55 protein-coding genes and 1 tRNA gene (1 of these 56 only partly in view) are annotated in these 56,490 nt (G+C 64.5%); 32 read left to right on the forward strand and 24 right to left on the reverse strand.

The window, feature by feature from the left end:
- Both WBG56_RS04610 and WBG56_RS04615 read left to right on the forward strand, forming a co-directional pair.
- On the forward strand, window positions 1-700 hold a 700-nt coding region (locus WBG56_RS04610), incomplete at its 5' end, for a Smr/MutS family protein (RefSeq protein ID WP_424265720.1).
- A gap of 55 nt (window positions 701-755) precedes the next feature.
- Window positions 756-1,091, forward strand: coding sequence for a DMT family transporter (locus tag WBG56_RS04615; protein ID WP_424265722.1), 336 nt, complete (start codon window positions 756-758; stop codon window positions 1,089-1,091).
- Between the two features lie 247 nt (window positions 1,092-1,338).
- On the opposite strand, the gene WBG56_RS04620 is transcribed toward WBG56_RS04615, so the two are convergent.
- Together WBG56_RS04620 and WBG56_RS04625 are read right to left on the reverse strand one after the other, a co-directional pair.
- On the reverse strand, window positions 1,339-3,930 hold the full coding sequence (locus WBG56_RS04620; protein ID WP_424265724.1) for an EAL domain-containing protein: 2,592 nt from the start codon (window positions 3,928-3,930) through the stop codon (window positions 1,339-1,341).
- A 190-nt stretch (window positions 3,931-4,120) separates the two neighbouring features.
- Window positions 4,121-4,606 carry an Lrp/AsnC family transcriptional regulator gene (locus tag WBG56_RS04625; protein ID WP_424265726.1) on the reverse strand — a complete coding sequence of 162 codons (486 nt, stop codon included), beginning with the start codon at window positions 4,604-4,606 and terminating at the stop codon, window positions 4,121-4,123.
- A 119-nt stretch (window positions 4,607-4,725) separates the two neighbouring features.
- Between WBG56_RS04625 and metC the strand changes: the two genes are divergently transcribed.
- The 9 genes from metC to WBG56_RS04670 all read left to right on the forward strand — a co-directional run bounded on the left by metC (window position 4,726) and on the right by WBG56_RS04670 (window position 12,963).
- Window positions 4,726-5,955: a cystathionine beta-lyase gene (gene metC, locus WBG56_RS04630; RefSeq protein ID WP_424265728.1), complete on the forward strand. Its 1,230-nt coding sequence runs from the start codon at window positions 4,726-4,728 to the stop codon at window positions 5,953-5,955.
- A 72-nt stretch (window positions 5,956-6,027) separates the two neighbouring features.
- Complete coding sequence (locus tag WBG56_RS04635) at window positions 6,028-6,399, forward strand: carboxymuconolactone decarboxylase family protein (protein WP_424265730.1); 372 nt, start codon at window positions 6,028-6,030, stop codon at window positions 6,397-6,399.
- Between the two features lie 49 nt (window positions 6,400-6,448).
- Entirely contained in the window at window positions 6,449-7,249 is an 801-nt protein-coding gene (locus WBG56_RS04640) for a transporter substrate-binding domain-containing protein (protein WP_424265732.1), read from the forward strand.
- A gap of 89 nt (window positions 7,250-7,338) precedes the next feature.
- Window positions 7,339-7,998, forward strand: coding sequence for an amino acid ABC transporter permease (locus tag WBG56_RS04645; RefSeq protein WP_424265734.1), 660 nt, complete (start codon window positions 7,339-7,341; stop codon window positions 7,996-7,998).
- A 47-nt stretch (window positions 7,999-8,045) separates the two neighbouring features.
- Window positions 8,046-8,771: an amino acid ABC transporter ATP-binding protein gene (locus WBG56_RS04650; RefSeq protein ID WP_424265736.1), complete on the forward strand. Its 726-nt coding sequence runs from the start codon at window positions 8,046-8,048 to the stop codon at window positions 8,769-8,771.
- A 55-nt stretch (window positions 8,772-8,826) separates the two neighbouring features.
- Window positions 8,827-9,480 carry a glutathione transferase gene (yfcF, locus tag WBG56_RS04655; RefSeq protein ID WP_424265738.1) on the forward strand — a complete coding sequence of 218 codons (654 nt, stop codon included), beginning with the start codon at window positions 8,827-8,829 and terminating at the stop codon, window positions 9,478-9,480.
- A gap of 429 nt (window positions 9,481-9,909) precedes the next feature.
- The gene (locus WBG56_RS04660; RefSeq protein WP_424265740.1) at window positions 9,910-10,890 is read left to right on the forward strand and encodes a quinone oxidoreductase family protein; all 981 of its coding nucleotides are present in this window, start codon (window positions 9,910-9,912) and stop codon (window positions 10,888-10,890) included.
- Between the two features lie 90 nt (window positions 10,891-10,980).
- Window positions 10,981-11,559, forward strand: a complete 579-nt coding sequence (locus tag WBG56_RS04665; protein WP_424265742.1) for an RBBP9/YdeN family alpha/beta hydrolase — start codon at window positions 10,981-10,983, stop codon at window positions 11,557-11,559.
- A gap of 96 nt (window positions 11,560-11,655) precedes the next feature.
- Window positions 11,656-12,963, forward strand: a complete 1,308-nt coding sequence (locus WBG56_RS04670; protein ID WP_424266345.1) for an MFS transporter — start codon at window positions 11,656-11,658, stop codon at window positions 12,961-12,963.
- On the opposite strand, the gene WBG56_RS04675 is transcribed toward WBG56_RS04670, so the two are convergent.
- Window positions 12,927-13,973 (reverse strand): AraC family transcriptional regulator, encoded by a 1,047-nt coding sequence (locus WBG56_RS04675; protein WP_424265744.1) that lies wholly within the window; start codon window positions 13,971-13,973, stop codon window positions 12,927-12,929. The genes WBG56_RS04670 and WBG56_RS04675 overlap by 37 nt on opposite strands.
- A 303-nt stretch (window positions 13,974-14,276) precedes the next feature.
- Between WBG56_RS04675 and WBG56_RS04680 the strand changes: the two genes are divergently transcribed.
- From WBG56_RS04680 to WBG56_RS04695, 4 genes are all read left to right on the forward strand, one after another.
- Complete coding sequence (locus tag WBG56_RS04680) at window positions 14,277-15,119, forward strand: TauD/TfdA dioxygenase family protein (protein WP_424266347.1); 843 nt, start codon at window positions 14,277-14,279, stop codon at window positions 15,117-15,119.
- Between the two features lie 91 nt (window positions 15,120-15,210).
- Window positions 15,211-16,005, forward strand: coding sequence for a GntR family transcriptional regulator (locus WBG56_RS04685; RefSeq protein WP_424265746.1), 795 nt, complete (start codon window positions 15,211-15,213; stop codon window positions 16,003-16,005).
- Between the two features lie 256 nt (window positions 16,006-16,261).
- Window positions 16,262-17,320 (forward strand): 3-keto-5-aminohexanoate cleavage protein, encoded by a 1,059-nt coding sequence (locus WBG56_RS04690; RefSeq protein WP_424265748.1) that lies wholly within the window; start codon window positions 16,262-16,264, stop codon window positions 17,318-17,320.
- 42 nt (window positions 17,321-17,362) lie between these two features.
- Window positions 17,363-18,439 (forward strand): porin, encoded by a 1,077-nt coding sequence (locus tag WBG56_RS04695; protein WP_424265750.1) that lies wholly within the window; start codon window positions 17,363-17,365, stop codon window positions 18,437-18,439.
- A 117-nt stretch (window positions 18,440-18,556) separates the two neighbouring features.
- Here the strand turns inward: WBG56_RS04695 and icd are convergent, their stop codons facing one another.
- A complete protein-coding gene (gene icd, locus WBG56_RS04700) occupies window positions 18,557-19,813 on the reverse strand; it encodes an NADP-dependent isocitrate dehydrogenase (protein WP_424265752.1) in 1,257 nt (418 codons plus the stop codon).
- Window positions 19,814-19,996: 183 nt separating this feature from the next.
- Between icd and WBG56_RS04705 the strand changes: the two genes are divergently transcribed.
- Entirely contained in the window at window positions 19,997-20,428 is a 432-nt protein-coding gene (locus WBG56_RS04705; RefSeq protein WP_424265754.1) for a DUF1841 family protein, read from the forward strand.
- Between the two features lie 135 nt (window positions 20,429-20,563).
- Here WBG56_RS04705 and WBG56_RS04710 read toward each other — a convergent pair whose 3' ends face one another.
- Both WBG56_RS04710 and WBG56_RS04715 read right to left on the reverse strand, forming a co-directional pair.
- Window positions 20,564-20,917: a c-type cytochrome gene (locus WBG56_RS04710; RefSeq protein WP_424265756.1), complete on the reverse strand. Its 354-nt coding sequence runs from the start codon at window positions 20,915-20,917 to the stop codon at window positions 20,564-20,566.
- A 9-nt stretch (window positions 20,918-20,926) separates the two neighbouring features.
- Window positions 20,927-21,292, reverse strand: coding sequence for a c-type cytochrome (locus tag WBG56_RS04715; RefSeq protein WP_424265758.1), 366 nt, complete (start codon window positions 21,290-21,292; stop codon window positions 20,927-20,929).
- Window positions 21,293-21,457: 165 nt separating this feature from the next.
- On the opposite strand from WBG56_RS04715, the gene WBG56_RS04720 reads away from it, so the two are divergent.
- The 4 genes from WBG56_RS04720 (at window position 21,458) to WBG56_RS04735 (ending at window position 27,093) form a co-directional block, all read left to right on the forward strand.
- Window positions 21,458-22,318, forward strand: a complete 861-nt coding sequence (locus WBG56_RS04720; protein ID WP_424265760.1) for an AAA family ATPase — start codon at window positions 21,458-21,460, stop codon at window positions 22,316-22,318.
- A 98-nt stretch (window positions 22,319-22,416) separates the two neighbouring features.
- Window positions 22,417-23,031, forward strand: coding sequence for a GNAT family N-acetyltransferase (locus WBG56_RS04725; RefSeq protein ID WP_424265762.1), 615 nt, complete (start codon window positions 22,417-22,419; stop codon window positions 23,029-23,031).
- A 31-nt stretch (window positions 23,032-23,062) separates the two neighbouring features.
- Complete coding sequence (locus tag WBG56_RS04730) at window positions 23,063-24,232, forward strand: vWA domain-containing protein (protein WP_424265764.1); 1,170 nt, start codon at window positions 23,063-23,065, stop codon at window positions 24,230-24,232.
- A gap of 47 nt (window positions 24,233-24,279) precedes the next feature.
- Window positions 24,280-27,093, forward strand: a complete 2,814-nt coding sequence (locus WBG56_RS04735) for a M16 family metallopeptidase (protein ID WP_424265766.1) — start codon at window positions 24,280-24,282, stop codon at window positions 27,091-27,093.
- 106 nt (window positions 27,094-27,199) lie between these two features.
- On the opposite strand, the gene WBG56_RS04740 is transcribed toward WBG56_RS04735, so the two are convergent.
- Window positions 27,200-27,991 carry an aspartate/glutamate racemase family protein gene (locus tag WBG56_RS04740; protein WP_424265768.1) on the reverse strand — a complete coding sequence of 264 codons (792 nt, stop codon included), beginning with the start codon at window positions 27,989-27,991 and terminating at the stop codon, window positions 27,200-27,202.
- 258 nt (window positions 27,992-28,249) lie between these two features.
- Here WBG56_RS04740 and WBG56_RS04745 point away from each other — a divergent pair, with 258 nt between their 5' ends.
- The 3 genes from WBG56_RS04745 to WBG56_RS04755 are packed head-to-tail and all read left to right on the forward strand — an operon-like array spanning window position 28,250 to window position 31,382.
- Entirely contained in the window at window positions 28,250-29,647 is a 1,398-nt protein-coding gene (locus WBG56_RS04745) for an amidohydrolase family protein (protein ID WP_424265770.1), read from the forward strand.
- Window positions 29,644-30,354 (forward strand): sulfite exporter TauE/SafE family protein, encoded by a 711-nt coding sequence (locus WBG56_RS04750; protein ID WP_424265772.1) that lies wholly within the window; start codon window positions 29,644-29,646, stop codon window positions 30,352-30,354. Before WBG56_RS04745 ends, WBG56_RS04750 begins: the two co-directional genes overlap by 4 nt.
- A gap of 17 nt (window positions 30,355-30,371) precedes the next feature.
- Complete coding sequence (locus WBG56_RS04755) at window positions 30,372-31,382, forward strand: substrate-binding domain-containing protein (RefSeq protein ID WP_424265774.1); 1,011 nt, start codon at window positions 30,372-30,374, stop codon at window positions 31,380-31,382.
- A gap of 79 nt (window positions 31,383-31,461) precedes the next feature.
- Here WBG56_RS04755 and WBG56_RS04760 read toward each other — a convergent pair whose 3' ends face one another.
- The 6 genes from WBG56_RS04760 to hrcA all read right to left on the reverse strand — a co-directional run bounded on the left by WBG56_RS04760 (window position 31,462) and on the right by hrcA (window position 39,227).
- Window positions 31,462-32,853: a uracil-xanthine permease family protein gene (locus tag WBG56_RS04760; protein WP_424265776.1), complete on the reverse strand. Its 1,392-nt coding sequence runs from the start codon at window positions 32,851-32,853 to the stop codon at window positions 31,462-31,464.
- 253 nt (window positions 32,854-33,106) lie between these two features.
- Window positions 33,107-34,234, reverse strand: coding sequence for a molecular chaperone DnaJ (gene dnaJ / locus WBG56_RS04765; protein ID WP_424265778.1), 1,128 nt, complete (start codon window positions 34,232-34,234; stop codon window positions 33,107-33,109).
- Between the two features lie 185 nt (window positions 34,235-34,419).
- On the reverse strand, window positions 34,420-36,342 hold the full coding sequence (dnaK, locus tag WBG56_RS04770; RefSeq protein WP_424265780.1) for a molecular chaperone DnaK: 1,923 nt from the start codon (window positions 36,340-36,342) through the stop codon (window positions 34,420-34,422).
- 78 nt (window positions 36,343-36,420) lie between these two features.
- Complete coding sequence (grpE, locus tag WBG56_RS04775) at window positions 36,421-37,002, reverse strand: nucleotide exchange factor GrpE (RefSeq protein WP_424265782.1); 582 nt, start codon at window positions 37,000-37,002, stop codon at window positions 36,421-36,423.
- A 121-nt stretch (window positions 37,003-37,123) separates the two neighbouring features.
- Window positions 37,124-38,170, reverse strand: coding sequence for a ferrochelatase (gene hemH / locus WBG56_RS04780; RefSeq protein WP_424265784.1), 1,047 nt, complete (start codon window positions 38,168-38,170; stop codon window positions 37,124-37,126).
- A 43-nt stretch (window positions 38,171-38,213) separates the two neighbouring features.
- Entirely contained in the window at window positions 38,214-39,227 is a 1,014-nt protein-coding gene (hrcA, locus tag WBG56_RS04785) for a heat-inducible transcriptional repressor HrcA (RefSeq protein WP_424265786.1), read from the reverse strand.
- Between the two features lie 118 nt (window positions 39,228-39,345).
- On the opposite strand from hrcA, the gene WBG56_RS04790 reads away from it, so the two are divergent.
- Entirely contained in the window at window positions 39,346-40,257 is a 912-nt protein-coding gene (locus tag WBG56_RS04790) for an NAD kinase (protein ID WP_424265788.1), read from the forward strand.
- A 6-nt stretch (window positions 40,258-40,263) separates the two neighbouring features.
- Window positions 40,264-41,913 carry a DNA repair protein RecN gene (gene recN, locus WBG56_RS04795; protein WP_424265790.1) on the forward strand — a complete coding sequence of 550 codons (1,650 nt, stop codon included), beginning with the start codon at window positions 40,264-40,266 and terminating at the stop codon, window positions 41,911-41,913.
- 71 nt (window positions 41,914-41,984) lie between these two features.
- Here the strand turns inward: recN and fur are convergent, their stop codons facing one another.
- The gene (gene fur, locus WBG56_RS04800) at window positions 41,985-42,410 is read right to left on the reverse strand and encodes a ferric iron uptake transcriptional regulator (protein ID WP_424265792.1); all 426 of its coding nucleotides are present in this window, start codon (window positions 42,408-42,410) and stop codon (window positions 41,985-41,987) included.
- A gap of 206 nt (window positions 42,411-42,616) precedes the next feature.
- Between fur and WBG56_RS04805 the strand changes: the two genes are divergently transcribed.
- Window positions 42,617-43,117, forward strand: a complete 501-nt coding sequence (locus WBG56_RS04805; protein WP_424266349.1) for an outer membrane protein assembly factor BamE — start codon at window positions 42,617-42,619, stop codon at window positions 43,115-43,117.
- A 2-nt stretch (window positions 43,118-43,119) separates the two neighbouring features.
- Complete coding sequence (gene dapB, locus WBG56_RS04810; RefSeq protein ID WP_424265794.1) at window positions 43,120-43,911, forward strand: 4-hydroxy-tetrahydrodipicolinate reductase; 792 nt, start codon at window positions 43,120-43,122, stop codon at window positions 43,909-43,911.
- A 67-nt stretch (window positions 43,912-43,978) separates the two neighbouring features.
- On the opposite strand, the gene murB is transcribed toward dapB, so the two are convergent.
- Entirely contained in the window at window positions 43,979-44,989 is a 1,011-nt protein-coding gene (murB, locus tag WBG56_RS04815; protein WP_424265796.1) for a UDP-N-acetylmuramate dehydrogenase, read from the reverse strand.
- 274 nt (window positions 44,990-45,263) lie between these two features.
- Between murB and WBG56_RS04820 the strand changes: the two genes are divergently transcribed.
- Window positions 45,264-45,339 (forward strand) — tRNA-Gly (locus WBG56_RS04820).
- Between the two features lie 107 nt (window positions 45,340-45,446).
- Here WBG56_RS04820 and WBG56_RS04825 read toward each other — a convergent pair.
- The 5 genes from WBG56_RS04825 to WBG56_RS04845 all read right to left on the reverse strand — a co-directional run bounded on the left by WBG56_RS04825 (window position 45,447) and on the right by WBG56_RS04845 (window position 49,922).
- Window positions 45,447-46,673: a winged helix-turn-helix domain-containing protein gene (locus WBG56_RS04825; protein ID WP_424265798.1), complete on the reverse strand. Its 1,227-nt coding sequence runs from the start codon at window positions 46,671-46,673 to the stop codon at window positions 45,447-45,449.
- Between the two features lie 546 nt (window positions 46,674-47,219).
- Window positions 47,220-48,152: an MBL fold metallo-hydrolase gene (locus WBG56_RS04830; RefSeq protein WP_424265800.1), complete on the reverse strand. Its 933-nt coding sequence runs from the start codon at window positions 48,150-48,152 to the stop codon at window positions 47,220-47,222.
- Between the two features lie 66 nt (window positions 48,153-48,218).
- Complete coding sequence (locus WBG56_RS04835) at window positions 48,219-48,620, reverse strand: cupin domain-containing protein (protein ID WP_424265802.1); 402 nt, start codon at window positions 48,618-48,620, stop codon at window positions 48,219-48,221.
- Window positions 48,621-48,643: 23 nt separating this feature from the next.
- Window positions 48,644-49,123 (reverse strand): carboxymuconolactone decarboxylase family protein, encoded by a 480-nt coding sequence (locus WBG56_RS04840; RefSeq protein ID WP_424265804.1) that lies wholly within the window; start codon window positions 49,121-49,123, stop codon window positions 48,644-48,646.
- A gap of 43 nt (window positions 49,124-49,166) precedes the next feature.
- Window positions 49,167-49,922, reverse strand: a complete 756-nt coding sequence (locus WBG56_RS04845) for an SDR family oxidoreductase (protein WP_424265806.1) — start codon at window positions 49,920-49,922, stop codon at window positions 49,167-49,169.
- Window positions 49,923-50,089: 167 nt separating this feature from the next.
- On the opposite strand from WBG56_RS04845, the gene WBG56_RS04850 reads away from it, so the two are divergent.
- Window positions 50,090-51,655, forward strand: coding sequence for a winged helix-turn-helix domain-containing tetratricopeptide repeat protein (locus tag WBG56_RS04850; protein WP_424265808.1), 1,566 nt, complete (start codon window positions 50,090-50,092; stop codon window positions 51,653-51,655).
- Here the strand turns inward: WBG56_RS04850 and WBG56_RS04855 are convergent.
- Together WBG56_RS04855 and WBG56_RS04860 are read right to left on the reverse strand one after the other, a co-directional pair.
- The gene (locus WBG56_RS04855; protein WP_424265810.1) at window positions 51,650-52,408 is read right to left on the reverse strand and encodes a class I SAM-dependent methyltransferase; all 759 of its coding nucleotides are present in this window, start codon (window positions 52,406-52,408) and stop codon (window positions 51,650-51,652) included. The two genes, WBG56_RS04850 and WBG56_RS04855, sit on opposite strands and share 6 nt — an antisense overlap.
- Window positions 52,398-52,892 (reverse strand): MarR family winged helix-turn-helix transcriptional regulator, encoded by a 495-nt coding sequence (locus WBG56_RS04860; protein ID WP_424265812.1) that lies wholly within the window; start codon window positions 52,890-52,892, stop codon window positions 52,398-52,400. Before WBG56_RS04860 ends, WBG56_RS04855 begins: the two co-directional genes overlap by 11 nt.
- Before the next feature lie 153 nt (window positions 52,893-53,045).
- On the opposite strand from WBG56_RS04860, the gene WBG56_RS04865 reads away from it, so the two are divergent.
- Window positions 53,046-53,834 (forward strand): 5'-methylthioadenosine/adenosylhomocysteine nucleosidase, encoded by a 789-nt coding sequence (locus WBG56_RS04865; RefSeq protein WP_424265814.1) that lies wholly within the window; start codon window positions 53,046-53,048, stop codon window positions 53,832-53,834.
- Window positions 53,835-53,886: 52 nt separating this feature from the next.
- Here the strand turns inward: WBG56_RS04865 and WBG56_RS04870 are convergent, their stop codons facing one another.
- A complete protein-coding gene (locus WBG56_RS04870; RefSeq protein ID WP_424265816.1) occupies window positions 53,887-54,561 on the reverse strand; it encodes an alpha/beta hydrolase in 675 nt (224 codons plus the stop codon).
- Window positions 54,558-55,361, reverse strand: a complete 804-nt coding sequence (locus WBG56_RS04875; protein WP_424265818.1) for a dioxygenase — start codon at window positions 55,359-55,361, stop codon at window positions 54,558-54,560. The genes WBG56_RS04870 and WBG56_RS04875 overlap by 4 nt, the downstream gene beginning before the upstream one ends.
- A 162-nt stretch (window positions 55,362-55,523) precedes the next feature.
- Between WBG56_RS04875 and WBG56_RS04880 the strand changes: the two genes are divergently transcribed.
- Together WBG56_RS04880 and WBG56_RS04885 are read left to right on the forward strand one after the other, a co-directional pair.
- The gene (locus tag WBG56_RS04880; RefSeq protein WP_424265820.1) at window positions 55,524-56,453 is read left to right on the forward strand and encodes a LysR family transcriptional regulator; all 930 of its coding nucleotides are present in this window, start codon (window positions 55,524-55,526) and stop codon (window positions 56,451-56,453) included.
- An 18-nt stretch (window positions 56,454-56,471) separates the two neighbouring features.
- Window positions 56,472-56,490, forward strand: partial view of a hypothetical protein gene (locus WBG56_RS04885; protein ID WP_424265822.1) — the 5' portion only. It continues 599 nt past the right edge of the window; 19 of the gene's 618 nt are visible here — the first part of the coding sequence; it begins with the start codon at window positions 56,472-56,474; the stop codon falls past the right edge of the window.

Raw genomic sequence — 56,490 nt, forward strand, 5'->3', positions numbered from 1 at the left:
GGCGGAACGCCCGGTGGCCACGCCGCCGCGCCCTCGCGCGCGCGGGGCGCGCCAATCCGGCCGTCCCGGTCTGCCGGCATCTCCCGACGCCCGCAAGCCCGACACGCCGGCGCGGGCCGCGGATGACACGCAGCCCGCGCTCGACCCGGCCGACCAGGCGCTGTTTCGCCAGGCCATGCGGTTCGTGCGGCCGCTGCCCGATCGCGGCCCGCGAGCGCGGGCTGCCCTGCGCCGCGTCCCGGACACTCTGCTGCGCGTCCGCCGCGAACATGCCCAGGGCGAATCCGACACGCCCAAACGGCCGCAGCCTGCCCGCCAGCGGCATCCGGCGGCGACCGGCATCCTGGATCCCGATGCCCAGGAATTCCTGCAGCCCGGCTGCGGGCCGGACCTGCTGCGCGGCCTGCGGCGCGGCAAATGGATCGCCCAGGCCACACTGGACCTGCACGGCAGCACACAAGACGAGGCCCGGGAACGGCTCGACCGCTTCCTGGCTTCCTGCCTGGAACACGGCATCCGCTGTGTGCGCGTCATCCACGGCAAGGGCATCGGGTCGCGCCAGGGCGAACCCGTGCTCAAATCCACCATCCGCCAGCACCTCAGCCGCCTGGAAGCCATCCAGGCCTGGGTCCAGGGCAACGAACGCGACGGCGGCGCGGGGGCCGTGACCGCTCTGCTGCGCCTGCCTCAGGAACCCTAGCGGCCCATCGGCGCCCGATTTGCCGGCGCATGGCCCCCACCTCCAGGAATCCCTCATGAATATCAGCTGGGCCTATCTGATCATTGCCATCGTGGCCGAAGTGATCGCCACATCCGCCCTGAAGGCATCCGCCGGTTTCACCCGGGCGGCGCCATCCATCATCACCGTGATCGGCTACGGGCTGGCATTCTATCTGCTGGCGCTGGCGCTCAAGACCATCCCGGTGGGGATCGCTTATGCAGTCTGGTCCGGGGTCGGGATCGTCGCCATCGCCATCATCGGCTACTTCATCTTCGGCCAGGCGCTGGATATCGCCGGCCTCATCGGTATCGGCCTGATCCTGGCGGGCGTGCTGGTGTTGAACGTGTTTTCGACATCCGGCGGGCACTGAGGCGGCAGGCCTGCCGCCCAAGCGGAAAATGAACAGGGCCGGTGATCAGATCACCGGCCCCGCCAGATTTTCTTTTTTATGGGTACCGCCTACAAATGAAAGCGCCATCTGCGCAGCGCCAGTGCCCAAGCAGGGCTGTCTCCTCACCTGCATGTGCAGCATTATGAAGGCTGGACCGTCGGATGACACCTAGGGAAGTCCCTAGGAATCGGGGAGCGGACGCCTGGCGGCCGCGACGCGGACCGGGTCAGCCCGACAACGAAGCGGTCGGCGGCCAATGGTCGGCAGGGGCGGGTTTGCCGAACAGGAAGCCCTGGGCATATGCGCACCCCATGGCCTGCAAGGCATCCCGCTGAGTCGGGGTTTCCACCCCTTCGGCCACGACCGTCAGATCGAGCGACCTGGCGAGGCTCAGGACCGCCGACACGATGGCGGAACTACGCTGCTGCCCTCCCAAACCCAGGGGTTCGATGAAAGCGCGGTCGATCTTCAAGGTGCTGAGCGGGAACCGGTGCACGTGGCTGAGCGATGAATATCCCGTGCCGAAATCATCCAGAGCGATCCGGACCCCCGCCTCGTGCAGGCTGTCCAGAATCTTGCCGGCGGCATCCGGATTCGACAGCAGGGTGCTTTCGGTGACTTCGACACAGAGTTGATGCGCGGCGATGCGCGTCTGCGCCAGCATGTCCAGCAGGCGCCGGGGAAAATTCCGGCTATGGAAATGGCGCGGCGAAATATTGATGTTCAGCACGCCCTGATCGCCGAGGAATCGCTGCGCCGCCTGGCAAGCCAGGCGGTACAGGTGCCAGTCGATGGCTTCAATCAGGCCGGTTTCCTCGGCCGCCGGCAAAAATGCGCCCGGCCCCAGCAAGCCCCGTTCCGGGTGCTGCCAACGGATCAGCGTCTCGTAGCCCGCGATGCCGGCATCCGGCAAACGCACGATCGGTTGAAAATACGGCATGAACTGGCCGGTTTCCAAGGCCGCGCGCATCTGCTGTTCCAGGTCCAGGACATTCATGGCGGATGCGTGCAGTTTGCCGTCGAACAGGATAAAACGCTGACGACCCGCCGCCTTGGCGCGATAAAGCGCCGTATCGGCATCATGCAACACCTGATCGACTGTCTGATAACCCGGATGGCTCATGGCAATGCCGATACTGACGGACACATGCAGCGTGCGTTCACCCACCCGGGCGGTTTCCGCCATCCTGGACAGGACCCGCTGCGCCACCTGGCAGGCGGAGGACGGCTGAGGACAATTTTCCAGCAGGATGGCAAACTCATCGCCCGACAGCCGCCCCACGACATCCGGGGCGCGCACGCAATCGGCCATCCGCGCCGCGACCTCTCGCAACACGGCATCGCCCACCAAATGCCCCAGACCGTCGTTGAATAGCTTGAAACGATCCACATCCAGGTACAGCAGGGCAAAACGATGCTCGGGATGGCGCTGCTGCGTACGCAGCGCGCGTTCGAGGCGATCGCGCAAATACAGGCGATTGGGCAACTCTGTCAGAGGGTCGTGCATCAACTGGTGCCGGAGCTGCTGCTGCACCTGTTCGCGCACCACAATCTGCGTGCGCAACTCCTGTGTCCGCACCAGCACCCGCTGCTCCAATTGGGCATTCAAGGCCTGCAAGGCGACATCCTGCTGGCGTCGCTGCAAGGTGTTGGCGATCTGATAGGACACAAAAGTCAGCAGATCGGCGTCCTGAGGGGTGTAATGCAGGTCCTGGCGGTAGCTCTGCACCACGACAAGGCCCATTGCTCCCTGCGCGCCCACCAAAGGCGCGCCAAGCCAGGAGACCGCGGGGTTCCCATACGTCGTCGCATCCACTTCGCCCTGGGCGATCAGCGCATTGATCTCCTCGGCCTCGAGTCGGACCGTCCGCGCGCAGCGGATCGCATATTCGCTCATGCCCCGGCCCAGAGGGCGGCGCACCAGCTCCGCGCCTGAACTGTCCACGTAATAAGGAAAGTCCAGCCACTGTCCATCGTCGGACAGCAGCGCAATACAGAAACTCTCGGCGACGAGCAGTTCGCTGATCACCTCGTGAATGCTGCGGTAGAAAGCCTCGCTGCTGTCCCGGCCCTGGCCGAGCGCGGCGATCCGGTACAGCGTCGCCTGCAGATGGGCGGCCTGTTCGCGTTCGCGCACCTGCTCCCGCAGCCTGGCATTCGCGCTGGCCAGCTCGCTGGTGCGTTCGGCCACCCGGCGTTCCAGAGCCTCCTGCCCCAGTTTGCGCTCGACGGCATTGAGCACGTGCTCGGCCACGAAGACCAGCACGTTCTGATCGGATTGCGTGTATCCCTTGCCTTCCTCGTAGCTCTGGACCACCAGGACGCCGAACACCTGTCCATCCCGGCGCATGGGCACCCCCATGAAATCCACCGAGGGCGTCCCGACGGCGCGCCCCCGATCCAGGCCCAGGCTCAGCGCGACTCCGTCGGACGTCCCTCGCATGGCCTGTCCATGATGAATCAGGCGCAGGGTGATGGTGTCGCACAGTTGTTCCGCCGTGAATTCCTCGTCCGGCCCATAAAGCTGCCCATCCATGAGATCGGCGAAGTAGATGAAGCGCACTGTCCGGCGCTGCGGGTCATACAGAGCGATATAAAAATTCTCGGCATACATCAACTGGGCGATGCTGCCATGCAGGCCCTGCAGCAGGCTTTGCATATCCAGTTCCGACGCAGCCATGTCGGCAATGGCGAACAACGCCCGCTGAAGACGTTCGGATTGCTCCAGGCGCTGGACCGAGGCTTCCAGGCGCTGGATGGCCTGGCTTGCGGTCAGCGCCGTCTGATCGCCATCTCCTGTTTCGCTCGGGCGGCTCATGTATTTTCCGGTGACGCCGCAGCCACTCGACATGACATATAGGCCCCCCTTCAGATCCCCTTTTCCGGAATTCTACAAGGCCGGCCCGCAAATGCGAAGCGCCGCCGCCCCCCGACGGCCCGGGCCATCCGGCAGCCCTTTCGCACGCGCCGACTGCGGCCTGGCTGCCTTTCGCAGCGGCTGGCAAGCCCTACGTCTTGGCGGGCCTGACCGGCTGATAGACCTGCGCCAGCGGCAGCACTGTCGTATGCCGCACCACTTCCATGACGAAGCCGGAACTGACGTCCGTCAGCTCGGCGACCTTGATGAGCCGCTTGTACACCCTGTCATACCCGGCGATGTCCGACACCACCACCTTCAACAAGTAGTCGATTTCCCCGGCCATTCTGTAGACCTCGAGAATCTCGGGAATGCCCATCACGCCATCCAGAAACCGGGTCGTCCAGACATCATCGTGACGCGCGGCCTTCACCGTGACGAACGCAGTCAGCCCAAGACCCAGGCGAACCGGGTCGCACAGCACCACCTGCGCCTGGATGACCCCATCTTCTTTCAAGCGTTGAATGCGGCGCCAGCAGGGTGTCGTGGACAAGCCCACCTGCGCGGCCAGTTCCGCCAGACCCACCGACGCGTCCTTTTGCAGGATTTCGAGGATCCGATAATCCATTTTATCCATATAAACCCTTTGTTTTAGAAATTATTTCTAATCCGAAGGGGATTATATAGAAAGAATAGAAACTTTTTCCTGGTGGAAAACCTAGACTGTCTCTCATCATCCACCAAGGAAATTCACACATGAACGCCCCCCTGACATCCGACATGGCCCATTCGCTCGCGGGAACTCCGACGCACGCGAAACAGGCGGTAGAAACCTTTCTGTCGCATGGCACACGGTCCCCGAAAGAATATGGCGGCACGGTCAACCCCCCCGTCTGCCGGGCTTCGACCATCGTGTTCGAGAGCATGCAGGACATGGATGAACGCCAGCAGGCCATCGATCACGACGAGGCCGGCGTGATGTGGTACGGCCGCAAAGGCACGCCCACCACCTTCGCGCTGCAGGAATCGATCGCCTATCTGGAAGGGGGGTACCGCACCCTGCTGGCGTCTTCGGGCCTGGCCGCCTGCATCGCCGCCCTGTCGGCCTTCGTGAAAGCCGGCGATCACATTCTGATGGGCGACAGCGTCTACGGTCCCACCCGCCACTATGCCACGAGCATCCTGGCCCGCTACGGGATCGCCACGACCTTCTACGACCCGGCGATCGGGGCGGGGATCGAAGCGCTGATCCGCCCGAACACGCGCGTCGTCTACGTCGAGTCACCGGGCTCGCAGACCTTCGAAGTGCAGGACATTCCGGCCATCGCCGCATGCGCCCACCGGCACGGCGCCCGCGTGGTCATGGACAATACCTGGGCCTCGCCGCTGTACTTCAAACCCTTCGAACACGGCGTGGACGTCTCCGTACAAGCGTGCACGAAATACATCACGGGTCACTCGGATGCGCTCCTGGGTTCGATCACCAGCACCCGGGAAGCCTGGCAGGAAGTGCGCAGCTACGTCTACGCGCACGGACTGAACGCCGGTCCCGACGACGTCTATCTGGCGCAACGCGGTCTGCGCACGCTCTCCGTGCGCCTGGAACGCCATCAGCGCAATGCGCTGGAGGTCGCCCACTGGCTGGCCGCCCAGACAGCCGTCGAACAAGTGCTCTACCCCGCCCTGCCGGGCAGCCCCGGGCATGAACTCTGGAAGCGCGACTTCACCGGCGCGTCCGGCCTGATGGGGCTGGTGCTCAAGCCCTGCGCCGCGCAATCGCTGCGCGACTTCGTCGACAGCCTGGAACTCTTTCACCTGGGTTTTTCATGGGGCGGCTTCGAAAGCATGATCATGCCCCAGGACCCCATGCCGACCCGCGAAGCTTCCCGGTGGCCGTATGCGGGCCCCTTGATCCGCCTGCATATCGGCCTGGAATCCCCCGACGACCTGATCGCCGACCTGAAAGAGGGGTTCGCCCGCCTGTAAACGGCGCGCCAGCCCCATGCCCGGCCGTATCGCGGCCGGGGAACCCGGCGACTTTCTCCAGAGGAAATCCAGATGAAGCAGCAAGACTACGGCAGCCTGATCCAGTACGTGCGCAGCAACCTGGGGCCCATGCGCCAGAGCCACCCCGACGTGATGAAGCATTTCGGCGCCCTGGGCAAGACCGCCCTTGCGCCGGGCGCGCTGGATGCCCGGTTCAAGGAACTGATCGCCCTGGCGATCGCCGTGGCGACCCGCTGCGACGACTGCATCGGCTTTCACACCCTGGCTCTTGCCAAACTGGGCGTCGACGAACAGGAAATCCTGGAAACGCTCGGTGTCAACGTCTACATGGGAGGCGGGCCGTCGCTGATGTACGCATCCCACGCCATCTCGGCATTTCGAGAATTCCTGCCCGCGCAGGCGATTACCCCCACCCCGGCCTGATGCACACATCACTGGCCAAAACTCAATAACAATTCCCCGGAGACAAACCATGAAACTGCACACACTGCTCTTGAAAAGCGCGCTGCTGGCGGCGGCGCTCAATTTCACCGCCCCGGCCGTCCAGGCCCAGGATCTGCTCGACAAGGTCAAAAGCAGCGGCACCCTGGTGGTGGGCCTGGAAGGCACCTACCCCCCCTTCGGCTACCGCGACAGCTCCGGCAAGCTCACCGGCTTCGATGTGGACGTGATCACGGCGGTGGCCCATCACCTGGGCGCCAAACCCCGGTTCGTGACCACCGAATGGAGCGGCATCATCGCCGGCCTGCAGGCCGGAAAGTTCGACGTGATCGCCAACCAGGTCTCCATCACGCCCGAGCGCCAGAAGGTGCTGGACTTCAGCGCCCCCTACATCTATTCCGCCGCGCAGATCATCCAGCGCAAGGACGACAAGACCGACTACAGCACGCCGGCCACCTTCAAGGACAAGAAAGTGGCCGTCGTGCTGGGCAGCAACTACGTGCCCATGGTGAAGGCCATCCCGGGCGCCATCGTCAAGACCTATCCCGGCGCGGTGGAATTCCTGAGCGACCTGGCGGGCGGGCGCATCGACGCCGGGGTCAACGACCAGCTGCTGCTGCCCTATCTCATCCGCCAGTCCAATCTGCCACTGCGCCAGGGCGCCCTCCTGCCCGGAGAATCGACCCGGATGGGGATTCCGTTCCGCCAAGGCAATCCGGAGTTCGCCAAAGCGATCGACGCCGCCTTCAAGGACATGCGCTCCAACGGCACGCTTGAGAAACTCTCCAAGAAATGGTTCGGCGCCGACGTGACCGAGCCTCCCAAGCTGTAAGGCGCCCGCCGCGCCACTGCTCGATCGGGCGGGGTTCCGCAACCGGAACGCCGCCTGTCTCTTAGCTTGATCCACTTAGGGAGCCGACCATGGAAGCCGTCGACCTCATCATGCACGCATCACCTCTGTTGCTTCAGGGTGTCGTCCTGACCATTCAATTCGCCCTTGCTTCGATGGTGCTGGGCCTGATGCTCGGCATCATCGTCGCCATCATGGGCATCAGCGACAACCCGATCCTCAGCCGCGCCGCCCGCGGGTACGTCAGTCTCATGCGCGGCACACCCTTGCTGGTACAGATCTTCCTGGTCTATTACGGGCTGCCCGGCATCGGCATTTCCCTGGACCCGACCGCCGCGGGCATCCTGGCGCTCACCGCCAATGCGGGGGCGTATCTGGCCGAAAGCATGCGCGGCGCCATCCTGGGCATCGGACGCGGCCAATGGGCCGCCGCGCACAGCCTGGGCCTGAACTACCTGGAAACCCTGCGCTTCATCATCTGTCCGCAAGCATTGCGCCTGGCCGTCCCCAGCCTTGGCAACACCCTCATCAGCCTGATCAAGGACACCTCGCTGGTATCGGTCATCACCGTCACCGAATTGCTGCGCTCCGCGCAGGAGGTCATCGCCACCACCTTCCAGCCCCTGCCGCTGTACGTCGCCGTCGCACTGATCTATTGGGTCCTGAGCACGGCGCTGTCATGGGGGCAACACCATGTGGAAAGCCGCCTGGCGCAACCGCTGACGCGCTGAACCCGTTCCTCCGACACATTGCACCGATCGATTGATAGGAGCGCATCATGATTGCTCTCGAAAACGTTTCCAAATGGTATGGCCAGTTCAAAGTCCTGGACGGCTGCACCACCCAGGTCGAAAAAGGCCAGGTCGTGGTGGTCTGCGGGCCTTCAGGCTCGGGGAAATCGACACTCATCAAAACCGTCAACGGACTGGAACCCTTTCAGCAGGGCCAGATCAGGGTGGATGGCATGCAGGTTGGTGGCCCCTCCGTGCGCCACTCACAGTTATGCGCCCGGGTGGGCATGGTATTTCAGCACTTCGAGCTCTTCCCCCATCTGTCGATCCTGGAGAATCTCACGCTCGCGCAGATCCGCGTGCTCAAGCGCAAGAAGGCCGAAGCGGAAGACAGGGGCATCCAGCTGCTCGAGCGCGTGGGCCTGAAAGCCCAGGCGCGGAAATACCCGGCGCAGCTCTCGGGCGGCCAGCAGCAACGCGTGGCGATCGCCCGATCGTTGTCCATGGACCCCGTCGTCATGTTGTTCGACGAACCGACCTCGGCGCTGGACCCCGAAATGGTCAATGAAGTGCTGGATGTCATGACGGAACTTGCGCAGGAAGGCATGACCATGGTGTGCGTGACCCACGAGATGGGTTTCGCCAGGCAGGTAGCCAGCCGGGTGATCTTCATGGACACCGGCATGATCGTCGAAGACACCAGCAAAGAAGAATTCTTTGAGGCGCCAAGATCCACCCGGGCGCAGGAATTCCTGAAGAAGATCCTGCACTAGCCGCCCACGGTCGGACGCACTCCCTTTTTCCCCACCTCTCCATCGGAGACCTAGCATGTCGAACGCAGTAGTTCTATACACGGATCACGGTTTTGGCAGCCCATACGCCATGTCGGCCTATGTGGCGCTGGCTGAAAAAAACGTCGAGGTCGAGCTGATCAAGGTCGATCTCGCGCACCATGCGCAGCATCACCCGGACTACCTGAAGCTCTCGATCACCGGCAAGGTGCCCACCCTGGTGCATGACCGGTTCGCCCTCTCCGAGTCGTCGGCCATCGCCGAATACATCGACGAGATTTTCCCGGGCACGGCGCTTTACCCCCGGGATGAACGGGAGCGCGCCCGCGCCCGGCAGGTTCAGGCCTGGCTGCGCACTGACCTGGGCGCCCTGCGCGAGGAACGCTCGTCCGACACGCTGTTCAAGAAGCCGGCGCACCCGCTGCCGTCCTTGAGCGCCCCGGCCCGCCAGGCTGCGGACAAGCTGATTGCGGCTGCCGAACAGCTGTTGCCGCAAGGCAGCGACGAGCTCTTCGGTCACTGGAGCATCGCCGATTTCGACCTCTCGCTGATGCTCAACCGCATGGTTGCCGTCGGCGACCCTGTCCCGACACGCCTGGTCAATTACGTCCGCCACCAATGGAATCGTCCCTCAGTGCGACGCTGGGTGGCGCTGGATCGGGAAAACGCGCCGTCGCGCAGCGCGGCCTGAGCCACCGGGGTCCACCGGACCTCCAGGAACATCCGGGCCCCAGTCTCACGCGGGGCCTCCGATGCAGGCCCATGAAGCCATCCGTGCAGAATCTGCCCATGTGAAAGGCCCCGCTCGTAGAACAGCGGGGCCTTGGCATTTCGGGCTTCCTGCAATTAAAAGCCTTGCGCTCCACCGGCACAGTGCAGTTCTATCACGAATGATGCCTTGCGCTCCCGGCCTCGGCCGGGAGCGCAAGGCATGCGGGCAAAGTCATTATTTGCAAATCCACTGGCGCGTAAAGCAAAGCGGAACATCGAGCCAAGTCAAATGATAGAACAACCATCAGACCTGCGGCATCGCTGACCTGCGAACATGATCCCGGTCGTCGGCGATCCGAGCCGGAAACCAGCAAGCCATCCACATCACTTTCATAGCGCGAGAGACAACATGACGACAGTCGTTAAATTCCACGAAACCGGCGGCCCCGAAGTACTCCGCTTCGAACAGGCCGAGGTCGGGACGCCCGGTCCGGGCGAGGTCCGCCTTCGTCATGTCGCCGTCGGCCTGAATTTCGCCGACACGTACTTCCGCAAAGGCACTTACCCCGTTCCGCTTCCGAGCGGCATCGGCAACGAGGCGTCCGGCGTCATCGAAGCCATCGGCGCCGGCGTGACCGATCTGGCGATCGGCGACCGGGTGACCTACACAGGCTTCATCAACACATTGGGCGCCTACAGCACCGAACGCCTGATTGCCGCGGACACACTGATCAAACTGCCCGACGCCATCAGTTGCGAAACTGCCGCGGCGATGACCATGCGCGGACTGTCCGCGTCCTATCTATGCCGGAAGATCTACCCGTTCCAAGGCGGCGAAACCATATTGCTGCACGCCGCAGCCGGCGGCGTGGGGCTCATCGTGTGCCAATGGGCCAAGCTTCTGGGCCTGACCGTGATCGGCACCGTATCCACCGAAGCCAAGGCGGAACTGGCGCGCGCGCACGGTTGCGACCACATCATCTACTACACCCGCGAAGACATCGCCAAACGCGTGCGCGAAATCACCAACGGGGTGGGCGTATCCGTGGTGTTCGACAGCGTCGGCAAAGACACGTTCATGGCGTCGCTGGATTCGCTCAAGCGCCGCGGCTTGCTGGTGTGCGTGGGGACCGCCTCCGGGAAGATTCCGCCGTTCGACCCCGCGATCCTCGCCCGGAAAGGCTCCGCCTACATCACCCGCCCCGGCCTGGCCGACTACATCGCCGACCCCGAAGAAAAAGCGCAACTGGTGGACGAGCTGTTCGGCCATGTGGCGGCGGGCCGCATCCGGATCGAAATCAATCAAAAGTACGCCCTGCGGGACGCCGCCCAGGCGCACCGGGATCTGGAAGGCCGGAAGACCACAGGTTCGTCGATCTTTGTGATCTGAATACGGCCCCTCCGGCGCATGCGGACTCGCCGCCGGATCCCGAGCCCGCATGAATGAAGTCCCCGTCAATCATTTTACGGATCAGACTCAGTGAATACTTCTTCGCCCCCAACGATACTATTCGTGCCCGGCCTGCGGGACCACGTCGAGGACCATTGGCAGACCATTCTTGCCGCCCGCCTGCCCAACACGCGCACAGTCCCCCCGCTGGAACACGACAAGCTCAGTTGCGCCGCCAGGGTCAAGGCCCTCGATGACGCGCTGGCCGACATCACCGGCCCCGTCATTCTGGTCGCGCACAGCGCGGGGGTGATGATCACGGCCCACTGGGCGCAAACCCATCGGCGCGACATCAAGGGGGCGCTGTTGGCGGCCCCCCCGGATTTCGCCGCGCCCCTGCCCGCCGGCTACCCCACGATGGATGCCCTGCGCGAGAACGGATGGATGCCTATCCCGACATCACGCCTGCCGTTCCCATCCATCGTGGCGGCGAGCACCAACGACCCGCTTGCCCGCCTCGCCCGTGTCCGGGAAATGGCGGCATCCTGGGGCAGCCGCCTGGTCGACGTCGGCGCGGTAGGCCATCTCAACCCTGCCTCGGGCTTCGGCGAATGGCCACGCGCCGCGGAATTCGTCGAAGAGATCGGGGCAGGCTGCGAACATACATAAAACAGGACGTCATAAACGTCCGGTCATGCTGAAAATCTACTAAAAATTTCACATATCCCATAGGAGACAACCTTGGATATCCTGACTTCCAATGCCATGCCGGCCAAGCCGGCAGCCGCCTCCAGACGGCCCGCCGCATCCAGAACCGCCAGCCATTCACGGACCTATGCCTGGGTGGTCTTCGCACTGATGTTCTGTCTGCTGCTGTCCGACTATATGTCGCGCCAGGCCATCAACGCGCTCTTCCCGATCCTGAAGGCGGAGTGGCACATTTCCGATGCCCAGCTGGGCTCTCTCGGCGGCGTGGTGCCGCTGGCGGTGGGGCTGCTGACGCTGCCTTTCTCGATCCTGGCGGATCGCTGGGGCCGCGTCAAAAGCATCGCCCTGATGGTGGCGCTGTGGAGCCTCGCCACGGTGGGCTGCGCCATCGCCACCACCTATCACGAAATGTTCATCGCGCGCATCTTCGTGGGGGTTGGAGAAGCCGCCTACGGCAGCGCCGGCCTTGCCATGCTCATGAGCCTCTTTCCCAAGCACTTGCGATCGACGATCGCCGGCGGATTCACCTCGGCCGCCGCATTCGGGTCCGTCATCGGTGTGGCGCTGTCGGGCATCATCGCGACACACTTCAGCTGGCGCTGGTCGATGGGCGTCATGGCGATTTTCGGCTTCGCGCTGGTCATCATCTACTACCTCATCGTCACGGAAGACCGCATGCGCCGGGCGAGCCTGGACAATACGGGCGAAACGCCCACGCTCGGCCATGCCAAAGTGCCGATTCGGCAGTTGTTCGCGGGCCTGTTTCCTTCCCGTTCCATCTTTTTCGCCTACCTCGGCAGCGCGCTGCAGCTCTTCATCCAGGGCACCCTTTTCGTGTGGTTGCCCAGCTATCTGAACCGCTACTGGGGGATGCCCCTGCGCGACGCCGCCGTGCTGGCGGCCGGGCTGGTCCTGGTCAGCGGCCTGGGCCAATTCCTGTGCGGCGCCGTCACCGACCGGATCAGCAAGGACTCGTCGATGAAACGCTGGAACATGGCCATCGCCTACTGCCTCTTGCTCGGCACTCTGCTCATCACGGCGTTCCACTTGCCGCCGGGCAAGCTGCAGCTCGCATTCATGGGGGCAGGCGTATTTTTCCTTGCCAGCTCATTTGGCACCTGCGGCGCGATCGTCGCCAGCGCCACATCGTCGTCCATTCACAGCTCGGCCTTCGCCACCATGACGCTGTTCAACAATATCCTGGGCCTTGCGGCGGGCCCGTTCTTCACCGGCGTGCTGGCGGACGCGGTCGGCCTCGAGGTGGCCATGCGCTGGCTTCCGTACACAGCCATCCTGCCGTTCATGGTGTACCTGATCGGCAAATGCTTCTACGCCGGCGAACTGCGCCGCGCATCGGCGGGCTGACGACGAGCGGCGCCCAGCGCGGCACGGCGATCTTTCGCGCTGCAGCCGAACTGGGCGTGATACCAGCGCGAAAACACGCTGGGCGCGGAAAACCCGAGCAGGGCCGCCACCTCGGTCAAGGGGCGGTCGCTCTCGCCGACATGGCGCGTTGCCTGTTCCTTGCGGATGTCGTTCACCATGGATGAGAAGCTCTGCCCCTGCTCGGCCAGCCGCCGCTGGACGGTGCGAGGCACCACCCCCAGGTGCCCCGCTACCTGCACGATGCCGCACCGCCCGCTGGGCAACAGCAGCAGGATCGCGCGCCGCACGTCCTCGAGGATCGCGCCCTGCGGCGACATCACGGATTTTTCCAACAACTGTTGCGCATAACGCACCATGGCCGGGTCGGCCGAACTGTTGGGCGTATCCAGGTCGGCCTTCGTGCAGACGATGCCATTGAAATCGCAGCCGAACTCGATGTTGCGACCGAAAAACCGAAGATGCGCGCCAGTTTCGTTCGGGGCCGAATGTTCGAAGCACACACGCCGCGGCTGCCAATCGGGCGTCAGAAGCTGGCGAATCACACGCACCACGACCCCCAGCACCAGTTCGACCCGCTGACGCGTGTACTGATGGGCGCTGCTGGTGATCCCCGCTTCGCGAATGATGACAAGATCGCCGCATTCCTCGATTGCAAGAGACAAAGCGCCATTCAACTGCGCCTGATAGCGCATCAGCACGGCGAGAGAGTCCCGCAATGTCGCCTGATCGCGGATCAACAGGCCCACGGCGCCAAGGTTGGACAGAAAACGGGTTTCAGCCATGCGCAACCCGAAGCTCTCGTTGCCCGACGTGACCGCGGACATATGAAGCAGCTTTCCGACCAGTTCGACCGGAATCATGAGATCGGGCTCGCGCAGCACGCTGGGACTCAGGCCGGCTTCGTACAGCATGCGCACCGGGTCGAGTCCTATCGCGCGAGCGACCTCGCTGTAGTTGGTCAGGCTTGCAGCGCGGACAAGTGACGACATGGTGGCAACCGGTGAAACGATATGAAGAACATCACCGTCGATAGTAGTGCGCTGTCACGGATTGTCAAGTCGAATCCTGGATCCTCATGCCCCCCGACCGCTCCATTGGATCAGCGGCATTCCCATTCATTTAATTAATGTCGACATAAATCAAATAATTCGATATCATGGCCGGACAGATAGAGAGAACAACGTGCGGCGGTCTCGCAAAACCGGACACGTGACGTAGAACGCGGTGGCTTGGCGCATTGCCCGCCCAAGAATCACCCGTCGAATCCCAGGAACCAGGAGATATCAATCATGATGAAAGTGGATCGGCTGACCGCCTGCATTGGGGCCGAAGTGTCGGGCGTAAGCCTGGGAGACGCATCCCGCGACGCGTCCCTCTTCGAGGAACTCAAGGCGCTGCTGCTCAAACACCGCGTGCTTTTCTTTCGGGACCAGGACCTGACGCGGGCGGAACATGTCGCCTTCGCGCGGCGCTTTGGAGACTTGGAAGACCATCCGGTGGCGGGAAGCGACCCGGAACATCCCGGCCTGGTGCGGATCTACCGGTCGGACGAAAAAAATCCCTACGAAAACAATTACCACGCTGACGGCCTCTGGCGGCCGAACCCCTCCATGGGCGCGGTGCTGCGCTGCGTCGAATGCCCCGAGGTCGGCGGCGACACCATCTGGGTCAATATGGTCGAGGCCTACCAGCGACTGCCCGACGACATCAAGAAACATATCGACGGATTGAGAGCAAAGAACAGCATCGAACACTCGTTCGGCGCGGCGATGGATCCCGATGAGCGCAAAAAGCTCGCGGCGCAACACCCCGAGGTGGAGCACCCCGTCGTGCGCACACACCCGGAGACTGGCGAGAAAGTGCTTTTTGTCGGCAGCTTCACCACGCACTTCGCCAACTACCACACCACCGACAATGTCCGCTGCGGTCTGGACAAGACGCCCGGAGCCAGCCTCCTGCTAAACTACTTGCAGAGTCAGGCGTCGATTCCCGAATATCAGGTCCGTTTCCGCTGGAAGCCCAACAGCGTCGCGGTGTGGGACAATCGCTCGACTCAGCACTACGCGGTCATGGACTACTGGCCGGCTCCTCGCAGGATGGAACGCGCGGGAATCGCGGGGGATATTCCTTACTGAGGGCGCGCTATCGGCTTTCGCCGGCGCCGCACGCTCGGACCCCGCCGCTCCGAGCCGTCCAGGACGGCAAAAATCGCTTCAACGTCACGCCATGGCCCGGAATAAAACGCAGAACATCCCCGACCTATCCACGCTGCTCACGCCAAGAAACTCGCTGATGCTGGCGGTGGAGCGGGCGGTGCTGCGCGGCCAGGAATGGGCATACGCTTCAGCGCCCATGGCCGAACAGATCGCGGTCCGGCTGGCGGGCGTCATCACGCTCGACTTGGTGAAAGCGGGACAACGCCTGCTGGAGAAAGACATCAGCGAAGTGCTGCGCGTCAGTCGGGCTCCCGTGCGCGAGGCGATGCGCATACTCGAGCGCGACCACCTCGTCGAATTCCAGCCTCGGCGCGGGGCAATCGTCACGGCCCCCGACGAAGACGAGCTCCGCGACATTTTCCGCGTGCGGAGTGTTCTTTACGTCACTATGCTCGAAGAAGTAGCGCTGGAAAACCCGGCCAAACTCGAGGCCCTGCTGACCGAACACATGCCCAAGCTGGCCAAGGCGGCCCGCGAGTCGGCGGACGCCTACACCGTGGAAAGCTTCCTCCTGAATTTCGCGACGATCAGCTTGTGCGGCAATCGGCTCCTGACCGACATTCTGCATTCCATTTCCCTACGCACGATGCGTTATGTCCGGTTGGGTTTCGTGGCTTCGCCGCAATCCATTCAGGTGTCGTTCCAGGCCTGGCATGAACTGCACATGGCCGCCACCCGGCGCGACGTCAAAAAGCTCATCCTCCTGGCGTCCTCGCGCCTGGATCAGGCACGGGAAACCGCCATCCTGGCGCTGAACCCGGAACCGGCTCCGCGCCGGCGCGCACGCGCGCACCGGGCCGCATAGCCCGACCGCCCCCAACCCCTTCCTCTCCCCCCTCTCGACAGGCCGCTGGCATTTTCAGCCCGCTGCCGCATCCGCGCGCGGACGACGGCACATGCCCCAGCGCGCGCCCACGCTGTGGAACGAATTGCAAAATCGGTGTCGCGTAATGGCAAGCGCATGCCTTCCGCCGCGCCCACACTCAAAGCACATGAATTGTGCGATCGACGGTCACTCTCGCAAGTTCATCCGCCATATTTCAACTTGGAGCCCCCTCACCATGAACTTTCTTGACGGCCACTTGTACCCCGAAAACCAGCAGCCTCTGATCATCACGGCCGCTCCGTACGCGCCAGGCTGGATCCCCGCCGACTTCCCGGAAGACATCCCGATCACCATGGAAGAGCAGATCCAGAAGGCTGTGGATTGCTACGAAGCCGGCGCCACCGTGCTGCACCTGCACGTGCGCGAACCGGATGGCAAGGGCAGCAAACGCCTGTCCATGTTCAATGAACTGATCGCCGGGGTGCGCAAAGCGGTTCCTGAAATGATCATCCAGGTGGGCGGCTCCATCAGTTTCGCCCCCGAGGGTCCGGATGGCGCAGCCAAGTGGCTCTCCGACGACACGCGCCACATGCTGGCCGATCTGGATCCCAAGCCCGACCAAGTGACCGTGACGGTCAACACCACGCAGATGAACGTGACGGAGCATGCCGGCATCGACGACTTCAATGGCGTGTCGCGCGGCTTCCCCCATTTGTACAAGACCTACAAGGACATGATCGTCCCCTCGAATCCCAGTTTCGTGGAAGAACACATCCGGCGCCTCACGGCGGCCGGCATCCAGAGCGAGTTCCAGGTCTACAACATCAACAGCTTCGAGACGATCGAGCGCATGATCCGCCGCGGCGTCTACAAGGGCCCGCTGGTGATGAACTGGGTGGCCATCAGCGGCGGCATGGATCAGGCGAACATTTACAACCTGGCCAACATGCTGCGCGCCGTTCCCGACGGCGCGGTGGTCACGGTGGAAAGCTCGGTGCTGAACGTACTGCCCATCAACATGATCGGCATGGCCCTGGGCCTGCACGTGCGCTGCGGCATCGAAGATGTTCTCTGGAAGCAGGACCGCTCGGGCAAGATGACTTCCGTCGAGCAGATCCGGCAACTGGTGCGCATCGCCGGCGAATTCGGCCGCCCCATCGCGACCGCGCAGCAAGCCCGCGAGATCTGCAAGATCGGTGTGTTCTACGACAGCGTGGAAGAGACCCTGCAGGCCAACGGCTTCGCACCCAACCGCAATGGCGGCAACCAGGGCTTCCTGCGCAAGCCGGACTAAGCCACCTACAAAAAAAACCGGTGGTTTCGGGAGACAAACATCATGAAGGCAGCACATCTCAGTGTGGCTGCGGTACTGGCCGTGTGCGCCGGCCAGGCCGCCGCACAACCCGGCGTCACGCTTTATGGCAGTCTGGACGCCGGTATCGAATACACAAAAACCAGCGCGGGCTCGACAGGCTCGGCAAGCGACCATCTGGGTTTCGCGGATGGATCCAGCAAAGCCAACCGCTTCGGGCTGCGCGGGACCGAGGACCTGGGCGGTGGATCAAGCATCCTCTTCGTGCTCGAAGGCGGCCTTGATCTGGGCACCGGCCGTTCGAAGCCCAGCGGAGTGCCATTCAATCGCCGCTCCATCCTCGGCGTCAAAGGACCTTGGGGCGAACTGACCCTGGGGCGCGACTACACACCGGCATTCTGGGCCATGGCATACACCGACTACACACAGTCCGGCATGTACGGCGGCGCCGGACCCACTTCGCAAATTGTCGAACTCGGACTCATCCGCCAATCGAACGGCGTGTTCTACACATCGCCCACGGTCAACGGATTCAGCGTCCGAACGTTCTGGAGCAACGGCGCCGCCGGCAGCACGCCGGCCAAGAGCACCGGCCGGATGGTCGGCCTTTCCGGCCACTACGTATCAGGCCCGGCCGCCGCCGGAATTTTCTACGAGCAGCAGCACGTCGATGGCATCGGTTCCGCTCCCTCGGGCACGACCCGCTATCAGGGGGTGACGGGGCAATACGATTTCGGCTGGCTCACGATCAATGGCGGCCTCACGAGATACGAGCCGGTCGGTCCGAAAACGATCACGTCCGGCCCCATGAACAGCGTCTGGCTCGGCTTCATGGTCCCGGTGGGCGCCGACCAGATCAGCCTGACGCTCGGGCATATCCGCACGGATCTGGATGGGTCCAAAGACGGCAAAACCTGGCTGTACGGCTTGAACTACATCCACCCCTTGTCCAAGCGCACCAACCTCTACGCCGGAATCGGCAGGTCCAGCAACAACGACCGCGCCAAGATTTCCCTGGATACCGGCCAGCGCGCCATCCCCGTCAATGGCCTTGGCAGCGATGTCACCGCCGTGATGCTCGGCATGCGTCACCTGTTCTGAACCGGCGCGTCCAAAGGCGATCCGTCCCGCTCTCGATCAGCCGGAAATCAAAAAAGGCCCTGTTTTCAAGCGAAAACAGGGCCTCGACCAGCCTTACGCCATCAGGCGGAAAGGCGATCACATATTGTCGATCATCACCTGGCCGAAACCGGAGCACGACACCTGCGTCGCGCCTTCCAGCAGGCGGGCGAAGTCATACGTGACCTTTTTCGACAGGATGGATTTTTCCATGCTGCTGATGATCAGGTCGGCGGCTTCGGTCCAGCCCATGTGGCGCAGCATCATTTCGGCCGACAGGATCTCGGAACCCGGGTTCACGTAGTCCTTGCCGGCGTACTTCGGCGCCGTGCCGTGCGTGGCTTCGAACATGGCGACGGAGTCGGACAGGTTCGCGCCCGGGGCGATGCCGATCCCGCCGACCTGGGCGGCCAGGGCGTCGGACACATAGTCGCCGTTCAGGTTCAGCGTGGCGATGACGTCATATTCGGCGGGACGCAGCAGGATCTGCTGCAGGAAGGCGTCGGCAATCACATCCTTGACCGTGATGTCGCGACCGGTCTTGGGATTCTTGAATTTGCACCACGGGCCGCCGTCGATCAACTGAGCGCCGAATTCCTTCTGGGCCAGGGCGTAGCCCCAGTCACGGAAGCCGCCTTCGGTGAACTTCATGATGTTGCCCTTGTGCACCAGGGTGACGGTGGGGCGGTCATTGTCGATGGCGTACTGGATGGCCTTGCGCACCAGGCGTTCCGTGCCTTCGCGCGAGACGGGTTTCACGCCGATGCCGGACGTGCCGGGGAAGCGGATCTTGTTGACGCCCAGGGTGTTCTGCAGGAAGTCGATCAACTGGCGGGCCTTGTCGGATTCGGCTTCGAACTCGATCCCGGCGTAGATGTCTTCGGAATTTTCACGGAAGATGACCATGTCGGTCTTTTCCGGTTCGCGCACCGGCGAAGGCACGCCCTTGAAGTAGCGCACCGGGCGCAGGCAGACATACAGGTCCAGCTGCTGGCGCAGGGCCACGTTCAGGGAACGGATGCCGCCGCCGACGGGCGTGGTCAGCGGGCCCTTGATGGACACCACGTAGTCGCGGACCACGTCCAGGGTTTCTTCGGGCAGCCACACGTCGGGGCCGTAGATCTTGGTGGACTTTTCACCGGCGTAGACTTCCATCCAGTGGATCTTGCGCTTGCCGGCATAGGCCTTGGCCACGGCGGCATCCACGACTTTCAGCATCACCGGGGTGATGTCCTGACCCGTGCCGTCACCCTCGATGTAGGGGATGATGGGTTCGTCGGGGATATTGAGGGAAAAGTCGGCGTTGACCGTGATTTTCTGACCACCGGCCGGGACCTTGATGTGCTGATAAGACATGAGTGCTCCAGTGTTGCTGGGGTTGTTGTTCAAAAGGGGATGCTGTGCGTGGCGCCGCAGTCTTATATAAGAGTTTAACGTAAACTGCCCTGCAGGGCGTCAGGAATCTGCGGCCGTTTGAAACCGCCCGGGCGCAGGCCATTAAAATGAAGATTACGCTTCATCACGTCCTTTGCACATCCTATGTTCAACCCATCCAAAGAGCAGGTCCGCGAGTTCTTCACCGAGGCCTGGCGCAAACGCCGCGCCGGCGGCGTCCTGACGCCGCTGGAAACCATGGCGGCCGACCTGGTCGAACGCCACCCCGAATACCACGACGACCTGCAGGACCCGGACGCATCCCAGCGGGATTATCCCGTCGAAGCGGGCCGCACGAACCCATTCCTGCACCTGTCCATGCACCTGGCCATCCAGGAACAGTTGTCCATCGATCACCCGCCCGGCATCCGGGCGGCATGGAACGGCCTGCTGCAAACCCATGACGAACACGAGGTCGCCCACGTCATCATGGAAGCCTTAGGCGAAGTTGTCTGGGAAGCCCAGCGCCTGGGCAAGCCGCTGGACAATGACCACTACCTGGATCTGATCCGCCGCCACGCCAGCCGCACAAGCTGACATCCCTGCAGCGCGCCGCGCCCGTCACGCGGGCGCTTTCCTGCTCTGCAGGCCTACATCATCGCTTGCAAGCGGTTCGGACTCGTCAGGCACAGCGCAGTCCGCAGGGGCTGCAGCTGTGCCCGCGCTTATCCATCAGCGCACATGCAAAGGAGTGGGCAGCGAGGACAGCCAGGAAGAGATATTGACGATGTCGGTGGCCGACAGCTGCGACGCCATGGCCCCCATCACGGCGTTCTTGCGCACATTGGCCGACGCCGGTTCGCCTTTCTGGCCGCGCTGATAGGCGACCAGGGCATGCGCCAGGAAATCCTGATGCTGGCCGGCCAGGATCGGATAATCCGGCTGGATGGGTGTTTTCGCATCCGCGCCATGGCAGGAGGCGCAGGTGAATTTTTCAAAGGCGGCCTTGCCGGCCGTCAGATCGGCGGCCTGGGCGCCTGCGGTCATCAGACCGCATCCCACCAGGGCAATCCAGAATGCTCGCATGGTGTTCCCCTATTTGAGATTGTGGTAGTAGGCTGCGACGTCGGCCATGTCCTGTTCGGACAGGGACTTGGCGATCGCATCCATGGTCGGAAAGGAACGGGCGCCACTGGCGTATTCCTTAAGCGCCGCGACGATGTACGCCGCGTTCTGACCAGCAATCATGGGGACATGGTACAACTCGGGGTAAGCCGCCTTGTATTCCGGGATTCCGTGGCAACCGATGCACATGGACACCTTTTGGGAACCCGCTTGCGCATCACCCTGAATCGCCGGAGCGTCCGCCGCCATGGCGGACCCGGCAAACAAACAGGACACCAAGGACACCAGCAAGCTGGCAGCCCTAAAACCATGCCTTGTCATTCCTTGTGACTTCATATGGCCTCTTGTCTCGCGTTTCGAATTTTATGTCGGCATCGGCCGCCCTCTTGCCGGGCCGATGAGGCATACTGATTGTACGATAGTTGCCCCGATACAGACAGCCATCGACTGTTGAACCCTATAACAAGCAAGCCATCACGCCGCTGACCACGCGCAAAATCCATGACTGATGCCGTCGTTTCTTCCGACCCCCAACGCTTCCAGGGCACCGACCACTACGTCGCCACCGACGCTCTGAAAATGGCCGTGAATGCGGCGCTGGTCCTGCAGCGCCCCCTGTTGATCAAGGGCGAACCCGGCACCGGCAAGACACTACTGGCCGAAGAAGTCGCCCGGGCCCTGGGCCGCCCCCTGCTGCAGTGGCACATCAAATCCACGACCAAGGCGCAGCAGGGCCTGTACGAATACGACGCGGTCTCGCGCCTGCGCGATTCCCAATTGGGGGACGACCGCGTCCACGACATCGGCAACTACATCGTGCAGGGGGTGCTGTGGCAGGCCTTCGCATCGGACACGCCCGGCGTGGTGCTGATCGATGAAATCGACAAGGCGGACATCGAATTCCCCAACGACCTGCTGCGCGAGCTGGACCGCATGGAATTCCACGTGTACGAAACCCGGCAGACTGTCCAGGCGCGACACAAGCCGCTGATCATCATCACATCGAACAACGAAAAGGACCTGCCCGACGCGTTCCTGCGGCGTTGCTTTTTCCACTACATCGAATTCCCGGATCGCGACACGCTCGGCGACATCGTCGCCGTGCATTTCCCGCACCTGCGCGAAGACATCCTGGGCGCGGCGCTGGACGTCTTCTTCCGCCTGCGCGATGTGCCGGGCCTTAAAAAGCGCCCCTCCACATCGGAATTCCTGGACTGGCTGCGCCTGCTGCTGGCCGAATCCATCGCGCCGCAGGCGCTGGCCCAGGGCGATATCCCGCCGCTGGCCGGCGCCCTGCTGAAAAACGAACAGGACCTGAACCTGCTGCAAAGGCTCTCCGCCCTGGCCCAGCGCGGACGCTAGGCCGGGAACGGCCGACAGGCCCTGCCCAACCAGAGAGCCCCGTCCCCGGTTTCAATCCGCGACCGTTGCACTCCAGATACCGCCACCGGAACCCACTCATGAGCACACACGCTTTCACCATCCTGCCGGCCCCCACCACCCTGGAAGGCCACGGCGTCCGCCTGATCCCGCTGGCCCCGGCGCACGTCCCCGGCCTGCAGGCGGCAGCCGCCGACGGCAACCTGTGGACCCTGCGGATCACCTCGGTGCCGGAACCGGAGCACACGGAGGCCTATGTGGCGGCTGCGCTGCAGGGCCAGGCCGACGGCCACATGCTGCCCTTCGTCGTGACGGACGCCGCCAGCGGAGCGATCCTGGGCACGACGCGCTACCACGACATCGTGCCGGCGCTGGCCCGGCTGGAAATCGGCTACACCTGGTACGGCCGGTCCCGGCAGCGCACGCACGTCAACACCGCCTGCAAGCTGCTGTTGCTGGAACACGCCTTCCAGACCCTGGGCGCCGCCGTCGTGGGATGGCGCACGGACAACTACAACACGGCCTCGCAACGCGCTATCGAACGGCTGGGCGCTCATCGCGACGGCGTGATCCGCCACCACGCCCTGCGCCGCGACGGCACGGTGCGCGATACGGTCATGTACAGCTTGCTGGCGGGCGAATGGCCGGAGGTCCGCGCCCACCTGCAGTACCAACTGCAGCGGCCGCGCAACTGACCGCCCGCGCGGCCCGGATGATCACCCATTCATGCTGATCGATTTTTTCACCCGCCTGCGCAGCGCCGGCATCCCGGTATCCATCCAGGAATATCTCAGTCTGCTGGAACTCCTGCGCAGTCCGGCCGCCCCCGCCAGCACGGAAGACTTCTATCATCTGGCCCGCATGGCGCTGGTCAAGGATGAAACCCGCTACGACCGCTTCGACCAGGTCTTCGCCGCCTTCATCGGCCGGCTGCAGACCCAGGCCGGCGGCGCAGACATCCCCGCCGATTGGCTGCTGCAAACCATCCGCAAGCACCTGAGCGACCAGGAAAAGGCCGCGCTGGAAAAACACGGCTGGGACCGTCTGATGGAGATGTTCCGCGAACGGCTGGCTGAACAGAAGGAACGCCATGCCGGCGGCAGCAAATGGATCGGCACCGGCGGTTCATCGCCATTCGGACATGGGGGCTATCATCCCGAAGGCATCCGCGTGGGCGGCCCTTCGGCCGGCAATCGCACCGCCGTCAAGGTCTGGGAACAACGCCAGTATCGGGACTATGACGACCAGCAGACCCTGGGCACGCGCAACTTCAAGGTGGCATTGCGCCGCCTGCGCCGCTTCGCCCGCCAGGGCGCGGACCTGGAACTGGACATGCCCGGCACCATCCGGGGCACGGCGCAACAGGCCGGCCTGCTGGACCTGCGCTGGGTCCCCGAACGCCACAACGCCGTGAAAGTCCTGATGCTGCTGGACGTGGGCGGCAGCATGGACGATCATGTGGCCCGCATCGAATCGCTGTTTTCAGCCGCCCGCAGCGAGTTCAAGCACCTGGAAGTCTTCTACTTCCACAATTGCCCCTACGAATCGGTCTGGCGCCACAATGAACGACGCCAGGGCGCGCGTATCGACACCTGGGACCTGCTGCGCAGCTACGGCGAGGACTGGCGCCTGATCCTGGTGGGCGACGCGTCCATGAGCCCCTACGAACTGCTCTACCCCGGCGGCTCGATCGAGCACAACAACGCCGAAACGGGCGCCGCCTGGCTGCAGCGCATCCTGAGCCACTGGCCGCACGCCGTCTGGCTGAATCCGGAGCCCTCGGGTTCCTGGCCATACCGCCAGTCCATCGCCATCGTGCGCGAACTGATGCACGACCGCATGCACGGCATGACGATGGACGGGCTCGAACACGCCATGCGATTCTTGGCAAAATAGCCGGTCGACCGCCTCACCCCACATCCGCGCCCTCATTGGACATTCTCGTGAACTTCCTGCCGATGCACCGCCCCGCCGTCCTCCCCGCCTTGCTGGCGCTGTGCAGCCTGCTGCTGATGGGCTCCCAGAACCCCGCGCGGGCCCAGGCCGCCGCACCCGCCGCCCAGGCCGCGCCGCAGCAATCCCCCGCCCCCCTGCCGCCCGGCGTCCAGCACGTCGTCATGATCGAAGGCGTCACCGAATACCGGCTGAAAAACGGCCTGACCGTGCTGCTCGCTCCCGACGATTCCCGCGCCCAGACCACCGTCAACATGAGCTACCGGGTCGGCTCGCGCAACGAAGGACCGGGCGAAACCGGAATGGCGCACCTGCTGGAGCACCTGCTGTTTCGCGGCAGTCCCGAACATCCGGATGCGCTGGCGGAATTCTCGCGGCGCGGGCTGGCGGCCAACGGCTCCACCACGACGGACCTGACCAATTACTACGCAACCTTCGCCAGCAGCCCGGACACTTTGCAGTGGTACCTTTCCTGGCAGGCCGATGCCATGCTGAACGCCCGCATCAGCCGCGCCGACCTGGACGCCGAAATGCCCGTGGTGCGCAATGAAATGGAACAGGGGGAAAACAGCCCCTTCAGCATGCTGCTGCAGCAGACCAATGCGGCCGCCTACGTCTGGCACCCCTACGGACGCAGCGTGATCGGCGCACGATCCGACGTGGAGCACGTCGATATCGCACAGTTGCGGGCTTTTTATCACCGGTACTACCAGCCCGACAATGCCGTGCTGATCGTCACGGGGCGCTTCGATGCCGCGCAGACCCTGCAATGGATCGCACGGGACTTCGACGCCATCGCGCGGCCTGCACGCGCGCTGCCGCCGGAATACACGGTCGAGCCCGTCCAGCAAGGCGCCCGGGCCGTGACCCTGCGGCGGGTCGGCGGCAGCCCCATCGCCATTGTCCAATATCATTTCCCGCAAGGCGCCAGCGACGCGTACGCCGCCCTGTCCCTGGGCACGGACATGCTGGCCGACAGCCCGTCCGGCCCCCTGTACCGGTCCCTGGTCCAGACCGGCCAGGCCAGCAGCGTCTTCGGCTTCGCGCGCGCCATGAAGCAACCCGGATACGCCGTGTTCGGGGCGCAGTTGCAACCCGCGGCCGACCCTCAGGCCGTTCTGGCCGCGCTGGAAAAAACCCTGGAATCCGGCGGCATCGACCAGCTGGATCAGGCCGCCCTGGACCGCAGCCGCACTGCCTGGCTGAATCAATGGAAACTGGTCTACAACCAGCCGGCCAGCCTGGCGGACGCTTTGTCCGACGCAGTATCGCGCGGGGACTGGCGGCTGTTTTTCATCGAACCACTGAGGGTCGACGCCCTGACGCTGGATGAGGTCCGCCGCCAGCTGCATGCCTGGCTGCTGTCCAGCAACCGCACCAGCGGCCTGTACCTGCCGACGCCCGACCCGGCCTACGCGCCGGCGGCCCCCGCCACCGACCTGCAGCCCTGGGTCGCGCAGTTGAAGACCGGCACGGGCCGACCCGCCGTGGCCAGCTTCGACACCGACCCGCAGGCCCTGGACGCGGATACCCAGCGCAGCACGCTGACCTTGCCCAACGGCCCGGTCGCGCTGGCGCTGCTGCCCAAGGCCACGCCGGGAGACCGGGTTCACGCCTATATGCGTCTGCAGTTCGGCTCGGCCGAACAGATGCGCGGCCTGGGCCTGGTGCCGTCGGTCACGGCCGCCATGCTGCTGCGCGGGGCCGACGGATTATCCCGCCAGCAGATCGACGATCGACTCAACGCCCTGGATTCCGATCTGTCATTCAGCAGCAGCGGCAACACCCTGACCGTGGGCTTGCGCAGTTCCCGCACCCATCTGCCGGATCTGCTGGACCTGACCTTCCGCCTGTTGCGCCAACCCGCGTTCCCAGCCTCGGAACTGACCGAGATCCAGCATACCCTGCTGACCAATATCGAGGACGAGGCCGTCAGCCCCGCCTGGCTGGTGCGCAACACGCTGCAGCGCCAGGACCAGCCCTGGAAAAGCGACGATATCCGCTATACCCCGACCGCCCAGGAACTATTGAAGGACACGAAATCGCTGACCCCTGCCGCCCTGAAACAGTTCCACGACCGTTTCTACGGCGCCGGCAGCATCCAATTGTCCGTCGTCGGCGACTTCGACCCGCAAGCGGTCGAACACAGCCTGCGCGCGGGCCTGGCCGGCTGGCGGCAGGCGCCTGCCTACGAGCGGACCCTGGAACCCTGGTACCCCATCGCCCCCGAAGTCTTCCACATTCCGGCTCCGGGCAAGGCCAATGCCAATTACCTGGGCGCGCTGCAGCTGAAACTGCAGGATACCGACCCCCGCTGGCCCGCGCTGATCCTGGCCAACTACCTGCTGGGCGGATCGGAGGATTCCCGCCTGTGGCAGGCCATCCGGGTCACGGGCGGCCTGTCCTACACGGTGGGCAGCTCGCTGCAGGCCTCGTCCTGGGAACCATCCGGCAGCTGGACGTTCTTTGCCACGATGGCGTCCCAGAACGCCCAGGCCCTGCAGGACGCCATGAGCAAGACGCTGGACAGCACGCTGAAGAACGGATTCACCCAGGATGAAGTGGACCAGGGCGTGAAATCCCTGCTCAATTACCTGAAGCTGGGCCGATCCAACGACGGCTGGCTGGCGGATCACTGGCTGGACTATCTGGATACGGGCCGCAGCTTCGCCTGGCAGCAGCGCATCATCGACCAATTGCAGGGCCTGAAGGCCGCACAGGTGAATGCCGCGATGCGGGACCTGCTCAAGCCCGATGAACTCAGCATCGCCGTGGCCGCCGATCCCCGGCCGAAGAAGCCCTGAGGACGGATTCAGTCCCAGCGCGTGGCGCTCGCATGTGATGCGGCCGCCGTTCCGATCCGGAGCGGCGGCCGCATCACATGCGCGGCTGGAAATGCCTGGCCGGGGCTCACTGGCCGCCGATCGCCGCGGCGGCCGCCCGGGCAGCCGCGCTCACCGCCACGATGAGCGGCACGTCGAACTGGGGCTGCAGCCGCACGGCCGAGGCTGAGAGTGGACCGCCGCCCATGATGACGGCCTGCGCCCCGTCCTTGTCGATCACCGTACGCACGACCTTCGCGAGCGCCGCATCGAGCAGTGCGGGATCTTCCACGAGCTTCTTGGGGTCGCCTTCGGTTGCCAGCGTCCCGCGATACTGCGCGGCATACCCCAGTGATGCGGCCTTCTGCCGGAAGGATTCAATCAGGCCGGGATCCGGGGTGACGGTGGCGATGGCGAACGGCCGTCCGCCGCGCGCGGCTTCCCGGAACGCCTGTTCGCCGATACCGAACACCGGGATGCTGACGGACTGGCGCAATTGATCCAGGCCGGGGTCGCTGAACGCCGATACGATGATGGCGCCGATCCGCGGATCCTTGGCCGCCTGCCTGCCGATGCGCACCACCCCCGTTGCCGCGGACACCATGTCCTGCGGCGTCGTCAGCAGCGACGGAGCCCCGGCGTTGCGTTCGCCGATCACCCTCAGGCCGCTTCCCCCGATGGCTTGCGCAACCGCCTGCTCGGCCAATTGCGCCATGGACCGGGTCGCGCCCTCGTTCGAATTGGGATTGATGAGCAGGATCGACCTTCCGGGCGCGCCGCCCCGGGCGAGGGCCGGGCCCGCAGCGGAGAGAGCTCCCAAAGCAGCCGCCGACAGCATGAGATCGCGTCTGCGCACCGAGAAACGAGAGGAATCAGCCATAGGTATCTCCTGGTTTTTCGAAGTGTCCTGCGCGCTTACGATACATCGTCCCGGTTTCCCGGTCACCCGCCCGGAAAAAGAAATTCCGCCGCAACGGCGGAGTCGACTGCCACAGCCTGAACCCGGGAAACGGGCGGCGGGAACGGCTGCCCGTTTTTCCGATCATTGCCCTTTCTGCTTGGGATCGCTACAATTCACTCATCACACAAATCGATTTGGGGAACACCTGAAAGAACACAGGATTTCCCGGAGGACGCCATGCGGCACGCCCTGAAGACCATGCATGAACACCCGGTGTTGCTGATACCGGACCTGATGTTGCTGCCGGAAGGCATCCAGCGCGGACAGGCGGCGCTGATCGACGCAGGCCACATCCGGGGCATCGGCCCTGTGGATGGGTTCCAGGCGCTGGACGTCCCTCGGATCATGCTGCCGGGCCGGCTGCTGATGCCCGGCTTCATCGACGCGCACCACCATCTGACGCAGTCTTTCGGCAAATCCCTGGTGTTTGGGGAACCGTCCGAAATCTTCAAACGGGTCTGGGTGCCGATGGAGCAATTCATGGACGAGGACGCCATCGAGACCGCCACCCGGCTGGCCGCCTGGGAATCGCTGCGCGGCGGGTTCACCACGGTGGCGGACGCGGGCACGCGGGCATCGGTCGACGTCGGCCTGCTGGCGGACGTGACGTCCAGCGTCGGTCTGCGCTGCGTGCTGGGCGTCATCTGCAACGACCTCCAGGGAGGCGAGCAGGTCGCCAGCCGTTCGGACATCGAACGCCTGGCCCAAAGGCACCTGACGCGCTGGCACGACCACGCACTGGTGCATCCGTCGCTGGCAATCTCCATCCCTGAAGCGGCCACGGACGAAGTGCTGGTCGCGGTGACGAAGCTGGCCCGGGATGCCTCCGTCTGCTTTCAGACGCATCTGAACGAACACCTGGCCGCAGTGGAACGCTCCCTAGTGGCCACCGGCCACCGCCCCCTGCAAAGACTGGCCCAATTGGGCGCCATCGGCCCGGAACTGCTGGCAGCCCACGCCACGCTGCTGACCACCGACGAAATCCTGCTGCTGCGCGACAGCGGCGGGGCCATCAGCTACAACCCCGTGGCCAGTTCCTGGAAAGGCAACGCCGTCGCCCCCGCGCTGCTGCTCAGCGAGCTGGGCGCGCGCGTCGGCCTGGGCACCGACGGCACGCGCAGCGACGCGTTTCGCCTGCTGGACGCGGCGGAAACGGCCCAGCGCTTCGCCTACACGATGGCGGCGGGGGATTCTTCCTCCGGCGGCGGCTGGATCTGGCTGGATCAGGGGCTGCGCGGCGGCGCCGATGCCGTCGGCCTGGGCGGCAGGATCGGGGAAATCCGCCCGGGAGCCTATGCCGACCTGCTGGTGATCGATCTGGACATCCCGGAATTCGTGCCCAGTTGGGATCTGGAATGGGAGCTGGTCCGTCTGGGCAACCGCGACCAGATCGAATCGGTCATCGTCCACGGCCGCCTGCGCCTGGATCACGGCAAGCCGGTGGACTGGGACGGCGACAAACTGCTGGAAAAGGCCCGGGACACCGCCCGGCGCATCGTCGCGGCGGCCCCGATACGACAGGTCGATCCCGCAGCCTCCGCGCATCGCGCCCTCTGGAAAGCGCGCCACCCATGAGCGATACCGCCTTCTACCTGATCGGCCTGACCGTCTTTGTTTCAGCATTCGCCCAGGGCGCCAGCGGCATGGGATTCGCCATGCTGGCCGCGCCGGTGGTCAGCCTGTTCGCACCCGCCCTGATTCCGGTCATGCTGCTGGTGCTGATGATCCCGCTCAATGCCTACATCGGCTGGCGCGAAAGGGCCGCAATCGACTGGAACGGAGTCAAGCTGATCAGCGTCGGCCGCTTCGCCGGCACCTTCCTGGGCCTGTGGATCCTGCTGATCGTCAACCTGCACCAGCTGGCCCTGCTGATCGGCTGGTCCACCCTGATCGCCGCCGTGGTCGCGATGCTGTCGCCCTCGTTCAACATGAACCGCACGGGCCTGGGCATCGTCGGCCTCATCACCGGGATCACCGAAACCTCCACCGGCGTGGGCGGCCCGCCGCTGGCTCTGGCGTATCAGCACAAGCGCGGCCCCGTCCTGCGCGCCACCGTCGCCCTGTGCTTTCTGGTGGGCGAGGTCATTTCCCTGATCGTGCTGGCCATCAGCGGCCAGATTCATGCCGACACCCTGCTGATGTCCGCCAAAATGCTGCCCTTCCTGGCGCTGGGATCCTATGCCAGCAAATTCGTCCACCATCGGCTGGACGGCCCCTTATTGCGTTACATTGTGCTTGGATTCTCCAGCATCTCAGGCATCGTCGTGATCCTGCAGGCGTAATTCAATTCACGGACCGGATGACAACCAGCAGACAGAAGTTCAAGCGTGTGACCATCGCCGACGTGGCGCGCGAAGCGGGCCTGTCTCCCACGACAGTGTCCCACTCCCTGAACGGCATCGGCCAGGTCGACCCCAAGACACGGCAGCACGTCAAGGATGTCGCCGCCCGCCTGAAATACAGGCCCAGCGTACGGGCGCAGCGCCTGCGCACCGGGCGCTCGAACGCGATCGCGCTGCTGTCATCCATGCCATCCGCCGTGTCCGCCGGCGCCTCGCAACTGGGTTTCTTCACCGAACTGGCCATGGGTTCGGCACGGACGGCGCTGCTGCGCGGTTATGTGCTGCTGCTGGCGCCCCCCGTGGACCAATGCAATCCGCTGGCCCTGCTGGACATGGACGGCGCGATTTTGCTGGAACCCACACAGGCGGATCCCATTGCCCGGGAACTGGACGAACGCGGCATCCGGTACGTCACGATCGGGGCCAACCCCGGCCCCCTGGACATCGACCTGCACCACGACCGGGCGGCGGACCTGCTGCTGCGGCATCTGCTGGACGTCGGGGCGCAATCCATCGGCCTGATCCTGGGCAGCAACGGGCGAGCATCCCAGGAGGCCTTCCGGGCACGGTACCTGGCTTTGGCGCAGGAACGGGCTTTCACGCCCATCGTCCAGGAAGCCCCCGAAGAAGAAGGGGAAAAGGCCGGCTACGATGCAGCCCGCCAGTTGCTGAGGCAGCACCCCGGGCTGGATGCCTTGTGCGTGCCCATCGACACGTTCGCCTCGGGCGTGGCACAGGCCGCGCTGGATGCCGGCCGCCCCATCGGCCCGAACCTGCGGCTGGTGACCCGCTACGATGGCCTGCGCGCCCGTACCTGCCAGCCGCCGCTGACCGCCGTGGACCTGCACCTGGACGCCATTTCGGCGGCGGCCGTGGACCTGCTGCTGCAAACCCTGGACGGCCGTTCTCTTCAGCCCGCGATCGTGCCACCGCCTACGCTCATTATCCGGGCCTCCAGCCTGGGCTGACCCGCCATCGCAAAAACGGGCAGGCCTCTCATCGAGGACTGCCCGTTTCATATTGCCCGCCGGAACACCGGCGCCGGCATCAGATCCGGTAGTTGGCCGGACGACTGACCACGGTCTTGTCCGCAGGATTCCCAGGGCCCTGCCCCGCCTTCCCGGTATGGCGGAACAGCAGGTTGAGCAGAACGGCCACCAGCGCACTCATGGCCACGCCGCTGCCCACGATGGCTCCGACGTTGGCAGGCAGGGCATGGTACATGCCCGGAATCAAGACCGGCAGCAGCCCCAGGGCCAGGGCCAGTGTGCAAGTCACCAGATTGCCCGTGTCGCTGAAATCCACCCGGGCCAACATCTGAATGCCCAGCACGCTGATGATGGCGAACACCACCACCGCCGTTCCGCCCACGACGGCCGGCGGAATGCCATTGAGAATCCGGGCCAACGGCGTGAAGCCGATCAGGATCAACAAGACCCCGGCCACCGCCGTCACGTAGCGGCTACGCACGCCGCTGGCGCGCACGATGCCGATATTTTCGCCGCTGGTCACCATGGCGGGCGTGCCGAACAGCCCTCCGATGATGGACACGATGCCGTCGGAGCGGATGACGCGAGGCACGTCCCGGGTCGCCACGACTTCACGGCCCACGATTTCTCCGTTGATGATGGTCTGCCCGGTGGCCTCGGCCATCGAAGCGATGCTCCAGATCAACATGGGAATGGCGGCGATCAGATCCAGATGGGGTGCGCCGAAGGGCAGAAACTGCGGCAAGGCAAAGGCAGGGCCTGCGACATGCGCGCCAAAAGAAGTCTGCCCCAGGACCAGGGCGATGATCGTGCCGCCGATCAAGCCCAGGGCCACGGACAGCTGCCGCCAGAACCCGCGCAGGAACCGGAAGCAGAGCACCGTCAGCAGGATGGTGAAGAAGGCCAGCAGCAATTGCAGCGGATCCCCGAAATGCTCCGTGCCCGGCCTGCCGGTGAACAACTGACCGGTGACCTTGACCAGATTGATGCCGATCACGACCACCATGGTGCCGATGACCAGCGGCGGGAAGTATTTCAGCGCCCGGACGAAGACGGTCACCACCAGGATATAGAAAATACCGGTCAGCACGACCGCGCCCACGGCGGTCTGCAAGTCCGTCCCCTGAGCGATGGTGATGAACAGAATGGTTGCCGCTCCCCCCGGCAACATGATGAAAGGCAGGCGCACGCCGATCCCCGCCACGCCGATGGACTGCAGGATCGACCCCAGGCCGCTGAAGACGAAGACGCTGGACAACAGCGCCGAGGCCAGGTCGGTCGGCAGGTCCAGGGCGCTGGCGATCAGGAATACCGAAGAGATGGGCGTTGCCACCATCACCAGGATATGCTGGATCGCGAACAGAATCAGATTGTGGACGGGACGGATCTGGTCGACTGGATGGATTCCGTCCTCCAGTGGCGCGCCGTCCGGGCGATGCGTAGTCTCCATGAGTCTTCCTCTTATCAGGATCGGTCGAAATAAATCGATTTGGGAATTGAATGCAACTCACCTAAATCGATTTGTGTAGATGGTGAATCGTGGCAGGAAAACTGTCAACACAGGGTTTTTACGGAGGCGGCACGGCGCCATTTCTCGACCGTGGCCCCCAAGGGGCATCATGTGTATTGGAATTGCCCAGCGCAAACAAAAGCCCCGCGTCTCCGGGAAAGGAGCGCGGGGCGCGAGGCGGCCTCGGAACGGATCAGGAAAAGAAGTTCTTGACCTTGTCCGTCCAGGATTCGCTCTTGGGGGAATGGCGATCGCCGCCAGTCGTCAGCGAGGCCTCGAACTGGCGCAACAGCGCCTTTTGATCATCGTTCAGGCGCACCGGGGTCTCCACCGCCACGTGGCAATACAGATCGCCCGGATAGCTGGAACGGATCCCCTTGATGCCCTTGCCGCGCAGGCGGAAGGTCTTGCCCGTCTGGGTGCCTTCCGGGATCGTGATTTCCCCGCGGCCCGCCAGGGTCGGAACTTCCAGGGTGCCGCCCAGCGCCGCCTTGGTGAAGGGAATCGTCAGCTCGCAATGCAGGTCTTCGCCGTCGCGCTGGAAAATTCCGTGCGGCTTGATGCGGATTTCCACGAACAGATCGCCCGATGGCCCGCCATTGACGCCCGGCTCGCCGTTGCCCGATGAGCGGATGCGCATGCCGTCATCGATCCCGGCCGGGATCTTGACCTGCAGGGTCTTGTTTTTGCGGATGCGCCCCACCCCGTCGCAGTCGGCGCAGGGGTTGGTGATTTCCTTGCCGCTGCCGTGGCAGGTCGGGCAAGTCTGCTGCACGCTGAAAAACCCCTGCTGCATGCGCACCGCGCCACTGCCGCCGCACGTGTGGCAGGTATGAGGGGTCGTGCCCGGCTTGGCGCCGGACCCGTGGCAGGTGTCGCAGGTTTCCCAGCTGGGGATGCGGATTTCGGTGTCGAAGCCGTTAGCCGCCTGTTCCAGGCTGATTTCCAGGTTGTATTTCAGGTCGGCGCCCCGGTAGACCTGAGGGCCGCCGCCGCGCCGGCCAGCCGCGCCACCGAAGATCTCGCCAAAAATATCCCCGAACGCATCGGCAAAACCGCCTGCGCCGCCCATGCCCGCCCCGCCAGCGGCATTGGGGTCCACCCCGGCATGGCCGAACCGGTCGTATGCCGATCGCTTTTCCGCGTCCGACAACATCTCGTAGGCCTCCTTGGCCTCCTTGAATTTGTCTTCGGCTTCCTTGCTGTCCGGATTGCGGTCCGGGTGATATTTCATCGCCAGCTTGCGGTAGGCCTTGCGGATGTCGTCATCCGAGGCGTTCTTGGCGACCCCAAGCACTTCGTAGAAATCTCGTTTTGCCATTGGTATCGGTTATTTGCTCTATGCGCTACGGTTTGACGGACACAAGCCCGGGCCGGCGAAACGCCAGGTCCGGGCCAGTGCTTTCTGATCAAAGGCCGCATCCGGCGCGGGCGGTTCAGGCCACGCCGGATGCGGCGACTCGATGCCCCATCCTGCCCGTGGGTCATACGGACGGGGCATCGGGATCAATCGCGCTTCACTTCCTTGAAGTCGGCGTCGACGACATCATCATCAGCCGGCTTGGCGCCGTCCGCCGCCGTCGCGCCTTCCGCCGCGGCCTTGGCCTGCATATCGGCGTACATCTTCTCGCCCAGCTTCTGGGAAGCCGTCGCCAGGGCCTCGGTCTTGGCGTCGATGGCGGCCTTGTCGTCGCCCTTGGCGGCTTCTTCCAGATCCTTGATCGCGGCTTCGATGGCGTCCTTTTCAGCGGCGTCGAGCTTGTCGCCGTATTCCGTCAGGGACTTGCGCGTGGCGTGCGCCAGACCATCGGCCTGATTGCGGGCCTGGGCCAGCTCGGCCACACGGTGATCTTCCTCGGCATTGGCCTCGGCATCCTTCACCATGCGCTCGATCTCGTCCTCGGTCAGCCCGGAGCTGGCCTTGATCGTGATCTTGTTTTCCTTGCCGGTGCCCTTGTCCTTGGCCGACACGTGCAGAATGCCGTTGGCGTCGATGTCGAAAGTGACTTCGATCTGCGGCAGGCCGCGCGGCGCGGGCGGAATGCCTTCCAGATTGAATTCGCCCAGCGCCTTGTTGCCGGCCGCCACTTCGCGTTCGCCCTGGAAGACCTTGATGGTCACGGCCGGCTGATTGTCGTCCGCCGTCGAGAACACCTGCGAGAACCGGGTCGGGATCGTGGTGTTCTTCTTGATCATCTTGGTCATGACGCCGCCCAGGGTTTCAATCCCCAGGGACAGGGGCGTCACGTCCAGCAGCAGCACGTCCTTGCGGTCGCCCGACAGCACGGAACCCTGAATCGCGGCGCCAGCGGCCACGGCTTCGTCCGGGTTCACGTCCTTGCGCGGATCGCGGCCGAAGAATTCCTTGACCTTCTCCTGGACCTTGGGCATGCGGGTCATGCCGCCGACCAGGATCACGTCGTCGATTTCCGAGATCTTGATGCCGGCGTCCTTGATGGCGGTCCGGCAGGGAGCGATGGTCCGTTCGATCAGGTCTTCGACCAGCGATTCGAGCTTGGAGCGCGTGATCTTCAGGTTCAGGTGCTTGGGGCCGGATGCATCGGCCGTGATGTACGGCAGATTGATTTCGGTCTGCTGCGTGGAGGACAGCTCGATCTTGGCCTTCTCGGCGGCTTCCTTCAGGCGCTGCATGGCCAGCACGTCCTTGGACAGGTCGGTGCCGGATTCCTTTTTGAATTCGTCGATGATGTAGTTGATGATGCACAGATCGAAGTCTTCGCCGCCCAGGAACGTGTCGCCGTTCGTGGACAGGACCTCGAATTGCTTCTCGCCATCCACATCGGCGATTTCGATGATGGACACGTCGAACGTGCCGCCGCCCAGGTCATAGACCACGATCTTGCGGTCGCCGCGCTCGGCCTTGTCCAGGCCGAAGGCCAGGGCCGCGGCCGTGGGTTCATTGATGATGCGCTTGACTTCCAGGCCGGCGATCTTGCCGGCGTCCTTCGTCGCCTGGCGCTGGCTGTCGTTGAAATACGCCGGCACCGTGATCACGGCCTCGGTGACTTCCTCGCCCAGGTAGTCTTCGGCGGTCTTTTTCATCTTGCGCAGAATGTCGGCCGACACCTGCGGCGGAGCCAGCTTCTTGTCCTGCGCCTCGACCCAGGCGTCGCCATTGTCGGCCTTGAGGATCTTGTAGGGCATCAGGTTGATGTCCTTCTGCACGGCCTTTTCGTCGAACTTGCGGCCGATCAGGCGCTTGACGGCGAAGATGGTGTTGGTCGGGTTGGTGACCGCCTGGCGTTTGGCCGGCGCGCCGACCAGGACTTCGCCGTCCTGCATGTAGGCGACGATGGACGGCGTCGTGCGGGCGCCTTCCGAGTTTTCAATGATTTGGACCTTGGAGCCGTCCAGCACAGCCACACAGCTGTTGGTCGTCCCCAGGTCGATCCCGATGATCTTGCTCATGTTTGATCCTGTCGATGTTTGAATGAGGGGCGGGCATCACCCGCCGATGTTTCTGATGTGGGGTTGTCCCCGCCGATTTCAAGACTGGCCGGCCGACACCATGACCAGGGCCGGGCGCAAGACGCGATCAGCGATCAGGTAACCCTTTTGCAGCGTCTGGGCCACCGTGCCCTGGGGATGTTCCGACGGCACATTGGAAATCGCCTGATGCCGGTGCGGGTCGAAGGCCTCGCCCGGCTGCGGCGCGATTTCGCGCATCTGATTGCGCTCGAAAGCGTTGTTCAACTGGCGCAGCGTGGATTCGGCGCCCTGCTGCCAGTCTTCCGTCGTCTGGTTTTCCTGGGCCAGGGCGGCTTCCAGGCTGTCGCGCACCGGAATCAGGCTTTCGGCAAAGGATTCCGTGCCGAATTTGCGGGCCTTGGCCACGTCATCCTGGGCGCGGCGGCGCACGTTTTCGACTTCGGCATGCGCCCGCAGCAACTGATCATGATATTCGGCGACTTTAGCCTGCGCCTCGGCCAGCAAAGCGGCCAGATCTTCGCCCGGTTGTCCGGCGATGGCGCCCGGCGCCGTTTCGGGGGCATCAGGGGTTTCGGCCGGGCCTTGCGGCGCGGCGCCCGCCGCGGCCTTCGGGTCCAAGTCTTCCTGGGGTGCCGACATGGTGAACTCTCCAAAAACAGAAAATACGAATGATTCGGTAGATGAGGGGAAAGCCGGAAATTTCAAGAGCCCAGGCCTCGCCTTTTCAAGCGGGGCCCAAGGGCCTTCGCGGCAGACCGCGCTACGTCCACCCGTCCAGATTGCGGGCCAGCAGGCCCGCGAACCCCCGCACCCAATCGGGCTGCGCGTTCAGGCAGGGAATGTAGCGGAAATCCCGACCGCCGGCCGCCAAAAAGGCCTGCCGGCACTCCAGATTGATTTCTTCCAGGGTCTCCAGGCAGTCCGCCGTGAACCCCGGACACAACACGTCCACCGAACCGACGCCCTCGCGTCCCCAGGCTTCCAGCGTGGGCTGGGTATAAGGCTGCAGCCAGGGGGCCGCGCCAAAGCGGCTCTGGAAGCTGACATGCAGGCGGGCGCCATCCGTCCCCAGGCGCTCCCGCAAGGCGGCGGCCGTCTGCATGCAGTCGCGGAAATACGGATCCCCCCGCCGCACGGAAGCCTGCGGCAGGCCATGGAAGCTGAGCAGCAGGCGATCGGCCTGCCCGGCTTGCGCCCAATGCGCCCGGATCGATCCGGCCAAGGCGTCGATATACGCCGGGTCCCGGTGGAAGCGTTCCAGGAAACGCACGGTGGGTTGATGACGCAGGCGGGCCAGATGGGCGCCGACGGCATCCACCGCGGTCGCCGTGGTGCTGGCGGCATACTGCGGATACAGGGGCGCCACCAGGATGCGGCCGCAACCGGCGGATTGCAGACGGTCGATCGCATCGCTCAAGGCCGGTTGCCCGTAGCGCATGGCCAGCTCCACCCGGACGCCCAGGCCGCGTTCATCCAGGGCCTGCTGCACGCCCAGGGCCAGATCCTGGCTGTGCACCAGCAGGGGCGAGCCGCGATCCAGCCAGACCTTCGCGTATTTGGGGGCGATGGCCGCGGGCCGCCGGGTCAGCACGAACAGGCGCAGGATGATCTGCCAGAGCCAGCCGGGCAGTTCCACCACGCGCGGGTCCGACAGGAATTCCTTCAGGTAGCGGCGCACGGCGGCCGGCGTGGCGGCATCCGGGGTGCCCAGGTTGACCAGCAGGATACCCAGGCGCCCGCGATCCGGGCCCGCCGCGTCTGGATCCAGGGCGTGGGGGTCGGAGGCGGCGGAGAGAAAACGAGTCATGAACGACGGAAGATTGGAATCAGTGAAAACGGGGCTGATGCCCCTAGGAAGAAGCCTGCCCCAGCGCATTGGACAACATGCGGGCCGTGATGTCCACGATGGGAATGACCCGCTCGTAGGCCATGCGCGTGGGGCCGATCACCCCCAGCGTGCCGATCACCTCGCCATCCACGCCATAGGGCGCGGTGATGACGGAGACATCTTCCAGAGGCACCAGGCGGGAATCCCCGCCGATGTAGATCTGCACGCCCTGGGCGTGGCTGGACACGTCCAGCAGATGCAGCAGGTCGGTTTTCTGTTCGAACAGGGCGAACAGGCGCCGCAGCCTGTCCATGTCGGCCGTCATCTCGGAGATTTCGAGCAGCTTGCCCTCGCCGGAGATGACGACGGATTCGTCGGCCGTGTCCGGCGAGCCGATGCCGGCGTCCACGGCCTGCTGCATCAGTCGGGAGATGTCCGAGCTCAGGGACGCCAGTTCCGCCGTCAGGGCGAGGCGGACCTCGTGGAAGGACTTGCCGGAAAAATGCCGGTTGAAGAAATTGGAGGCTTCCAGCAATTCGACTTCGGCGTATTCGCGCGGCACGAACAGGATGCGGTTCTGCACGTCGCCGTTGGGGGTGACGATGATCAGCAGGACGCGCTTGTCGGACAGGCGGATGAACTCGATGTGACGGAACACCTGAGTGCGCTTGGGCGTCAGCACGACGCCGGCGAACTGGGACAGATTGGACAACAGCGTGGCCGCCGCCGTCACGGCGCGGCCCGGCTCCGCAGCCGGCAGATAATCGGCGATCGGCACATCGGGCCGGAATTCGTAGGGCCGCACGGTGAGCAGGGTATCGACGAACATGCGATAGCCCTGGGGGGTGGGCACGCGGCCCGCCGACGTGTGGGGGCTGTGGATCAGGCCCAGGTCTTCGAGGTCTGCCATGACGTTGCGGATCGTGGCCGGCGACAGATCGAAGACTTTCGACAGGGTGCGCGACCCCACGGGCTGGCCATCCGCGATGTAGCGTTCCACCAGCGCCTTGAGCAATACCTTGGCTCGATCATCCATGTCCTGTTTCACTCGTCGGGCGGGACAAGCGCGACACACCGGCAGCGGCAGCGGCGTCCATCCCCCTATAATCGGATACTCCTTATTATTCCATTAATTGCGCAAGGAACCGGCTTTCATGCACTTCAAGACCGTGGCCCTGGTCGGCCGCTATCAGGATAGCGGCCTGGATGCGCCCCTGCGCCGCTTGGGCGCCGTCCTGCGGGACGCCGGCTGCGCTGTGCTCATCGAGGCCCAGACCGGCCGCAATACGGGGGTGCATGACTTCCCGCTGGCCTCCTACGAAGACATCGGCAAGCAGGCCGACCTGGCCATCATCATGGGCGGCGACGGCACCATGCTGGCGGCGGCCCGCGAACTGGCCACGTCCGACGTGGCGCTGATCGGCATCAACCACGGGCGCCTGGGTTTCATCACCGACATTCCCCTGGGCAGCGCCGACGAGGCGATCACCCGCATCCTCAACGGCGCCTACGTGCAGGACGAACGGATCCTGCTGGAAGGCCGCGTCATGCGCGGCGACCAGTTGATGGCGTCGGGGCTGGCCCTGAACGACGTCATCATCAATCGCGCCGGGCGCGGCGGCATGATCGAACTGCGCGTGGAATGCAATGGCGTGTTCATGCACAGCCAGCGGGCCGACGGCCTGATCATCGCCACTCCCACCGGGTCCACCGCCTACGCCCTGTCGGCCGGCGGCCCGATCCTGCACCCCCAGGTGCAGGCCCTGGTGCTGGTGCCCGTGGCGCCGCAGACCCTGTCGAACCGGCCCATCGCATTGCCGGAAGATTCCCTGCTGAACATCACGATCCGAGCCCTGGGCCGGGTCGAATCGGGCGCCAGCGTGCACTTCGACATGCAGACCCTGTCCAACTGCCAGGAAGGCGACCGCATCGACGTGCGCCGCAGCCCCCATCGGGTGCGCTTCCTGCACCCCCAGAGCCACAGTTATTTTTCCACCCTGCGCAGCAAGCTGAACTGGAATCGCATGCTGCACCCCTGGGACGACCCCGACGACACCCCTCGCTGAAACCCTATGCTGCGCACCCTGCACATTCTCGATTTCGTCATCGTCGACCGCGCCGAGATCTCCTTCGAATCGGGCTTCACGGTGTTTTCGGGCGAAACCGGCGCGGGCAAATCCATCCTGATCGATGCCCTGTCGCTGGCTCTGGGAGGCCGCGGCGATGCCAGCCTGGTGCGAGAAGGCGCCGGCCGGGCGGACATCAGCGCGGTCTTCGACGCCCCGCCCGCAGCCGGCGACTGGCTGGCCGAGCAGGCCATCGAAGGCCCGGACCTGATCCTGCGCCGGGTCATCGACACCCAGGGCCGCAGCAAGGCCTACATCAACGGTCTGCCGGCAACGCTGGCCCAATTGCGCGACCTGGGCGCCCTGCTGGTGGACATCCATGGCCAACACGCTCATCAAAGCCTGCTGCAGCCCGCCAGCCAGCGCGACATCCTGGACACCCAGGGCGGGCACATGCCGCAGGCCCAGGCGCTGTCGGACGCCTGGACGGCGTGGCGCAACGCCCAGGCCGCCCTGGATGCCGCCCACCGCGACGCCGCAGGCCAGGCGCAGACGCTGGACCGCCTGCAACAGGACGTCGCCTTCCTGGACGAACTGGCTCCCCTGCCCGCAGAATGGCCGGAGCTCTGCGCCCGACAATCCCGTCTGGCGCATGCCCAGGCGCTGCTGACCGGCGCTGGCCAGGCCATCGAGGCGCTGGATGGTGAATCCGGATCGGCGGCATCCGCCCTGCAGGCCGCGCTGCAGATCCTGCAGTCCCTGACCCGCCACGACCCGCGCCTGGAAGAGCACTGCCAGACACTGGAGTCCGCCCGCATCCTGTGCGCGGAGACCGTATCCGGCCTGAACGCCTATGCCGATCGCCTGGAACTGGACCCGGACGCCCTGGCACAGGCCGACGCCCGCATGAGCCAGATGTTCACGGCCGCGCGACGTTTCCACGTCGAACCAGACGCCTTGTCCGAACTGCACGAATCCCTGCGCGCCCAACTGCAGCAGGCGGCGGCCGGCCAGGACCTGCAAGCCCTGGCGCACGCGTCCGAACAGGCGCAGGCGAATTATCACGCCATCGCCCAGGCGCTCAGCGCTGCGCGCCAGGCAACCGCCCTGCGCCTGGCTGAACAGGTCACGGCGGCCATGCAGGACCTGTCCATGGAAGGCGGTTCCCTGCAGATCGCCCTGCCGGCCGGAAAACCAACGGCCCATGGCCTGGAAAGCGTGGAATTTCTGGTCGCGGGCCATGCCGGCGCCGCCTTGCGCCCCCTGTCGAAGGTGGCCTCCGGAGGCGAACTGGCCCGGATATCCCTGGCCCTGTCCGTCATCGCCAGCCAGGCCGCCCGTGTGCCGACCCTGATCTTCGACGAGGTGGACACCGGCATCGGCGGCGCCGTGGCCGAGGTCGTGGGCCGCCTGCTGCGCGAACTGGGGCAACGCCACCAGGTGCTCTGCGTCACCCACCTGCCCCAGGTCGCCGCCTGCGCCAGTCACCATTTCCAGGTCAGCAAGACCACCCGCGACCAGCGGACGCTATCGGCCATACAGACGCTGGACCCGGCCGAACGCATCGAGGAAGTCGCCCGCATGCTGGGGGGGCTGAAGCTGACTGCCGCGACCCGGGACCACGCGCGGGAAATGTTGCGGATGTCGGCGCGCTAGCCGGCGCCGCCCCTGAAACGACAAGGCCTTCCTGTCGGAAGGCCCTGGATATCCTGGCAAGCGCCGGCGGATCAGGTTTTCTTGCCCGCCGAGCATTTGGGACAGATCCCGTAGAGCATCATATTGTGGCTTTCCAGGGTGAAGCCGTTTTCCTTGGCGATGCGATGCTGGCGTCGTTCGATTTCGGCGTCGGAGAATTCCACCACCCGGCCGCAGTTGGTGCAGATCAGGTGATCGTGATGATCGCCATCGTTCAATTCGAACACGGCCTTGCCGCCATCGAACTGGCTGCGCAGCAGGATGCCGGCCTGCTCGAACTGGGTCAGGACCCGGTAGACGGTCGCCAAGCCGATATCCACGTCTTCGGCGATGAGAGCGCGGTACACGTCTTCGGCGCTATGGTGGCGGGTTTCCGCCTTGCGGAAGACATCCAGAATCTTCAGGCGCGGGAATGTCGCCTTCAGGCCCATGTTTTTGAGTTCGATCTGATCATTCATGATTCAAGTATCCTGGGTCCGGCCAAGGAAAGCAAATCGGCAAGTCGGCCCGGCAGACCGGAATCCCGGCCTCGTTCCGCATGCGCCAATCCGAATTCCCTTTATGATAGCGGTTTTAGCGGCCGCAATCTGCCGGCCAGCCATCGACCACGGGGGCATTTGTGCGTATCCGAGCTAGTCATATTTCCCGCAGGGTGAACATTTGCCTGGCGGCCGGTCTGCTGACCATCGGCCTGGCCGGCTGCGGCTCCACCAACTGGGGCTTTCCCTATCGGGCCACCATCCAACAGGGCAACTGGATCACCTCCGAACAGGTCGCCCAGCTGGAAGTCGGCATGACACGCGACCAGGTGCGATTCATCCTGGGCACCCCCACGCTGCAGGATGTCTTCCACGCCGACCGCTGGGATTATCCCTATTACAACCAGCCGGGGTACGGCAAGGACGAGCTGCGCAAGTTCACGGTCTGGTTCCAGAACGACCAGTTGACCCGCTGGTCGGGCGATGAACAACCCGACCGCCAGCCCTTCCAGAAGACCGACAGCGGCAAGTCCGCGGTGCAATCCGCCGACAAGGCCGCCCAGGATGCCGCATCCCCGGGAGTGAACAACGACGCCGCCCCCAATGCCGGCATCTCGACGGACACGCCCCAGAAGACGATCGAAACCGGCGCCCCGACCTCGACCGATTCCAACAAGGCTGAATGACCATGCGGATTGCCATTGCCGGATCCTCGGGCCGCATGGGCCGCATGCTCGTCCAGGCCGTCGTTGAATCCACGGACCTGACGCTGGCCGTCGCGCTGGACCGCCCGGGCAGCGAATGCCTGGGCCAGGACGCAGGGGGGTTTCTGGGTGTCGCCACCGGAGTGACGATCACCGACGACCTGCAGGCCCTGGCCCAGGCCGACTGCCTGATCGACTTCACCCGCCCCGAAGGCACCCTGGCCCACCTGGACGTCTGCGCGGCCCATGGCGTGAAATGCGTCATCGGCACCACCGGCTTCGACACCCAGGGCAAACAGGCCATCCGCGCGGCGGCCCAGAAGACCGCCATCGTCTTCGCCCCCAACATGAGCGTCGGGGTCAACGCCACCCTGAAGCTGCTGGACATGGCCGCCCGGCTGCTGAACAGCGGCTACGACGTGGAGGTCTTCGAGGCCCACCACCGCAACAAGGTCGATGCGCCATCCGGAACTGCCCTGGCCATGGGCGAAGCCGTCGCCCACGCCTGGGGCGTGCCACTGGACGACGTCGCCGACTGGGCGCGGCACGGCCACACCGGCGCACGCGAAACCGGCCATATCGGCTTTTCCGTCGTGCGCGGGGGCGACATCGTGGGCGACCACACCGTGTATTTCTGCGGCACGGGCGAGCGCATCGAAATCACCCACCGGTCCAGCAGCCGGGCCACCTATGCCCAGGGCAGCCTGCGGGCGGCGCGCTATCTGGCGCGCAAGGAATTCGGCCTGTTCGACATGCAGGACGTGCTGGCCAGTTAAACCGTCCGCCTCACCCGGGCGGGATCCGCGCAGGGTCGCCGCCCCGGGGTCGCAGCGGCAGGCTGGCTCAGTCGAGGACGACGGGTTCCTGCTCCAGATCCACATCGAACCGGTCCCGCACCCCCTGTCGCACCGCCTGCGCCAGGGCCTGGACATCCGCCGCCTGCGCCCCGCCATGATTGACCAGCACCAGCGCCTGGCGTTCATGCATGCCCACCGGCCCCAACCGGCGCCCCTTCCAGCCAGCCTGTTCGATCAGCCAGCCCGCAGCCAGCTTCACCCGGCCATCGGCCTGAGGATAGGTGCGCAGATCCGGAAATCGTTGCCGCAGCGCATCCGCCCGGGCGGCATCGATCACCGGATTCTTGAAGAAGCTGCCCGCATTGCCCAGCACCGCCGGATCCGGCAGCTTGCGGCGACGGATGCCGCACACCGCATCGTAGACCTGCCGAGGCGTCGGAGCGTCGCCTTGCAGCCCGGGATGACCTCGCAGATCCGGATAATCCAGGCGCGGCGCCCACGCCTTGGGCAACGCGAAGCGCACTCGCACGATCAGCCAGCGCCCTGCCCCGTCGCGCTTGAACACGCTGTCGCGATAGGCGAAGCCGCAGTCGGACGGCAGCAGCGCGCATTCACGGCCCGCATGCAGATCCCAGGCCACCACCGAATGCAGGCGTTGGTCCAGCTCCAATCCGTAGGCGCCGATGTTCTGAACCGGCGCCGCCCCCACCGTTCCGGGAATCAGCGCCAGGTTCTCCAGCCCCGGCCAGCCCTGCTCCAGGCAGCGGGTGACGAAGCCGTGCCAGGATTCGCCCGCCGCCGCCTCGATGATCCAGTGGTCCGCCGTTTCCTGCAATAGCCGGATGCCGCGCAAGGCGACCCGCAGCACGCGGTGCCGCGGCTGCGATTGCATGAGGACATTGCTGCCGCCGCCCAGGATGAAGACCGGAGAGCCTGCCGGCGCCCCGCACAGATCCGGGATGGCGGCCTCGTCATCCAGCACGGCGACCTGGGTCCGAGCAGGCAGGCCCAGCGTATTGCAATGCTGCAGGGATTGTTCGGTGAAGGCGATGGACATGGGAACAGTCAAGAGAGGCCGGCGCACGGGGACAAAGGCGTAAGCATACAGCGCATGTACCGCCCTCGACACACCCCCTTGGCGCGGCCCGGCCTTCGTGATTCCAGCCGAGTTGACACGCCTGCGATTCGTGCCGTATAGTTCGACTCCTGCTTGATTTCGTATCGGCGCAGCGCCCGAAAAAGACGCTTTGCCGGCCTGAAAAACCACCTGCGGTTTGACAGATTCAGAAATACGACATACAATGCATGGCTTAGCTGATCAGCTAAACAACGCGGGAATAGCTCAGTTGGTAGAGCGCAACCTTGCCAAGGTTGAGGTCGCGAGTTCGAGACTCGTTTCCCGCTCCAGATTCAAAAAAGGCCCAGACTTCGGTTTGGGCCTTTTTGCGTTGTGCGCCCGACATGAACGGACCCGCCATCCGTTGGTTGCCCAGTCCCGGTTCCAGGGCCGAGAATTATCCGGCCTCCTGCCACGTGGCGCGCAAGGCAGGCGCCAGCGCCGCCGGCAGGCAATGCACCAGCCGGATCTGCGGCGTGCCATGCCACCGCGCGCAGCGCGTAACGGCAGCGGCCAGCTCCCGCACCAGCCGCGGCGCCGGCGCCACGCCGTCCTCCAGGTACAGCGCCTTGATCTCGAACACGCCTTCCGCGCGGTACGCCTTGGCATCCAGCCGCCCCACCAGCGCACCGCGATGCAGGATAGGCAGCACATAATAGCCGTAGCGTCGCTTGGCCGCCGGCACATAGCACTCGATGCGATAGTCGAAACCGAACATCGCCAGAGCGCGGGCACGGTCCCACACCAGCGGATCGAACGGCGACAGCAAGGCGGTGTGGGTGGCGCGCAGGCGGCCGGCGCGAGCCTTGGCAAGGGCATCGGTATGCGCCGGATGCACGTAGCCCGGCGCCGGCCAGCCCGTCACCGTCACCTCCAGCAGCTCGCCTGCCGCCACCAGCGGCGCCAGTTCGCGCGCGCTCACGGCGGGTTTCAGGCGGTGGTAGTCGGCGATCCAACGCGCCTGTGCGATGCCCAACGCCTGCACGCTATCCAGGATGAAGCGTCGGCGCAGACGCGCCGCGTCGGGGGCGCAAGGCACGAACGGCGGATCGAAGCCGGCCAGCACCCGCTCGGCCACGTCATACACGCGCTGGAAGCGCTCGCGCCGCAGCACCATCAACTCACCCAGCGTGAACCAGGCTTCCAGCGCGCGTTTCTCCGGCTTCCACTCCCACCAGCCCGCGCCACTGCCGCCGTCTGTGCGCGAAAAATCCGCAGCGCGCACCGGCCCGTGCTCGCGGATGTGCCCCAGCACGTCTGCCATCACTTCGCGCTGTTCGATCCGCATACGCTCCGCGTGGCGGTGCGCCCAGTGCCCGGCGCGCTCGCGCCAGGCACGGTGGGCGGCGAAGTCGCGCGCGCCGACAAAGCAAGCCTCGTGTGCCCAGCATTCGGCGATGCGGCCGGCGGTCAGCGCCTCGTCCAGCCAGTCCATCGGGTAGTCGCCCAACCGCGACTGCAGCACCAAGTAGGGACTGCGCGCCACCACATGGATGGAATCGATCTGCAGCAGGCGCATGCGCTCAATGGCGGCCACCACGTCATCCCGGCGCGCACGGCGGCGAGGCGCCTGCAGCAGGCCCTGCGCATGCAGTTGCAGCGCACGCGCCTGCGCCAGGCTCACGCTCGCTGAAGTCTCGTTCCGTACGAGCACGTTTTCACTCCAAGGCTACGAACACGTTGCGTCGGCATTCAGGAATGTTCTGATCCATCGGGCATTCAACGGACCCATATGTCCGCGCAGACCGTCCCTGGCAAAAGAAGGAGTGTAGATCACGCGGCCCGCGCCACAACAGGGCCGGTGTCCGGCGGATAGTCGAGACAGGCTCGTCACGCTCCCGATAGAGCCTGGCGACTATCCTCCCACGCCTATGCACGCCAAGTTGCACGGCCCGCCGGCCCATGCCCGGATCCACGGAGCACTACTTCGATCCGTCATTGGCCGAGCAACCCGAGTCGCGTGTCCCGCTCCAGATTCCAAAAAGGCCCAAACTGAAGTCTGGGCCTTTTTGCGTTCTGCGGCTCCTGGCGCACAATGCCGGACAACTGCTTTCGATCCCGGGCGGCCATCCAGACCCGTGCTCCACGGCAATCATCCAGCCATTGCTGCAAGCTCAACGCCAAGAGATCCGATGGGCTGGACCAGGGAAGGAGTCGCAAGCGCGGAGCATCAGTAATCCCACTGCACCGGCACGAAGCGGAAGCCTTTACCGGCCTTTGCAATATGGCCGATGGACGGAAACGCCACATGCGTCGCGGCCAGCAGGGAGCCCGTTTCAGCGGCGTCATTCAGCAACCCGATGCGCACGGCCGCAGCCACTTCAGGCTCGTGCTCGAAGCCGTTCTGCCATTCGGGATTATCGAAACCGACCTCGAAAATCGCGTCGCCGACGAACGTCAGTTTCTCGCCATTCGATGCGATGTCCACGACGCAATGCCCCGGCGTGTGCCCTCCCGTCACGCGCGCCGATACACCCGGCGCAACCTCCACAGTCCGATCGAACTGCACGATGCTCTCGCTGTAGAGCTCCACGAACCTTGCCGCCGCCTTGCGGAGCGCGGGCGGCACCGCTTCCGGCATCACCGTCCTGCTGAAATCCGGATTCTTCCAGAACTTCACTTCCGCGGACGACACATGGATACGCACGTCGGGGCGCAGCTTCTCCTTGACCCCCTCGACGTTCAGCCCGCCGACATGGTCCATGTGCATATGCGTGATCACGATATCGGTGATCGCGGCCAAGTCGATGCCGGCGGATTCCAGACGCATGACCGACCGGCCCGCGCGCGAGAAGTACTCGAAGCCGTCGCCCACGCCCGAGTCGATCAGAATCAGACGTTCGCCGCTGCGCACGAGCGCGATATTCAGCGCCCAATCGAACATATCGCGCTGCAGAAACCTGCCATCGAACCATTCATTGCGGTCGGCTTCGCTCACGTTGGTGGACATGGTGGAGGTCGGCAGCGGCAAAATGCCGTCGCTGATCATCGCGACATCGACCTCTCCGATACGCACCGCGTAGCGGGCGGGTACGAATTCACCGGAACCTTCTTTACCAAGATTTGCGGTAACCGGCTGCACATTGCGGATTGTTTTGCTCATTTCTGTAGTCCTTTCAATCAGATTGGGATAAGCCGCGCGGAGCGGCATGTCGCTGCCTCGTTGCAACTACGGCTGCGCCGGGATCAGGATCGGCGCGCCTTGGTTTTTCACGAGCATGACCAAGAACTTCGCAGGTTTCGTATCGCTCGCGTTTCTACCGACCGTATGGATATCGTTCGGGCCCTCGTAGAAGGTGTCGCCGGGCTTCAGCGTGACTGTCTTTCCGCCCTTCACACCCATCACGATGGAACCCTCCAGCACGTAGATGAAGCCATGCGCATCGTGACGATGAACGGGATCGGCGCTACCCGGCGGATAATCGACCGTAATGATCGTGACTTCCTTGCCCGGGCAGTCGGCAAGCGCCTTGCTCAGCACCTGCGTCACTTTGGCCTCTGGCGCTCCGTGCGCCTGGGCGGCGCCGCCGACCAGCAGCAGCGCCAAGGCCAGGGATTCAAGAACTCGCATAGAAAGACTCCTTCAGATCGCAATCAGGCCAGGCCGGACTTATCCACGCCGAAAGCCTTGTCGTAGATGCCGGGCGGGATGCGGAAGGCGACATTGACGCGGTTCCACGCGTTGATCGACATGATGTGGAACGTCAGATCGGACAGTTCTTTTTCCGAGTACTGGGAGCGCACCCGTTCGTAGATTTCATCGCTCACACCCAGCGGTGAAATCCGGGTCAGCGCTTCAGTCCATGCCAGGGCGGCGCGCTCGCGCGGCGAGAACAGGTCGGACTCACGCCAGATGGCGACGTGGTGCAGGCGCAATGCGCGCTCGCCGTGCATGGTGGCTTCCTTCACGTGCATATCCACGCAGAATGCGCAGCCGTTCAGCTGCGAGGCCCGGATATCGACGAGATCGTGAATGGATTCCTCGATCGAGGACTTTTTCAGCAACATACCGAGTTCAACCAGTTTCTTGAACAGTTCGGGGGATTGCTGCTGATAGTTGAGACGTTGTGTCATGTCTTTGCTCCTGTTGGTAAGTAAAAAGCGGGCATGAAATCGTTCAGGCCCTGAATACGGCGCTGGCAAGCCAGTTATTGAAACGGGTTGGCCCGAGGCGGGCTCCCCTGTCGGCGGTCAGGGTGCGATCATCCAGGGCGCTGCCGAAATAGCGCGCGCGGGCATCGGCGATCACCTTGCGGCCGTCGTTGCGGCGCGCGAGATACTTACGCGCCAGCTCATCCAGGGGGATGCGGTCCTGGCCCGCGACTTCCACCATGCCATTGAGCGGCATCCCGGCAGCCAGATCGGCCAGTGCGGCGGAGACATCGTCGGCGGCGATGGGCTGAATCAGCGCCGGGGAAATATGCACTTCGTCCCCATCAGTGCAGTCATCGACGATGCTGCCGACGAATTCGAAGAACTGAGTGGCGCGCAGGATGGTGTACGGAATCGGCGAAGCCTCGATCAGCGCTTCCTGGACCGCTTTTGCGCAGAAGTAGCCGCTCTGCTGCAGACGCTCGGTCCCCACGACCGACAGCGCCAGGTGATGCTCGACGCCGGCCGCTTTCTCGGCCGCCAGCAAGTTGCGGCCAGCCGTCTGGAAGAAAGCCATCGCCGCATCCTTCTCGAAAGACGGGGAATTGGCGACATCCACCACGACTTGCGCCTCCTTGAGCGCCTCGGCCAGGCCCTGGCCGGAAATCACATCGACTCCGCTCCTCGGCGATGCCGCCACCACCTCGTGCCCAGCGCGGCCCAGTCGAGCCACCACGTTCGAGCCGATCAGCCCGCTGCCTCCGATCACGACTATTTTCATATCTCACCTTTTATTCAACCGTGTTGTGGTCAAAATCCATGAATGCATTATCATTTCCAGTCGCAGCGACTGCTTTGCCAATACTTTGTATTTCCATCCAAGATTTCTTGATTCATCCAAAGCGCCAGATGGGCATGGGGCTGCCTGCTTCCGTATAGGGGATCCCAATGCAATGCGTTTTCGCTGACTGCATGCTGGATCTGGAACGCCGCGAACTGCATCGCGCGTCTCAGCCTGTGGCAACGACACCCAAAGTGTTCGACTTGCTCGTCTATCTGATCAGCCAACACGACCGCGTCGTCACGCGCGATGAGTTGATGGAAGCGGTATGGGGCGGGCGCATCATCTCGGAATCCACAGTCGCCAGCCACGTCAATGCCGCGCGCGCGGTGGTCGGAGACGATGGCCAGCGGCAACGCATCATCAGGACCATTCCGCGCAAAGGCTTTCGGTTCGTCGCGACGATCGGGACGCCAGACGGGCCCGTACCATCCGCTGGACCGGTTGCGGCAAACCATCTGCCGCAGAACGATGCGGACCTGAGCGACAAACCCTCGATCGCGGTCCTGCCTTTCGTGAACTTGAGCGGCGGCGCCGAGCGTGACTACCTGGCCGATGGGGTCATCGAAGACATCATCACCGCGTTGTCGCGCTACCGCTGGTTATTCGTGGTGGCTCGCAACTCGAGCTTTACCTACAAACACCGCAACGTCGACGTGAAACAGGTAGGACGTGAGCTCGGCGTGCGCTATGTGCTGGAAGGCAGTTGGCGGCAGGCGCAGAACCGGGTCCGCATCAGCGGCCACCTGATCGATACCGCGACCGGCGCAACCCGCTGGGCCGACCGCTTCGAAGGCGTACTGACCAATCTGTTCGAGTTCCAGGATCAGATCGCAGACAGCGTCGTAGGCGCCATCGCGCCGCAAGTGGAGCAGGCGGAAATCGTGCGCGCGCGGTTCAAGCCCACCGAAAACCTGACCGCCTACGACTACTACCTGCGCGGCATGGCGTATTTGCACCGAGGGACGTGCGATGCCATAGACCAGGCCCTGCCGCTGTTCCAGCAGGCACGCGCCTGCGATTCCGACTTTGCATCGGCCTATGCGATGGCGGCGTGGTGCCACTGCTGGCGCAAGGTCAATGACTGGATGCGGGATTGCCCCGCGGAAACGGCGGAAGGCGTGCGGCTGGCGCGCCGGGCGGCCGAACTCGGCCCATACGATGCCGAGGTGCTGACGCGCTGCGGACACGTCCTGGGCCACTTGGCCGGCGATCTGGTCGAAGGCATTGCTTTGCTGGAACACGCGCAGTCGCTGAATCCCAACCTCGCTTCAGCCTGGTTTCTGGGCGCATTCTGCCACCTGTGGCACGGCCAAACAGAACAGGCGATCGAGCAATTCACTCGCGCCATGCACTTGAGCCCGGTGGACCCGGAGCTCTACCGCATGCAGGCGGGCATGTCGGCAGCAAATTATTTTCTGGGCAATTTCACCGAAGCTGAAATGTGGGCCAGAAGGTCCGTGCAAAACATGCGGGACATGGTGTTGTCGCAAGCGATACTTGCCGCCAGCCTGGCCATGCTGGGCAAGCAGGCAGAGGCCGGCATCGCCATCAAACGCCTGCGGGAACTCACCCCTTCAGTATGTCTGGACACACCGTTTGGCTGGCTGCCGACTCAAAGCCATGTGAACTACGGGCTCATGATCGAAGGCCTGTCGAAGGCGGGGTTATAAGATCCCAATCCGCATATTGATGGGCCAGGCAATGCTGCGGCGGACGTTCTCATCGCCCCACGCCGATGCAATGTCGCCGGCGAAGTTCAACAGCACCTCTTCTCGCCCGGCCTCTTTGGCGCGGCGGACCGCCGACCACGTCAGCAGGTAGCCCAGGAACTCGGACAGGTGCCACTGGAGCCTGATCTCCAAGGGCGGCGCCGCCAGTTCCTCGAACGGAAAGTCGATGGTCGCATAGCCGGTATCGACCAGCTTTCTCTCGGGAGGCCAGTAGGGGCCGATCTCGTCCCGGTAGAACTTCTGGAACCGTTCATTGAGAGCGGGTTCGAGATCGAGGACACCGTAGCTGATCAATGCCAGGATACCGCCGGCCCGGGCCACCCGCCTGGCCTCTCGGTAGAAACCGGGCAGATCGAACCAATGCGCCGCCTGCGCCGCGGTAATGAGGCTTGCCGCGCCATCGGCCAGCGGCAATTGTTCGGCCGGCGCGCGCTGATACGTGATGCGCTCGCCGGGAACGGCATTCTCGATCTGATCGGCGCTGGGGTCCAGCCCGACCACGGCCTCGAAATGCGGGGCAAGGAGCTGCGTCAGTTGGCCATTGCCGCACCCCACATCGACGGCCATGCGATGGTCCGGCGCGATCGAAGCCAGGAAAGCCGCCAGTTGCGGCGGATACTCGGGGCGAAAGCGCGCATACGCCCGCCCCCCTTGTTCAAACCAGTTCCGAACCGGATTGGCGTTATTCGACATCCGTTTGATCTCCTGCGGGCAATCCGCTTTTTGCGGCTGTGATTCGGGCCGAGAACCCCTGGCGCTCCAGGGCCTGGGCGGCCCTTTCCAGGGACTGCAGCAAGGGATGGCCGATCTCTGCTTCAAGATCGGCAATCGCGGCGAAGGTCGCGACCCAGTGCTGTTCAAGCTTGGCCACCAGAGCCTGACCGGCTTTTGTGAGCCGGATGCCGCTCTTGCGGCCATCATCGACGGCATGACGCGCGATGAGGCCATCGCCTTCCAAAAGGGCGACGCTCTGGCTGATGGCGCCTTGGGTCAGATGGGTGCGCGCCGTAATGTCGGTGACCGTCCGGGCGCCTGCGCGCAGCGCCCGGAGCACAGGGGTGTAGCGAGCCCGGTAGTTCAGGCTCATCGTCCGGTAATGCTCTTCCGCGCCCTGTTCGACCAGCTCGCCGACGTAGCGAAGGAGTTCACCAAGGCCGGGTTTCTCTTTTGAGTTCATGGATCGAATAATACATTAGCGCTAATGTAAATTACAATAGCGGGCAAGATTTTCCATTCCGAAGGAAAGGGATGCCGGTGTCACAAGCGGCTGACATGGAATCCGCCCGAAACACGTGCCCCCCCTGAAATCCACCCCTGACAGAGAACATTCGTGCCCCCTGCATCGAGTCCAGCCAGCCCCATCGGCATCGTCGCCGCCCTGCATCAGGAACTGAGCGGCCTGCTCGCGTTGATGCAGGATGAGCAACGCATTCACATCGGCAGCCGCGAGTTCTGGGTCGGCGAACTGGATGGCGTCCAGGTCGTTCTGGTGCTGTCCCGAGTCGGCAAAGTGGCGGCGGCGGCCACGGCCGCCGTCCTGGCATCGCGGTTCGGCACATGCGCCATCGTCTTCACGGGGGTGGCCGGCGCTTTGTCGCCGCAGGTCGGCATCGGCGATGTGGTGGTGTCGACCGAATTCCTGCAGCACGACGTCGACGCGTCCCCCTTGTTCCCCCGCTGGGAAATCCCACTGACCGGCATGGCGCGGCTCGCGGCCGACCGGGCGCTGGCCGACGGCCTGGCCGGAAGCGCCCGCGACGTGCTGGCGGATCCATTGCCCCTGGTGGGGGACGCCGCCCTTCATGCATTCGGCCTGACGGCGCCTCGCGTCCACACGGGGCTGATCATCAGCGGCGACCGGTTCGTTTCCACGGAAGCCGAAAGCAGTGCCTTGCGCAACGCATTGCCCGACGCGCTGGCCGTGGAGATGGAGGGCGCGGCGGTGGCCCAGGTCTGCCATGAATGGGGCATTCCGTTCGCAGCCGTGCGCATCATCTCCGACCGGGCGGATGATTCGGCGAGCGTGGACTTCCCACGATTCATCACCGAGGTGGAGTCGCGCTACAGCGTAGCCATCATCCGGCGCTGGTTGGGCCGGGCTGCGGACGGCTCGGAATAGACCTTCCCGGGAATGCCCGCCACGCACTCCAAGCGCCTGACGGGCTGGGGAATCAGGCAGTGAGAAGTCCGAACCAGGCCAGGAAATCATCCCGCATGGCGGGCGGGATTCCATGACCCCCAGGATACAGCCGCGTTTCATGCGGCACGCCAAGTTCGGTGAGCCACCGATCGGCTCGTCGCGCCCAGTCCACGGGCAGCTTGGTGTCGTCCCGGCCATGACCGATGAACGCGCCCACCCCCGCCAGGGCCGAGCGCTGCGCCACGTGCGGCGCAATCTCGGGCAGGATGCGGCCGGACAGGATGCCGAAGCCGGTGACGAGCTCGGGCCGCGTGAGGCCGAGGCTGGCGCTCATGATGCCGCCTTGACTGAATCCGGCGATCACCGTCCGGGCGGACGGCACGGCGTACTCCGCCTGCAGTTCCGAGAGGAAACTCGACAGGCGCTGCCGGCTCTGCTCTGCCGCCGCCAGATCCGGGCGGGGACCCTGCGGGCCGAACGACACCTGGAACCAGGCGTGCTGGCCGGGGGCGAATGCGAGAGGACCGCGCGCCAGGATCACGCGGGTATCCGCCAGCGTGCCGCCCAGCGACGCAAGATCGGTTTCGTTGCCGCCCACGCCGTGCAACAGCACCAGCAGGCGCTTGGCCGACGCCCCGGAATCGGGCGATGTCGTGCGAAACGCCAGGGACAAGTCGGTTCGGAGTTCGGAGATCATGGGCTTCATGCCGCGTCCAGTGTGGCTGAGTGGGGAAGGCCGAAGCCAAAAGAGTCCATCGACAGCACGCCATAGGTCATGCCGCCAGGAATCCGCATGCGGGCTTCACCCGGCGCGCTCGCGCCGAGCGCCACCAGCAGCGGCAGGTAATGCTCCTCGGTGGGATGCGCGCGCTCGGCGTGGGGCGCGCGGGCGCGGTACTCCACCAAAGCCTCGTCGTCCCGGCGCGCAACGGCATCGGCGGCCCAGTCGGCGAAGGCCTGCGCGTACTCCGGATCCCGGATGTGGCTGCGGAATTCGTAGAGATTGTGCGTGAGGCTGCCCGAGCCGATGATCAACACGCCGCGCTCGCGCAGAGGCGCCAGCGCCATGCCCAACCGCAACGCGCCCCGGGTGTCCATCCCGACCGGAAGAGAGACCTGAAGGACCGGGATATCGGCCGCGGGCCTGAGGTAGCGCAACGGGACCCAGGCGCCGTGGTCCAGCCCGCGCTGCGTGTCGACCGTAGCAGGCATGCCGGCATCGACCAGCATTCGGGCAATCTCGGCGGCAAGCGCCGGCGCGCCCGGCGGTTCGTAGCTGAGCGCATACAAAGGGGCCGGAAAGCCGCCGAAATCGTGGATGGTCTGCGGCCGGGCAACCCCGGAGACACGCACATCCCGGGTCTGCCAGTGGGGGGACGCCACCACGATCGCCGACACGCCCTGCAATGATGCTCCGAGTTGCCGCAAGTTGGGGCCGAGCATGCCGGGCTCCAGCGCAAACATCGGCGATCCGTGGGAAATGAAAATGGAAGGTGCTCGGGACATGGCGGAACTCTCTGAAATCAGCAGGCCAAAGCGCCCGCTTCAGGCGCGATGGGAGCGGACCGGATAACCCCTAGGGTTTGCCCGCATCAGTGTTACTTTATCGGCTCCACCAGCAGAGATAAATCCTCATACAATAGACACATTGTTCCGATATTAGAGACTATGGATCTTCTTCAAGCCATGAAGACCTTCACCGCAGTGGTCGAGGCCGGCAGTTTTGTCGGGGCGATGGATGCGGTCGGCCTGTCCAAGCCCGCCGTATCGCGCCACGTCAACGAACTGGAGGCGCACCTGGGAACGCGTCTGCTGCAGCGAACGACGCGTCGCCTGTCGCTGACAAGCGAGGGGCAGGCCTATTACCAGCGCTGCAAGGACATTCTGCTGGCCGTCCAGGAGGCCGAGGGCGAGGTGGGGTCCAGCGCCTTGCAGGCGCAAGGGCGCCTGCGCATCGGCGCGCCGCAGACCTTCGGCGCGCTGCACCTGGCCGCGCTATGGGGGCGATTCGCGGCGGAGAACCCGCAAGTCACGCTGGACATCGTGCTGTCGGACCGCGTCGTCGATCTGGTCGAAGAGGGCTACGACCTGGTGATCCGCATCGCGCGGCTATCCGATTCCAGTCTGATCAGCCGCCGGCTGGCCGGCACGCGCATGGTGCTGTGCGCCTCGCCGGAATACCTTGCCATGCATGGAACCCCCGCGCATCCCCACGCTCTCGCCAGACACGAAGTGATTTCCTATACCTACTGGTCATCGGGGGACGACTGGACATTCCAGGGTCCCGGGGGCCAGGTGACCGTGCGCACGCGTCCGCGCATCCACACAAACAACGGCGATACCTGCCGGGCGGCGGCGCTGGCGCACCAGGGGATCATCCTGCAGCCGGATTTTCTGGTCCACGAAGACCTGCGCAGCGGCGCGCTGGTCGAGCTCATGCCCGATTTCCGCGCTGCGGAGCTGGGCATCTTCGTGGTCTACCCCACGCGCAAGCAACTCCCGCTGAAGGTGCGCCGGTTGGTGGATTTCCTGGCGGACGCGCTGCTGACGCCCCCCTGGTCGGACAGGAAATCCTGTAGTCTTCAGGCTCTCAAGTGAAGTGAAAGCACACCCACTATGAATATCGCATTGACCC

Origin of the sequence: Castellaniella sp. (assembly GCF_049671645.1) — a bacterium.
Lineage (GTDB): Bacteria > Pseudomonadota > Gammaproteobacteria > Burkholderiales > Burkholderiaceae_B > Castellaniella.

Coding starts and splice junctions, on each gene's coding strand:
- WBG56_RS04690 (WP_424265748.1), top strand. CDS start 16,262: ATGAACTTTCTTGACGGCCACTTGTACCCCGAAAACCAGCAGCCTCTG.
- WBG56_RS04625 (WP_424265726.1), bottom strand. CDS start 4,606: ATGGATAAAATGGATTATCGGATCCTCGAAATCCTGCAAAAGGACGCG.
- WBG56_RS04635 (WP_424265730.1), top strand. CDS start 6,028: ATGAAGCAGCAAGACTACGGCAGCCTGATCCAGTACGTGCGCAGCAAC.
- dnaJ (WP_424265778.1), bottom strand. CDS start 34,234: ATGGCAAAACGAGATTTCTACGAAGTGCTTGGGGTCGCCAAGAACGCC.
- grpE (WP_424265782.1), bottom strand. CDS start 37,002: ATGTCGGCACCCCAGGAAGACTTGGACCCGAAGGCCGCGGCGGGCGCC.
- WBG56_RS04860 (WP_424265812.1), bottom strand. CDS start 52,892: ATGAACTCAAAAGAGAAACCCGGCCTTGGTGAACTCCTTCGCTACGTC.
- WBG56_RS04725 (WP_424265762.1), top strand. CDS start 22,417: ATGAGCACACACGCTTTCACCATCCTGCCGGCCCCCACCACCCTGGAA.
- WBG56_RS04875 (WP_424265818.1), bottom strand. CDS start 55,361: ATGTCCCGAGCACCTTCCATTTTCATTTCCCACGGATCGCCGATGTTT.
- WBG56_RS04730 (WP_424265764.1), top strand. CDS start 23,063: ATGCTGATCGATTTTTTCACCCGCCTGCGCAGCGCCGGCATCCCGGTA.
- WBG56_RS04850 (WP_424265808.1), top strand. CDS start 50,090: ATGCAATGCGTTTTCGCTGACTGCATGCTGGATCTGGAACGCCGCGAA.
- WBG56_RS04685 (WP_424265746.1), top strand. CDS start 15,211: ATGGCCCGGAATAAAACGCAGAACATCCCCGACCTATCCACGCTGCTC.
- fur (WP_424265792.1), bottom strand. CDS start 42,410: ATGAATGATCAGATCGAACTCAAAAACATGGGCCTGAAGGCGACATTC.
- metC (WP_424265728.1), top strand. CDS start 4,726: ATGAACGCCCCCCTGACATCCGACATGGCCCATTCGCTCGCGGGAACT.
- WBG56_RS04705 (WP_424265754.1), top strand. CDS start 19,997: ATGTTCAACCCATCCAAAGAGCAGGTCCGCGAGTTCTTCACCGAGGCC.
- WBG56_RS04670 (WP_424266345.1), top strand. CDS start 11,656: ATGCCGGCCAAGCCGGCAGCCGCCTCCAGACGGCCCGCCGCATCCAGA.
- dnaK (WP_424265780.1), bottom strand. CDS start 36,342: ATGAGCAAGATCATCGGGATCGACCTGGGGACGACCAACAGCTGTGTG.
- WBG56_RS04840 (WP_424265804.1), bottom strand. CDS start 49,123: ATGACACAACGTCTCAACTATCAGCAGCAATCCCCCGAACTGTTCAAG.
- WBG56_RS04870 (WP_424265816.1), bottom strand. CDS start 54,561: ATGAAGCCCATGATCTCCGAACTCCGAACCGACTTGTCCCTGGCGTTT.
- WBG56_RS04845 (WP_424265806.1), bottom strand. CDS start 49,922: ATGAAAATAGTCGTGATCGGAGGCAGCGGGCTGATCGGCTCGAACGTG.
- WBG56_RS04650 (WP_424265736.1), top strand. CDS start 8,046: ATGATTGCTCTCGAAAACGTTTCCAAATGGTATGGCCAGTTCAAAGTC.
- recN (WP_424265790.1), top strand. CDS start 40,264: ATGCTGCGCACCCTGCACATTCTCGATTTCGTCATCGTCGACCGCGCC.
- WBG56_RS04880 (WP_424265820.1), top strand. CDS start 55,524: ATGGATCTTCTTCAAGCCATGAAGACCTTCACCGCAGTGGTCGAGGCC.
- WBG56_RS04750 (WP_424265772.1), top strand. CDS start 29,644: ATGAGCGATACCGCCTTCTACCTGATCGGCCTGACCGTCTTTGTTTCA.
- WBG56_RS04715 (WP_424265758.1), bottom strand. CDS start 21,292: ATGAAGTCACAAGGAATGACAAGGCATGGTTTTAGGGCTGCCAGCTTG.
- yfcF (WP_424265738.1), top strand. CDS start 8,827: ATGTCGAACGCAGTAGTTCTATACACGGATCACGGTTTTGGCAGCCCA.
- WBG56_RS04640 (WP_424265732.1), top strand. CDS start 6,449: ATGAAACTGCACACACTGCTCTTGAAAAGCGCGCTGCTGGCGGCGGCG.
- WBG56_RS04680 (WP_424266347.1), top strand. CDS start 14,277: ATGAAAGTGGATCGGCTGACCGCCTGCATTGGGGCCGAAGTGTCGGGC.
- WBG56_RS04745 (WP_424265770.1), top strand. CDS start 28,250: ATGCGGCACGCCCTGAAGACCATGCATGAACACCCGGTGTTGCTGATA.
- WBG56_RS04660 (WP_424265740.1), top strand. CDS start 9,910: ATGACGACAGTCGTTAAATTCCACGAAACCGGCGGCCCCGAAGTACTC.
- WBG56_RS04755 (WP_424265774.1), top strand. CDS start 30,372: ATGACAACCAGCAGACAGAAGTTCAAGCGTGTGACCATCGCCGACGTG.
- WBG56_RS04760 (WP_424265776.1), bottom strand. CDS start 32,853: ATGGAGACTACGCATCGCCCGGACGGCGCGCCACTGGAGGACGGAATC.
- WBG56_RS04675 (WP_424265744.1), bottom strand. CDS start 13,973: ATGTCGTCACTTGTCCGCGCTGCAAGCCTGACCAACTACAGCGAGGTC.
- WBG56_RS04835 (WP_424265802.1), bottom strand. CDS start 48,620: ATGCGAGTTCTTGAATCCCTGGCCTTGGCGCTGCTGCTGGTCGGCGGC.
- WBG56_RS04790 (WP_424265788.1), top strand. CDS start 39,346: ATGCACTTCAAGACCGTGGCCCTGGTCGGCCGCTATCAGGATAGCGGC.
- hemH (WP_424265784.1), bottom strand. CDS start 38,170: ATGACTCGTTTTCTCTCCGCCGCCTCCGACCCCCACGCCCTGGATCCA.
- murB (WP_424265796.1), bottom strand. CDS start 44,989: ATGTCCATCGCCTTCACCGAACAATCCCTGCAGCATTGCAATACGCTG.
- WBG56_RS04720 (WP_424265760.1), top strand. CDS start 21,458: ATGACTGATGCCGTCGTTTCTTCCGACCCCCAACGCTTCCAGGGCACC.
- WBG56_RS04695 (WP_424265750.1), top strand. CDS start 17,363: ATGAAGGCAGCACATCTCAGTGTGGCTGCGGTACTGGCCGTGTGCGCC.
- dapB (WP_424265794.1), top strand. CDS start 43,120: ATGCGGATTGCCATTGCCGGATCCTCGGGCCGCATGGGCCGCATGCTC.
- WBG56_RS04830 (WP_424265800.1), bottom strand. CDS start 48,152: ATGAGCAAAACAATCCGCAATGTGCAGCCGGTTACCGCAAATCTTGGT.
- WBG56_RS04620 (WP_424265724.1), bottom strand. CDS start 3,930: ATGAGCCGCCCGAGCGAAACAGGAGATGGCGATCAGACGGCGCTGACC.
- WBG56_RS04710 (WP_424265756.1), bottom strand. CDS start 20,917: ATGCGAGCATTCTGGATTGCCCTGGTGGGATGCGGTCTGATGACCGCA.
- WBG56_RS04645 (WP_424265734.1), top strand. CDS start 7,339: ATGGAAGCCGTCGACCTCATCATGCACGCATCACCTCTGTTGCTTCAG.
- icd (WP_424265752.1), bottom strand. CDS start 19,813: ATGTCTTATCAGCACATCAAGGTCCCGGCCGGTGGTCAGAAAATCACG.
- WBG56_RS04615 (WP_424265722.1), top strand. CDS start 756: ATGAATATCAGCTGGGCCTATCTGATCATTGCCATCGTGGCCGAAGTG.
- WBG56_RS04740 (WP_424265768.1), bottom strand. CDS start 27,991: ATGGCTGATTCCTCTCGTTTCTCGGTGCGCAGACGCGATCTCATGCTG.
- WBG56_RS04855 (WP_424265810.1), bottom strand. CDS start 52,408: ATGTCGAATAACGCCAATCCGGTTCGGAACTGGTTTGAACAAGGGGGG.
- hrcA (WP_424265786.1), bottom strand. CDS start 39,227: ATGGATGATCGAGCCAAGGTATTGCTCAAGGCGCTGGTGGAACGCTAC.